At 74.2% G+C, this 40,558-nt stretch carries 38 protein-coding genes, 2 pseudogenes and 1 riboswitch; of the genes and pseudogenes, 11 read left to right on the top strand and 29 right to left on the bottom strand.

Going from position 1 to position 40,558, the window contains the following annotated elements; all coding sequences use genetic code 11:
• From AB0K34_RS30355 to AB0K34_RS30335, 5 genes and pseudogenes are all read left to right on the top strand, one after another.
• Positions 1–212, top strand: a pseudogene (locus tag AB0K34_RS30355) (hypothetical protein); the annotation flags it as partial.
• A gap of 50 nt (positions 213–262) precedes the next feature.
• Complete coding sequence (locus AB0K34_RS30350) at positions 263–1,714, top strand: FdrA family protein (RefSeq protein ID WP_364552352.1); 1,452 nt, start codon at positions 263–265, stop codon at positions 1,712–1,714.
• Positions 1,711–3,117, top strand: coding sequence for a DUF1116 domain-containing protein (locus AB0K34_RS30345; protein WP_138637579.1), 1,407 nt, complete (start codon positions 1,711–1,713; stop codon positions 3,115–3,117). The genes AB0K34_RS30350 and AB0K34_RS30345 overlap by 4 nt, the downstream gene beginning before the upstream one ends.
• A 29-nt stretch (positions 3,118–3,146) precedes the next feature.
• Positions 3,147–4,055 (top strand): aldose 1-epimerase family protein, encoded by a 909-nt coding sequence (locus AB0K34_RS30340; RefSeq protein WP_364552350.1) that lies wholly within the window; start codon positions 3,147–3,149, stop codon positions 4,053–4,055.
• Between the two features lie 65 nt (positions 4,056–4,120).
• Positions 4,121–5,341, top strand: coding sequence for an aldolase (locus AB0K34_RS30335; protein ID WP_364552348.1), 1,221 nt, complete (start codon positions 4,121–4,123; stop codon positions 5,339–5,341).
• On the opposite strand, the gene AB0K34_RS30330 is transcribed toward AB0K34_RS30335, so the two are convergent.
• On the bottom strand, positions 5,338–6,201 hold the full coding sequence (locus tag AB0K34_RS30330) for a nitroreductase/quinone reductase family protein (protein WP_364552346.1): 864 nt from the start codon (positions 6,199–6,201) through the stop codon (positions 5,338–5,340). The genes AB0K34_RS30335 and AB0K34_RS30330 overlap by 4 nt on opposite strands.
• A gap of 76 nt (positions 6,202–6,277) precedes the next feature.
• Between AB0K34_RS30330 and AB0K34_RS30325 the strand changes: the two genes are divergently transcribed.
• On the top strand, positions 6,278–6,748 hold the full coding sequence (locus tag AB0K34_RS30325; protein ID WP_138637575.1) for a MarR family transcriptional regulator: 471 nt from the start codon (positions 6,278–6,280) through the stop codon (positions 6,746–6,748).
• On the opposite strand, the gene AB0K34_RS30320 is transcribed toward AB0K34_RS30325, so the two are convergent.
• From AB0K34_RS30320 to AB0K34_RS30305, 4 genes are read right to left on the bottom strand one after another with little or no spacing between them, the layout of a single operon-like run.
• On the bottom strand, positions 6,726–7,319 hold the full coding sequence (locus AB0K34_RS30320) for a nucleotidyltransferase family protein (protein WP_364552344.1): 594 nt from the start codon (positions 7,317–7,319) through the stop codon (positions 6,726–6,728). The genes AB0K34_RS30325 and AB0K34_RS30320 overlap by 23 nt on opposite strands.
• Before the next feature lie 18 nt (positions 7,320–7,337).
• Positions 7,338–8,462, bottom strand: a complete 1,125-nt coding sequence (locus tag AB0K34_RS30315; RefSeq protein WP_301178015.1) for an XdhC family protein — start codon at positions 8,460–8,462, stop codon at positions 7,338–7,340.
• Complete coding sequence (locus AB0K34_RS30310; protein ID WP_364552342.1) at positions 8,455–9,579, bottom strand: VWA domain-containing protein; 1,125 nt, start codon at positions 9,577–9,579, stop codon at positions 8,455–8,457. Before AB0K34_RS30310 ends, AB0K34_RS30315 begins: the two co-directional genes overlap by 8 nt.
• 3 nt (positions 9,580–9,582) lie before the next feature.
• Positions 9,583–10,467, bottom strand: a complete 885-nt coding sequence (locus AB0K34_RS30305; RefSeq protein WP_205719328.1) for a MoxR family ATPase — start codon at positions 10,465–10,467, stop codon at positions 9,583–9,585.
• Between the two features lie 159 nt (positions 10,468–10,626).
• Between AB0K34_RS30305 and AB0K34_RS30300 the strand changes: the two genes are divergently transcribed.
• The 3 genes from AB0K34_RS30300 to AB0K34_RS30290 are packed head-to-tail and all read left to right on the top strand — an operon-like array spanning position 10,627 to position 13,976.
• Complete coding sequence (locus AB0K34_RS30300; protein ID WP_364552340.1) at positions 10,627–11,889, top strand: sulfite oxidase; 1,263 nt, start codon at positions 10,627–10,629, stop codon at positions 11,887–11,889.
• 51 nt (positions 11,890–11,940) lie between these two features.
• Complete coding sequence (locus AB0K34_RS30295) at positions 11,941–13,341, top strand: selenium-binding protein SBP56-related protein (RefSeq protein WP_138639873.1); 1,401 nt, start codon at positions 11,941–11,943, stop codon at positions 13,339–13,341.
• Entirely contained in the window at positions 13,338–13,976 is a 639-nt protein-coding gene (locus tag AB0K34_RS30290) for a hypothetical protein (protein ID WP_138639872.1), read from the top strand. The genes AB0K34_RS30295 and AB0K34_RS30290 overlap by 4 nt, the downstream gene beginning before the upstream one ends.
• Positions 13,977–14,009: 33 nt before the next feature.
• Here the strand turns inward: AB0K34_RS30290 and AB0K34_RS30285 are convergent, their stop codons facing one another.
• From AB0K34_RS30285 to AB0K34_RS30260, 6 genes are read right to left on the bottom strand one after another with little or no spacing between them, the layout of a single operon-like run.
• Positions 14,010–14,456, bottom strand: a complete 447-nt coding sequence (locus AB0K34_RS30285; RefSeq protein ID WP_240808325.1) for a PH domain-containing protein — start codon at positions 14,454–14,456, stop codon at positions 14,010–14,012.
• Positions 14,449–15,324: an ATP phosphoribosyltransferase gene (gene hisG, locus AB0K34_RS30280; RefSeq protein ID WP_138639870.1), complete on the bottom strand. Its 876-nt coding sequence runs from the start codon at positions 15,322–15,324 to the stop codon at positions 14,449–14,451. The genes AB0K34_RS30285 and hisG overlap by 8 nt, the downstream gene beginning before the upstream one ends.
• Positions 15,325–15,368: 44 nt before the next feature.
• Positions 15,369–15,881 (bottom strand): 6,7-dimethyl-8-ribityllumazine synthase, encoded by a 513-nt coding sequence (ribH, locus tag AB0K34_RS30275; protein WP_138639869.1) that lies wholly within the window; start codon positions 15,879–15,881, stop codon positions 15,369–15,371.
• Positions 15,881–17,116, bottom strand: a complete 1,236-nt coding sequence (locus tag AB0K34_RS30270) for a bifunctional 3,4-dihydroxy-2-butanone-4-phosphate synthase/GTP cyclohydrolase II (RefSeq protein ID WP_364552336.1) — start codon at positions 17,114–17,116, stop codon at positions 15,881–15,883. The genes ribH and AB0K34_RS30270 overlap by 1 nt, the downstream gene beginning before the upstream one ends.
• Positions 17,113–17,754, bottom strand: a complete 642-nt coding sequence (gene pnuC, locus AB0K34_RS30265; protein ID WP_301176935.1) for a nicotinamide riboside transporter PnuC — start codon at positions 17,752–17,754, stop codon at positions 17,113–17,115. The genes AB0K34_RS30270 and pnuC overlap by 4 nt, the downstream gene beginning before the upstream one ends.
• Positions 17,751–18,344: a riboflavin synthase gene (locus AB0K34_RS30260; RefSeq protein WP_301176936.1), complete on the bottom strand. Its 594-nt coding sequence runs from the start codon at positions 18,342–18,344 to the stop codon at positions 17,751–17,753. The genes pnuC and AB0K34_RS30260 overlap by 4 nt, the downstream gene beginning before the upstream one ends.
• 71 nt (positions 18,345–18,415) lie before the next feature.
• Positions 18,416–18,546: riboswitch (FMN riboswitch) on the bottom strand.
• A gap of 156 nt (positions 18,547–18,702) precedes the next feature.
• Between AB0K34_RS30260 and AB0K34_RS30255 the strand changes: the two genes are divergently transcribed.
• The gene (locus AB0K34_RS30255; RefSeq protein WP_364552333.1) at positions 18,703–19,113 is read left to right on the top strand and encodes a DoxX family protein; all 411 of its coding nucleotides are present in this window, start codon (positions 18,703–18,705) and stop codon (positions 19,111–19,113) included.
• 536 nt (positions 19,114–19,649) lie between these two features.
• Here AB0K34_RS30255 and AB0K34_RS30250 read toward each other — a convergent pair.
• The 10 genes and pseudogenes from AB0K34_RS30250 to AB0K34_RS30205 form a co-directional block, all read right to left on the bottom strand.
• Positions 19,650–19,781: pseudogene (locus AB0K34_RS30250) on the bottom strand (HAD-IA family hydrolase); the annotation flags it as partial.
• A 76-nt stretch (positions 19,782–19,857) separates the two neighbouring features.
• Positions 19,858–22,023, bottom strand: coding sequence for a hypothetical protein (locus tag AB0K34_RS30245; RefSeq protein ID WP_364552331.1), 2,166 nt, complete (start codon positions 22,021–22,023; stop codon positions 19,858–19,860).
• A gap of 64 nt (positions 22,024–22,087) precedes the next feature.
• Positions 22,088–22,723: an HAD-IA family hydrolase gene (locus AB0K34_RS30240; RefSeq protein ID WP_364552329.1), complete on the bottom strand. Its 636-nt coding sequence runs from the start codon at positions 22,721–22,723 to the stop codon at positions 22,088–22,090.
• On the bottom strand, positions 22,720–23,397 hold the full coding sequence (rpe, locus tag AB0K34_RS30235) for a ribulose-phosphate 3-epimerase (protein ID WP_364552327.1): 678 nt from the start codon (positions 23,395–23,397) through the stop codon (positions 22,720–22,722). Before rpe ends, AB0K34_RS30240 begins: the two co-directional genes overlap by 4 nt.
• A 12-nt stretch (positions 23,398–23,409) precedes the next feature.
• Positions 23,410–24,360 (bottom strand): phosphatase PAP2 family protein, encoded by a 951-nt coding sequence (locus tag AB0K34_RS30230; RefSeq protein WP_301176943.1) that lies wholly within the window; start codon positions 24,358–24,360, stop codon positions 23,410–23,412.
• Between the two features lie 19 nt (positions 24,361–24,379).
• Positions 24,380–25,786 (bottom strand): transcription antitermination factor NusB, encoded by a 1,407-nt coding sequence (locus AB0K34_RS30225; RefSeq protein WP_301176944.1) that lies wholly within the window; start codon positions 25,784–25,786, stop codon positions 24,380–24,382.
• On the bottom strand, positions 25,786–26,712 hold the full coding sequence (fmt, locus tag AB0K34_RS30220) for a methionyl-tRNA formyltransferase (protein WP_301176945.1): 927 nt from the start codon (positions 26,710–26,712) through the stop codon (positions 25,786–25,788). Before fmt ends, AB0K34_RS30225 begins: the two co-directional genes overlap by 1 nt.
• Positions 26,713–27,258 (bottom strand): peptide deformylase, encoded by a 546-nt coding sequence (gene def / locus AB0K34_RS30215; RefSeq protein WP_138636912.1) that lies wholly within the window; start codon positions 27,256–27,258, stop codon positions 26,713–26,715. It lies immediately after the preceding gene.
• Positions 27,259–27,337: 79 nt separating this feature from the next.
• Positions 27,338–29,146, bottom strand: coding sequence for a hypothetical protein (locus AB0K34_RS30210; protein WP_364552324.1), 1,809 nt, complete (start codon positions 29,144–29,146; stop codon positions 27,338–27,340).
• A gap of 16 nt (positions 29,147–29,162) precedes the next feature.
• Positions 29,163–31,286 (bottom strand): primosomal protein N', encoded by a 2,124-nt coding sequence (locus tag AB0K34_RS30205; RefSeq protein WP_364552323.1) that lies wholly within the window; start codon positions 31,284–31,286, stop codon positions 29,163–29,165.
• 258 nt (positions 31,287–31,544) lie between these two features.
• Between AB0K34_RS30205 and AB0K34_RS30200 the strand changes: the two genes are divergently transcribed.
• The gene (locus AB0K34_RS30200; protein ID WP_364552321.1) at positions 31,545–33,095 is read left to right on the top strand and encodes an MFS transporter; all 1,551 of its coding nucleotides are present in this window, start codon (positions 31,545–31,547) and stop codon (positions 33,093–33,095) included.
• A 55-nt stretch (positions 33,096–33,150) separates the two neighbouring features.
• Here the strand turns inward: AB0K34_RS30200 and metK are convergent, their stop codons facing one another.
• The 8 genes from metK to AB0K34_RS30160 all read right to left on the bottom strand — a co-directional run bounded on the left by metK (position 33,151) and on the right by AB0K34_RS30160 (position 40,497).
• Positions 33,151–34,344 (bottom strand): methionine adenosyltransferase, encoded by a 1,194-nt coding sequence (metK, locus tag AB0K34_RS30195; RefSeq protein WP_138637539.1) that lies wholly within the window; start codon positions 34,342–34,344, stop codon positions 33,151–33,153.
• 179 nt (positions 34,345–34,523) lie between these two features.
• A complete protein-coding gene (gene coaBC, locus AB0K34_RS30190; protein ID WP_301176949.1) occupies positions 34,524–35,744 on the bottom strand; it encodes a bifunctional phosphopantothenoylcysteine decarboxylase/phosphopantothenate--cysteine ligase CoaBC in 1,221 nt (406 codons plus the stop codon).
• Positions 35,745–35,875: 131 nt separating this feature from the next.
• Positions 35,876–36,130: a DNA-directed RNA polymerase subunit omega gene (rpoZ, locus tag AB0K34_RS30185; protein ID WP_021597645.1), complete on the bottom strand. Its 255-nt coding sequence runs from the start codon at positions 36,128–36,130 to the stop codon at positions 35,876–35,878.
• 26 nt (positions 36,131–36,156) lie between these two features.
• Entirely contained in the window at positions 36,157–36,744 is a 588-nt protein-coding gene (gene gmk / locus AB0K34_RS30180; RefSeq protein ID WP_138637552.1) for a guanylate kinase, read from the bottom strand.
• A 94-nt stretch (positions 36,745–36,838) separates the two neighbouring features.
• A complete protein-coding gene (gene mihF / locus AB0K34_RS30175; protein WP_026405770.1) occupies positions 36,839–37,165 on the bottom strand; it encodes an integration host factor, actinobacterial type in 327 nt (108 codons plus the stop codon).
• 769 nt (positions 37,166–37,934) lie between these two features.
• Positions 37,935–38,636, bottom strand: a complete 702-nt coding sequence (gene pyrF, locus AB0K34_RS30170; protein ID WP_301176950.1) for an orotidine-5'-phosphate decarboxylase — start codon at positions 38,634–38,636, stop codon at positions 37,935–37,937.
• On the bottom strand, positions 38,633–39,613 hold the full coding sequence (locus tag AB0K34_RS30165; protein ID WP_138637542.1) for a dihydroorotate dehydrogenase: 981 nt from the start codon (positions 39,611–39,613) through the stop codon (positions 38,633–38,635). Before AB0K34_RS30165 ends, pyrF begins: the two co-directional genes overlap by 4 nt.
• Positions 39,610–40,497 carry a dihydroorotate dehydrogenase electron transfer subunit gene (locus AB0K34_RS30160; RefSeq protein ID WP_138637543.1) on the bottom strand — a complete coding sequence of 296 codons (888 nt, stop codon included), beginning with the start codon at positions 40,495–40,497 and terminating at the stop codon, positions 39,610–39,612. The genes AB0K34_RS30165 and AB0K34_RS30160 overlap by 4 nt, the downstream gene beginning before the upstream one ends.
• Between the last annotated feature and the right edge of the window lie 61 nt (positions 40,498–40,558).

Here is a 40,558-nt window from a genome sequence, read left to right as displayed (position 1 = left end):
CGGGCGGCGCCGGCGCCGAGGTCGCGGCCGTGCTGCGCTTCGTCGCGGGCCACGAACCACCGGGCGGCGCGGGCCAGGGCGCCGTCCGGCGGCTGCTGTCGATCGGGCGCACCTCCGGCACCGACCTCGCGCACGGCGTCCTCGCGGGCTGCCGCGCCGCCCTCGCACTGACCGCGCCCGACGTCGTCGACGTTCCGAGGGTTCCTGCATGAGCGCAGCGAACCGGGGGGTGCGGGGGGTCGAACCTCCGCGGGGGGCGCGCATGAGCGACTGGGTCGAGGTGCGGCGGGGCAGCTACCACGACTCGGTCACGCTCATGCGGGTCAGCCGGCGGCTGGCGGAGCGCCCCGGCGTCGCCGGCGCGATGGTGGCCATGGGCACCGAGCTGAACCGGGAGATGCTCGCGCGGATGGGCTTCGCCGTCCCGGACGGGACGGGCCCCGACGACCTGGTCGTGGCGATCCGGGCGGACGGCGGCGTCCTCGACGAGGCGCGGGAGGCGCTCGACGGGCTGCTGACCGAGGAGTCCCGGCCGCCGGCCGGCGGCGGGCTGCTCGGCACCCCGGAGCCGCCGCGCACGACCCGGTCGGCGGCGGCGGGCGCGGACGCGACCGTCGCGCTGCTGTCGGTGCCGGGCCCGCACGTGTTCCCCGAGGCGATGGACGCGCTCGACGCCGGCCTCAACGTGATGATCTTCAGCGACAACGTGCCGCTCGCCCAGGAGATCGCGCTGAAGGAGGCGGCGGCGCGGCGCGGCCTGATCGTGATGGGCCCCGACTGCGGGACCGCGGTGGTCGGCGGCGCGGGCCTCGGGTTCGCGAACGCGGTCCGGCCGGGGCCGGTGGGCGTCGTCGCGGCGTCCGGGACGGGCGCGCAGCAGCTGATGTGCCTGCTGGACGCGGCGGGCACCGGCGTGAGCCACGTCCTCGGCGTCGGCGGCCGCGACCTGTCGCCCGAGGTGAGCGGCCGGTCGGCGCTGTCGGCGCTCGCCGCGCTGGACGCCGACCCGGGCACCGAGCTGATCGTGCTGGTGTCCAAGCCGCCCGCGCCGCAGGTCCTCGACCTGATCCGGGAGGCGGCGCGGCGGCTGGACACCCCGGTGGTGTTCGCGCTGCCGGTGCCCGGCGAGGACGACCTGACCCGGGCCGCGGAGAAGGTGCTGACCGCCCTCGGCCGCGCCGTCCCGGAGTGGCCGCGCTGGACCGCGGCGCGGCGCCCCGCCGTGCCGCCCGACCGCGCGGGCGGGCGGGCGCTGCGCGGGCTGTTCGCGGGCGGCACCCTGCGGGACGAGGCCGCGATGATCGCCGCGGCGGCGCTCGGCCGCGACCTGGAGGCGCGCGGCCACCGGTTCACCGACTTCGGCGACGACGCCTACACGCGGGGCCGCGCGCACCCCATGATCGACCCGGCGCTGCGGCTGGAGGCGCTGCGGGCCGAGGCCGCCGACCCGGCGTGCGGCGTCCTGCTGCTGGACGTGGTGCTCGGGTACGGCGCCGAGGCCGACCCGGCCGCCGCGCTCGCCCCGGCCGTCGCCGCCGCCGTCCGCGACCGGCCCGACCTCGCGGTCGTGGTGTCGCTGTGCGGGACGCCGGCCGACCCGCAGGGCCGCGACCGGCAGGCCGCGGCGCTGTGCGAGGCGGGCGCGGACGTGTTCGCCTCCAACGCGGCGGCCACCCGGCACGCCCTGCGCACCGTGGAAGGGGTTCCGGCATGACCGAGCAGCGGCTGGGCGGGCTGCTGACCCGCGAGCCGCGCGTCGTCACCGCCGGCGTGCGGGTGCTGGCGGACGCGCTCGCCGAGCAGGCCGTCCCGGTGCGGGCGGTCGACTGGCGGCCGCCGCCCGCCGGGACGGAGGCGGCGCTCGCCGCGGTGCTCGCCGACCCGGGCCACGCCGACGCCAACGCCCGCGCCGTGCGGCGCATGGTGACGGCCCGCCCCCACCTGGTGGACGTGCGCCCGGCGCGGGAGGTCCTCGGCCTGGAGCCGGGCACGTTCCTGCACGCGGGCCCGCCCCTGGAGTGGGAGCGCGCGTCCGGCCCGATGCGGGGCGCGCTCATCGGCGCGATGCTCCTCGAAGGGCTCGCCGAGACGCCGCTCGGCGCGCGGCACGCGCTGGAGCGCGGCGCGGCCGTCCTCGAACCGTGCCACCACCACGCGACCGTCGGTCCGATGGCGGGCGTCGTCAGCCCGTCGATGTGGATGTTCGTGGTGGAGGACGCCGAGCACGGCGGCACCGCCTACTGCTCCCTCAACGAGGGGCTCGGGAAGGTGCTGCGGTACGGCGCGTACGGGCCGGAGGTGATCGAGCGGCTGACGTGGATGGGCGAGGTGCTCGGCCCGGCGCTGCGGGCGGCCGTCCGGCGGCACGGCCCCCTCGACCTGGTGTCGGTCATCGCGCAGGCGCTGCAGATGGGCGACGAGCTGCACAACCGCAACCGCGCGGCGACGTCGCTGCTGCTGCGGGAGCTGGCGCCCGACCTCATCGCCGCCGAGGAGGTGCCCCGCGACCGGGCCGCCGAGGCGCTGCGGTTCGCGGCGGGCAACGACCACTTCTTCCTGAACGCGGGGATGGCGGCGGCGAAGGCGTGCGCGGACGCGGCGCGCGGCGTCCCCGGGTCGAGCCTGGTCACGGCGATGGCCCGCAACGGCACCGACTTCGGCATCCAGGTGTCGGGCACCGGCGACCGCTGGTTCACCGGCCCGGCGGGCGTCCCGGACGGCCTGTACCTCGGCGACTACGGCCCGGACGACGCCAACCCCGACATCGGCGACTCGGCGATCACCGAGACGGCCGGGACGGGCGGGTTCGCGCTGGCCGCCGCGCCCGCGATCGTCCGGTTCGTCGGCGGCGAGGTCCCGGACGCGGTCGCCGCCACCCAGCGGATGTACGAGATCACGGCGGCCGAGCACCCGGCGCTGCAGATCCCGCTGCTGTCGTTCCGCGGCACCCCCGTCGGCATCGACGCCGCGCGCGTCGTCCGCACCGGGATCCTGCCCGTCATCGACACCGGGATCGCGGGCCGGGAGGCCGGCACCGGCCAGGTCGGAGCGGGGCTCGTCGAACCGCCGCCGAACGTGTTCGCGGACGCCCTGCACGCCCTCGCGGAGATCGCGTAGCGGCGGTCCCAGGGGGTAGCGTCCCGGGCATGAGCGAGTCGATCACCGGAGAGCAGTACGCCCTGAGCGCCGGGCCGTACCAGGCCGTCGTCACCGAGTCGGGCGCCAGCCTGCGGGAGCTGACCCACGAGGGGCGCCCGCTGGTGCTGTCGCACGGCGCCGACGAGCCCGCCCCGGCCGCGTTCGGGCACCTGCTGGTCCCGTGGCCGAACCGGATCGACCGCGGCCGCTACACCTACGGCGGCGCCGAGCACCAGTTGGACGTGTCCGAGCCCGAACGCGACTGCGCGATCCACGGCCTGGTCCGGTGGGCGTCCTGGCGGGCCGCCGAGCACGAGCCGCACCGGGTGCGGCTGACCCACCGCCTGCTCGCGACGGGCGGCTACCCGTTCCGCCTCGACCTGGAGGCCGAGTACACCCTGGACGCCGCGACCGGGCTGCACGTGCGGATGTCCGCCCGCAACCCCGGGACGAGGACCGCGCCGTACGGGCACGGCGCGCACCCCTACCTGACGGTCGGCGAGCCGATCGACGCCTGCACCGTCCACCTGCTCGCCGACCGGTACGTGCCGGTGGACGACCGGATGATCCCGTCGGGGCCGTCCGAGGACGTCACCGGCACCCGGTACGACCTGCGGACCGGGCCGCTGCTGAGCGACCGGCGGATCGACAACGCGTTCGCCGACCTGAACCGCGACGGCGACGGCCGCGTCTGGGTGGTGCTGTCGGGCGGCGGCCGGACGGTCCGGCTGTGGGCCGACGAGGCGCACCCGTGGATGGAGATCTACACCGCCGACAACGCGCCGACGCCGCGCGGCGGCCTCGGCGTCGAGCCGATGACGTGCCCGCCGAACGCGTTCGCGTCCGGCGAGGGCCTCGTGCACCTGGAGCCGGGCGCGGAGTTCCACGGCACGTGGGGCATCGTCGCGGGCGACTGATCGCGGCGGGACCGATCCGCCGCGAGCGGTTCCCCGGCGGGCGGCCGTTGGGGGATCATGGCGGGGTGAACCTCAGTGTGTCCTCGTTCGACGACCTGTCCGCGCGCATCGCCGCCGCCCGCGACGCGCACGGCGAGCGCTTCCCCGGCGGCGCGGAGGGCCGGCAGCCGGTGCACACCGTGTACGTGCCGGCCGACCGGTTCTCCCGCTCGACGCCCGCCGACTTCGGCGCGGAGGCGCTGCGGCTGCTGAACACGCACACGCCCGGCGCCGGGTCGTTCGGCGCCGCGTTCGGCCTCGACCCGGAGCTGGCCGGGCCGGTGCGGGAGCGGGTCGCGGCCAAGCTCGCCGCCGAGCCGGTCGAGGACGTCCGGATCGACTTCGAGGACGGCTACGGCGTGCGCCCCGACGCCGAGGAGGACGCGCACGTCGACCAGGTCGTGGAGGCCGTCGCCGCCGCGTACCAGGTGAAGGGCCTCCCCCACTACTGGGGGCTGCGGGTGAAGTCGTTCGCCGACGGCGGCCACGAGCGGGCGATGCGGACGCTGGACGGGTTCCTCACCGCGCTGCGCGACCGGCTCGGCCGGCTGCCCGGCGGGTTCACGATCACGTTCCCGAAGGTGCTGAGCGTGGAGCAGGTCCGGCTGTTCACCGAGTTCCTCGACCGGCTGGAGGGCGCGCTCGGGCTGCCGCAGGGCATCCTGCGGTTCGAGCTCCAGGTCGAGACGCCGCAGTCGCTCATCGACCACGCGGAGGGGCGGGTCGGGCTCGGCGCGCTCGTCGAGGCCGCGCAGGGCCGCGTCACCGCCGCCCACTTCGGCGTGTTCGACTACACCGCCGCGCTGGGGCTGCCGCCGCACGAGCAGCGGCTCGACCATCCGGCCTGCGACTTCGCCCGCCACCTGATGCAGGTGTCGCTCGCCGGCACCGGGGTGCGGCTGTCGGACGGCTCCACCAACGTCGTCCCGCGCAACGACGGGCCGGACGAGGTCAACGCGGCGTGGGCGGCGCACGCGGCGCACGTCAGGCACTCGCTGGCGCACGGCTTCTACCAGGGCTGGGACCTGCACCCCGCGCACCTGCCGAGCCGGTACGCGGCCGTGTACGCGTTCCACCTGACCGGCGCCGACGAGGTCATCGGGCGGGTCCGGGCGTGGCACGAGCAGGCGGCGGCCGGCGCGAGCGGCTTCCTGGACGAGCCCGCCACGATCAAGGCGCTCACGGCCCGGCTGCGCCGCGCGGTCGACTGCGGCGCGCTGGACGAGAGCGTCCTCCCGGCGTCCTAGGGGCGTCTCCAGAGCGGGCCGACGGCGTTCATGAGGGCGCGGAGCTGCTCCTCCTCGTAGGCGAAGTGGGCGTCGAGTTCGGCGGTCATCCGGTCGAGTTCGGCGCGGACGCGGCCGGGGTCGCAGGAGCCGGGGTCGTCCAGCATGGCCTGGAGCCGCAGCCGGTTCGCGGTGACGGCGACGTGCTCGCGGCGCAGCCTGCCGATCACCGGGGCGAGGCCGGGGAACTCGGCCTCCAGGCGGGGGAAGGCGCGTCCCTCCTCGTTGTCGTGGTGCTCGCCGAGGACGCCGCAGACGGAGACGCAGTGCTCGCGGAGCTGCCGCGCGAGGTCGGGGACGTCGCGGGAGCCCGCGTAGAAGGCGTCCACGTCGGCGCGCAGGTCCGCCAGGCGGGCGCGCAGGTCGTCGTGGATCCTGATCAGCTCGTCGCCGATGGCGGCGCCCCGTCCTTCCAGGTGGCCGCGGTGGACGGCGACGACCGGGATGACGCGGCTCGTCTGCCGCTGGTACTCGGCGTAGGCGGGGACGCGCTCCCCCTGCCGCGCGTAGAGCCGGTCGCGTTCCTCGCCCTCGACGGGGAGCGCGACGCCTTCGAAGGTCTCGGTGCCGACCTCGACGGTGACGCGCGGGTCGGCGCGGACGTTGTGGTACCACGCCGGGTCGTGCGGCTGCCCCGCGTTGGAGGCGAACACGAGGAGCCGGTCGCCGTCCGCCATGTAGCCGAGCGGCGTGGTGCGGGGTTCGCCGGTCTTCCTGCCGGTGCTGGTGAGCAGGAGCAGGTCGGCGCCCTCGAAGGGGCCGCCGACCCGCCCGCCGTTGCCCCGGAACTCCTCGATGACCTGCCGGTTCCAGTCGCTCATGGACGCGGCCTCCTATCCTGGACGCGATCAGCGCCTTATTTGCTTTGATAGCAAAGCTATTTTGGAAGCAGAGCCAATGTCAACCGAAGAGAGCGCCGGGCCGGACGTCGACGACGGCATCCGGACGATGCTGCTGCTGATGCCGCGGCTGGTCTCCGCGGCCAAGAAGATCAAGGTGCCGGCCGAGCTGGCCTCCTTCGACCTCGCGCCCCGGCACCTGTCGCTGCTCGCCTACCTGCTGTTCGACGGCCCGCTGACGGTGAACGCCCTCGCCGCGCGGCTGGAGGTGGCGCCCGCGACGGTGAGCCTGATGGTCGGCGACCTCAGCCGGCAGGGCATCCTGCTGCGCCGCGAGGACCCCGCCGACCGGCGCCGCACCATCGTCAGCGTCGCCGACGAGCACCTGCCCGCGATCAACGGGTGGCTCGGCCGGGGCGCCGGCGCCTGGCGCGCCGCCCTGGAGCCGCTCACCCCCGCGCAGCGCCGGCTGTTCATCGACACGCTGCTCGCCTACGAGCGCGCGGTCACCGAGGCTCGCGGCGGTTGAAGGCCGCCAGGTCCTCCGGCGTGTCGATGTCGTCGGGCGCGGCGACGTCGTCGCACGGCACCGGGGTGACCAGCTCCGGGTGGGCGCGCAGGTAGCCGCGCGCGCCCTGGTCGCCGACCGCCGCCTCCGCGACGCCCGCGAAGTGCTCCGCGCTCAGCAGCGCCGGGTTGCGCGGCGCTCCCCCGTAGGTGGCGACCGCGATCCCGGCGCCCGCCTCGTACGCGGCGACGAGCCGCCGGACCGCGGCCGGGGTGACGAGCGGCTGGTCGACGAGCGCGACCACCACCGCCGGGCAGCCGGGCGGCAGCGCGGCCAGGCCGGTGCGCAGCGACGAGCCCATGCCGTCGCGCCAGCCGGGGTTGGGGACCACCACGGCGCCGATCACCTCGATCTGCGCCGCGCCCGCCACCACCAGGACCGGGGTGCAGCCTCCGTCCCGCAGCGTGCGGACGCCGCGGTCGACGAGGCGCTCGCCGTCCAGCTCCAGGGTCGCCTTGGGGCGCCCGAGCCGGCTGCCCTCCCCCGCCGCGAGCAGCAGGCCCGCCGGGGACTCCGCGCGGTGCAACGTCATCCCGCGAGGGTAGTGCCGTCAGGGCGCGTCGGCGTGGATGCGGCCGCTGGTGTCGGTGAGCGGCCGCCCCGAGCCGCCCCAGCGGAGCTGGACCAGCTCCGCCGCGATCGACACCGCCGTCTCCTCCGGCGTCCGCGCGCCGAGGTCGAGGCCGATCGGTGAGCGCAGCCGCCCCAGCTCGGCCTCGGTCAGCCCCGCCTCCCGCAGCCGGGCGAGCCGGTCGTCGTGGGTGCGGCGCGAGCCCATCGCGCCGATGTAGCCGGCGTCCGTGCGCAGCGCCACCTCCAGGAGCGGCACGTCGAACTTGGGGTCGTGGGTCAGCACGCAGATCGCGGTGCGCTCGTCGATGGTGCCGCGCTCCTCCTCCAGGAACTTGTGCGGCCACTTCACCACGACCTCGTCGGCCTCGGGGAACCGCTTCGGCGTCGCGAACACCGGCCGCGCGTCGCAGACCGTCACCCGGTAGCCGAGGAACGCGCCGACCCGCGCGACGGCCGCCGCGAAGTCGATCGCGCCGAACACCAGCAGCCGCGGCGGCGGCGCGAACGAGTGGACGAAGACCGACAGGTCGTCCAGCCGCCGCTCCCCCTCCGGCCCGTAGTGCCGCTGCCCGGTGAGGCCCTGCGCGAGCATCCCGCGCGCGTCGTCGTCCACCGCCGCGTCCAGGCGCGCGGCGTGCGGCTCGCCCGGCGCGAGCGACCCGGAGGCGCGGTCGGCCCACACGACGCGGCGGGCGCCGATCCGGCCGGGCCCGGCGACGACGGTGGCGACCGCGACCGGCTCGTGCCGCTCGATCGCCGCCGCGACCTCGGCGAACTCGGGGAACGTGGCGGGGCCGACCGGCTCCACCAGCACGTCCAGGATGCCGCCGCAGGTCAGCCCGACCGCGAAGGCGTCGTCGTCGCTCACCCCGTACCGCTGCACGACCGGCACGCCCGTCTCCAGCACCGACTGCGCCAGCTCGTAGACGGCGCCCTCCACGCAGCCGCCGGACACGCTGCCCGCCACCTCCCCGCCGGGCGACACCGCCATCGCGGCGCCCGGCGGGCGCGGCGCGCTGCGGAAGGTGTGCACGACGGTCGCGAGACCGAACGTCTCGCCGGACGCGTACCAGCCGGCGATGTCGCCGAGCACGTCACGCATGAGCGCTCCCCTTTCCCGCGGTGCCCGCGACGATGCGGGCCAGTTCCTCCAGCGCCGCCAGGCTGTGCCCGGAGGTGAAGTCGTCGACGTGCGGCAGCGCCGCCGCCATCCCCGCCGTCAGCGGCTCGTACCCGGGCCGCGCCTTGTGCGGGTTCGCCCACACGACGCGGTGCGCGAGCCGGCTCAGCCGCGCCATCTGGTCGCCGAGCAGCGCCGCGTCGCCGCGCTCCCAGCCGTCGGAGGCGATCACCACGACCGCGCCGCGGGCCAGGCCGCGCTGCCCGAACCGGTCGAGGAACTCCTTCAGCTCCTCGCCGAGCCGGGTGCCGCCGCTCCAGTCCGGGATGGCGGCGGACGCCGCCGCCATCGCCGCGTCCGCGTCGCGGTGCCGCAGCTCGCGGGTGAGGCGGGTGAGCCGCGTCCCGGCGCTGAACACCTCCACGCTCCGGCCGCCGGACCGCGCGGCGGCGTGCGCGAACCGCAGCAGCGCGTCCGCGTACGGGCTCATCGACCCGCTGACGTCCACGATCAGCACGACGCGGCGCGGCCGGGTGCGGTGCGTCCGGTGCCGCAGCAGGGACGTCTCGCCGCCGCGCCGCAGCGTCTCGCGGACCGTCCGGGCCGGGTCGAGCCGCCCCGAGGACGCGGGCGTGAACCGGCGCGACCTGCGCCGCTGCCCCCCGGCGTCGAGCAGCGCGATGAGCCGGGCGACCTCGGCGCGCTCGGCGGCGCTCAGCCGCGCCACGTCCCGGTCGCGGAGCACCTCCGCCCCGCTGGCCGTGGCCGTCGTCAGGTCGCCGTCCTCCTCCGCGCCGCCCCGCGCGCCCGCGTCCGGCACCGCCATCCGGCGGACGACCACGGGCGGCGGCGTCCGCCGGCCCGGCCGCGCCGTCGCGCCGGAGAAGTACGCGGCGAAGCACCGGTCGTAGCGGCGGAGGTCGTCGGGGTCGGCGCACAGCGTCAGCCGGCCCGCCCAGTACACGTCGTTCGGGTTCAGGACGTCGAGGTGGTCGAGCGCCGCCAGCATCGCCTGGACGCGCTCGGGGTCGGCGGCGCCGCCCGCCGCGCGCAGCGTCCGGGCGAACCCGACCAGGGTCTCGGTGACGTCCCGCCGCACGGCTCAGCCCCCGTTGAGCAGGGCCTCGAGCCCGCCGCCGAGGAGGCGCTGCTGGTCCTCGCGGTACTTGAGCACGGCGCCGAGCGTGACCGCCGCCGACGCCGGGTCGAGCTCGCGGACGCCGAGCGCCACCAGGGCCTCGGTCCAGTCGAGGGTCTCGGCGACGCCGGGCGGCTTCAGCAGCCCGGCCTCGCGCATCCGCTGCGCGGCGCGGGCGACCTGCCCGGCGAGCCGCTCGGCCGCGTCCGGCAGCCGCCGCCTGATGATCGCGACCTCGCGGTCGAACGACGGGTGCTCCAGCCAGTGGTACAGGCAGCGCCGCTTGAGCGCGTCGTGCACCTCGCGGGTGCGGTTGGAGGTGACCACGACGACCGGCGGGCGCTCGGCGCGGATCGTGCCGAGCTCCGGGACGGTGATCGTGAAGTCGCTGAGGACCTCCAGCAGGAACGCCTCGAACTCGTCGTCGGCGCGGTCGAGCTCGTCCACCAGCAGGACGCTCGGCGCGGTCTCCAGCGCCCGCAGCAGCGGCCTGGCCAGCAGGAACCGCCGGTCGTACAGCTCGCCCTCCAGCCGCGACACGTCGCTCACGCCCGCCGCCTCGGCGGCGCGCAGGTGCAGCAGCTGGCGCGGGAAGTCCCAGTCGTAGAGGGCCTGGGAGGCGTCCAGGCCCTCGTAGCACTGCAGCCGGATCAGCGGCGCGCCGAGGCCCCGCGCGAGCGTCTTGGCCAGCTCGGTCTTGCCGACGCCGGCCTCGCCCTCCAGGAACAGCGGCCGGCCCATCCGCAGCGCGAGGAAGCACGCCGTGGCGAGCCCCTCGTCGCACAGGTAGGCGTGCCGGTCGAGCAGGCCCGCGAGTTCCGCGGGCGATCCGACCCGGTCCATGGTCATCGACGCCGTCTCCCCCACGGCATCGAGGCTACTCGGCGGGAGACGCAAGTCACATGGCCCGCGCTCTTGCGTTTTCGCGGCCGTCTCCGCCGCCGGACAATTCATATGAAATAGGTAGGGAAAGTTGACTTTGCGGGCGCCGCCCGCGAGCATCGGACCATGCGATCCGGTAACCGGAAGGAACCCGACCTCACCGACGAGGGGGCCTACGAGCACGTCCGCGCGCTGTCCCGGCGGGGCATGCTGCGCCTGTCGGCCGGCGCCGGCGCCGCGCTCGCCGTCCCCGCCGCCGTCCCCGCCGCCGTGGCGCCGCCCGCCGCCGCCGACGGCGCTACGGGAATCGTGAAACCGCTGCCCCCTGAGCTGTTCATCCCCCACGGCACCAACGCCGAGATGCGGTGGGACGCCATGCGCGGCCAGGGCCTGCTCACCCCCGCCGACCGGTTCTTCGTCCGCAACCACGTCGCGACGCCGCTCATCGACGCGCGCACCTGGCGGCTCAAGCTCTGGGGAACCGGGCTGCACGGCTCCCCCGCCGAGGACCGCCCCCGCGAGTTCTCCTACGGCGACCTGCTCCGGCTGCCCGCCGAGACCATCACGGCCTTCATCGAATGCACCGGCAACGCGCGCGGGTTCTATGCCTCCCAGCAGGGCCAGCAGGTCTCCGGGACGCCCTGGAAGCTCGGCGCGGTCGGCGTCGCGCGCTGGCGCGGAGTCCGGCTCTCGACCGTGCTGAGGCTCGCAGGTCTTACCCGGGAGGCCGTGGACATCCTGCCGCGCGGGTTGGACGCTGACTATGTGGACAAGGGCGAGAACCTCGGCCGCGTGCGGCGTCCCCTCCCCGTCGCCAAGGCGATGAAGGACGTCCTGCTCGCCTACGAGATGAACGGCGCCCCGCTGCCGCCCGACCACGGGTACCCCGTCCGGCTGGTCGTGCCGTCCTGGACGGGGATCGCGTCCATCAAGTGGCTCGGCGACGTCCAGGTGGCCGCCGAACCGCTGTTCTCCCCGTGGAACACCCGCTTCTACCGGCTCTTCGGGCCCGGCTACCCGGCGGAGGGGTCGCCGCCGCTGACCCGCATGAACGTCAAGTCGGCCTTCGAGCTGCCCTGGGAGGCGCCGCTTCCGTCCGGGCCGCAGGTCCTGCGCGGCCGGTCCTGGTCGGGCACCGGCCGGATCCGGCGCACCGAGGTCAGCGTGGACGGCGGCGCGACCTGGCGCCGCGCCCGCCTCCTCGACCGCCCCGACCCGCGCGGCTGGACGCGCTGGGAGTTCCCCTGGAGGCCGCACGCCTCCGGACGCCACGAACTGCTGGCCCGCGCCACCGACGAGACCGGCACGTCCCAGCCCTTCAACGCCCCCTACAACACCCTCGGCTACCTGTTCGGCGCCGTCGTACGGCATCCGGTCACCGTCTCCTGAACGACCCCCGACCCCTGCAAGCCCCGGCGCAGCCCGCACGAAAGGACGACCATGGCACTGTGGAAGCCGGATCCGACCTTCTACGCCTCCCCCCGCGACGCGGCCTCGGCCCCCGCCGAGAAGCTCGCCTACGTGGTCGCCTTCGACCGTGCCGCCGCGAAGCCCGACGCGGTCGCGGTGCTGGACGTCGACCCCGGCTCCTCGTCCTACGGGTCCGTGGTCGGCTGGACGGAACTGCCCTACCTCGGCGACGAGCTGCACCACTTCGGGTGGAACGCCTGCAGCAGCGCGCTGTGCCCCGGGTCGCCGCACCCGCACGTGGAGCGCCGGTACCTCATCGTGCCGGGCCTGCGGTCGTCGCGGGTGTACGTGATCGACACCAAGGACGACCCCACCGCCCCCAAGATCGTCAAGGTGCTGGAGGCGGACGAGCTGGCCAAGCGCGCCGGCTACTCGCGGCCCCACACCGTCCACTGCGGGCCCGAGGGCCTCTACCTGACGGCGCTCGGCGGCGCCAACGGCGAGGACGGGCCGGGCGGCATCGCGCTGCTCGACCACACCTCGTTCGACGTCCTCGGCCGCTGGGAGGTCGACCGGGGCCCGCAGTACCTCGCCTACGACGCGTGGTGGCACATCGCGCACGACGTCCTCGTCACGTCCGAGTGGGGCACCCCGTCCATGGTGGAGGACGGCGTCGTCGGCGAACTGCTGCTCGGCCGCAAGTACGGGCACGCGCTGAACTTCTTCGACCTGCGCAAGCGCAAGCACGTCCAGACCGTGGACCTCGGCGACGAGCACCAGATGGTCCTGGAGCTGCGCCCCGCGCACGACCCGACCAAGCTGTACGGCTTCGCGGGCGTGGTCGTCAACGTCGAGGACCTGTCGGCGTCCGTCTGGGTCTGGCACCGCGACGGCGACGCCTGGACCGCCACCAAGGTCATCACCATCCCCGCCGAACCCGCAGACCCCGCCGACCTGCCACCGGTCATCCAGCCGTTCGGCGCGGTGCCGCCGCTCGTCACCGACATCGACCTGTCCGTGGACGACCAGTGGCTGTACGTCTCCTGCTGGGGCACCGGCGAGCTGAAGCGCTACAACGTCAGCGACCCGTTCAACCCCGTCGAGGCCGGCTCCGTCCGCATCGGCGGCATCGTCAACCGGACACCGCACCCGTCCGCGCCGGACCGCCCCCTCGCCGGCGGCCCGCAGATGGTCGAGATCAGCCGCGACGGCCGGCGCGTCTACGTCACCAACTCGCTCTACGGCTCGTGGGACGACCAGTTCTACCCCGACGGCGTCGGCGCGTGGATGGCGAAACTCGACTCCACCCCGGACGGCTTCGCCTTCGACGAGCGCTTCTTCCCCAACGGCGACGCCTTCCGCGGCCGCCGCCCCCACCAGACCCGCCTCCAGGGCGGCGACGCCTCCTCAGACTCCTACTGCTACCCGTGAGCGACGGGTCGCTCGCCGCGCTCGTGGTGCTCGGGGCGTTCCACGGGCTCAATCCGGCGATGGGGTGGCTGTTCGCGGTGGCCCGCGGGCTCCAGGAGCGCAGCAGGGCGCTCGTCCTGCAGTCGCTCCCGGCGATCGCCGCGGGGCACGCCGCGTCCGTCGGCGCCGTCGCGGTCCTCATCGCGCTGACCCGGTCGGTCGTCGCGACGCAGGCGGTCGCGATCGGCGGCGGCGCGCTGCTGGTCGGCTTCGGGCTGTGGCGGCTGCTGTCGCGGCGCCACTTCCGCTGGGTCGGGATGCGGATCTCGCTGTGGCAGCTCGCCGGGTGGTCGTTCCTGATGTCGTCGGTGCACGGCGCGGGGCTGATGCTGCTGCCCGTGCTCACCGCGTCCGGGACGGCCCCGGCGGGCCACGACCACGGGCTGGCGTCGTCGTCCGGCAGCGCCCTGTCCACGGGGATCTTCGTGACGGCCGTGCACACGCTGTCGATGTTCGCCGTGGCGGGCGTCATCGCGGTGCTCGTCTACGAGATCGTCGGCCTGGCGGTGCTGCGGCGCGCGTGGTTCAACCTCGACCGCGTCTGGGCCGTCGCCCTCATCGGCGCCGGGACCGTCACCCTCTTCACCGCCCTGTGAGCCGGGGTCGGGCCGTCGGGCGGGATCGGGACGTCAGGCGGGGTCGGGGGCCTCGCCCTTGGCGTGCAGGAGGGTCTGGAGTTCGGCGAGCTGGCGGGCGGCGAGGGCCTTCTCGGCGCCGTTGATGCCCATGGCGCCGATGGAGGTGCCGTCCGCCAGGTCGAGGGTGGGCCACGGGTCGCCGACGTTCATCGTGACGTCGAGGATCTGCGGCCACTCCAGGCGGCGGGTGTTGAACGCGTTGACGACCGTGACGCCGGACTCGTCGGCGGCGACGCGGCAGCGCGCCAGCATGTGCAGGATCCACGCGACGGCCGCGCCGAACGCGACCATCAGAACGCGGTCGAACAGCTTGTACTGCTCCGGCACCACCACGGCGAGCACGATCAGGCCGAGCACGATCACGCCCGCCGTGATGTAGGCGACGATCCGGGTGGTGCGGGGACGCCACACGGTCGGCAGTGCCGGAGTCTCAGTCAACGATCTTCGCGATGGGGATCTCGAGGATGTCGTGCGCGCCCGCCGCCTTCAGCGCCGGGATCAGCGTGTTGACGCCGCGCTTGGCGACCACCGACTCCACGGCGTTCGACTCGCCGCCGGCGAGGGAGGTCACCGTGGGCGACGACATCGCGGGCATGATGTCGAGGACGTTCCGCAGGTCGGCCTGCGCGACGTTCAGCTTCAGCAGCACCTTGCCGCGCGCGCGGATCACGCCCTGCAGCAGGAGGGCGATGTCCTCCATCGCGGCGCGCTTCTCGGCGTCCTCGTAGGCCTCGCGGTTGGCGACCAGCTCGGTGTAGCTCGTCAGCAGCGTGTCGAGGATGCGCAGGCCGTTCTTGCGCAGCGACGAGCCGGTCTCGGTGAGGTCGACGATCGCGTCCACGATGTCGGGCACCTTCGCCTCGGTCGCGCCGTAGGACGGGACGACCGTGGCCTTCACGCCGTGCTCGTCGAGGAACCGCTTGGTCATCGCCGGGAACTCGGTGGAGATCCGGACGCCCTCCGGCAGGTCGGACACCGACTGCCAGGGCGCGCCGTCCGGCACCGCCATGATGACGCGGACCGGGTTGGCGGTCGCCTTGGAGTACTTCAGCTCGCCGAGGCTGACGACGTCGGCGTCGGTCTCGGTGATCCAGTCGCGGCCGGTGATGCCGAGGTCGAACAGCCCCTGCTCCAGGTAGGTCGGGATCTCCTGCGGGCGCAGGACCCGGACCCGGTCGATGCGGGGGTCGTCGATGGAGGCGCGGTAGTCGCGGTCCGACGTGCGCTGGACGGTGAGGTCGGCGGCGTCGAACAGCTGCATGGTCGCCTTCTCCAGCGACCCCTTGGGCAGGACGAGTGACAGCACGGAATTGCCTTTCGGATGAGGATGCGTACGGGATGCCGGGTCGATCAGGAGCCCAGATGCTCCAGGCCGTGCCCGGCGTGACCGTGATGCCGCAGACCTCGCAGGGTCAGTGCCGTGTCGAGTGCGGCCACAGTCGCCTCCCATCCCTTGTCCTCGGAGCTGCCCGGCAGCCCGCTGCGTTCCAGTGCCTGCTCAATGGTGTCACATGTGAGGACCCCGTTGCCCACCGGAGTCGACTCGTCGAGCGCGACGCGGGTCACACCCGCGGTCACCGAGTCGCAGACGTAGTCGAAATGGGCGGTGGCGCCCCGGATGACCGCGCCGAGGCAGACGACGGCGTCGAAGTCGCGGGCCATCTGCTGGGCGACCACGGGCAATTCGAGCGCGCCGGCGACGCGGGCGACGACGGGCTGGTCGATCCCGCACTCCTTGGCCGCCGCGAGCGCGCGCTCCAGCAGCCGGTCGGTGATCTGCCCGTGCCAGCGGGTGCAGACGACGCCGAGCGTGAGCCCGGCGGCGTCGACGGTCCTGTCCTCGGGGCGTCCCGCTCCGCTCATCAGAGTCCCTCGATCTGGTGTCCGAGACGGTCCCGCTTGACCGTCAGGTAACGCCGGTTGTGCTCGGTCACGACGACGGGCATGGCCTCGCGTCCGCGCACGTCCACGCCGAAGCCGTCCAGGCCCTTGAGCTTGTCGGGGTTGTTGGTCAGCACCCGGATGGAGCGTACGCCCAGGTCACGCAGCATATGCGCCGCGTTGGAGTACTCGCGCGCGTCGGCCGGGAGGCCCAGCTCCAGGTTCGCGTCCACGGTGTCGGAGCCGTTGTCCTGCAGCGCGTACGCCTGGAGCTTGGCGAGCAGGCCGATGCCGCGCCCCTCGTGCCCGCGCAGGTAGAGGACGATGCCGCGCCCCTCCTGCGCGATGCGCTCCATGGCGGCGTCCAGCTGGGTTCCGCAGTCGCAGCGCTCGGAGTGCAGGACGTCGCCGGTGAGGCATTCCGAATGGGCCCGGATCAGGACGTCCTCGCCGTCGCCGACCTCGCCGAGCACGAGGGCGATGTGCTCGCCTCCGTCGATGGCGCTGGAGAATCCGACGGCGCGCCACGTCCCGAACCGGTTGGGCAGGCGGGTCTCGACGACGCGGGTGACCATCGCCTCGGTGCGGCGGCGGTATTCGGCGAGTTGTTCGATGGAGACGAGCTTGAGCCCGTGCTCCTTTGCGAAGACCTGGAGTTCGGGAAGGCGCGCCATGGTGCCGTCCTCGTTCACCACTTCGGCGAGGACGCCGGCGGGGGCGAGCCCGGCGAGCCGGGCGAGGTCGACGGCGGCCTCGGTGTGGCCGCGCCGCCGCAGGACGCCGCCCTCCCGGTAGCGCAGCGGGAAGATGTGGCCGGGGCGGACGAGGTCGCCCGGCTCGGACGCCGAGTCGCAGAGGGTGCGGATCGTCTTCGCCCGGTCGGCGGCGGAGATGCCGGTGGTGACGCCGAGGCGCGCGTCCACGCTGACGGTGTAGGCGGTGCGCATCCGCTCGGTGTTCTGCGCCGTCATCAGCGGGATCTGCAGCCGGTCGAGGTCGGCGCCCTCCATCGGGACGCAGATGACGCCGCTGGTGTAGCGGATCGTGAACGTGAGCAGCTCGGGCGTCGCCTTGGCCGCCGCGAAGATGATGTCGCCCTCGTTCTCGCGGTCCTCGTCGTCGACGACCACGACGGGGCGTCCCGCCGCGATGTCGGCGACCGCCGCCTCGATGGAGTCGAAGATGCCGCTGCCGTCGTTGATGTCGTTGCCGCTCATGCGGTCACCGCCTTCTGCCTGGGGGTTTGCGTGCTCCGGGACTCCCGGAGCCAGTTCCTGAACCCGACCATCACCATCACGAAGAAGATCCCGTAGACCGCGCCGGAGACGTACAGCCCGGACTTGAGCGCCAGCGGCACCCCGACCAGGTCGACGAGCACCCACACGATCCAGAAGTCGACCAGCGCGCGGCTCTGCGCGAACGTCGCGACGGCGCTGCCGACGAAGATGTAGGCGTTGGCCCACGGCGACCAGGCGACCTGCAGCCAGTCGAGGTGGACGAACAGCTGGGCGACCACGGCCGTGCCGACGACCAGGACGCCGAGCAGGACGGCGCGCTCCCGCGCGGTCGCCCGCCGGACGACGATGACGTCGGTCTCCCGCCGCCCGCGCGTCCACATGACCCACCCGTAGAGGGCGAGGCCGCAGAACAGCACCTGCTTGAGGGCGTTGCCGGGGACGCTCGCGTGCAGGGACGCGGCGAGCAGCAGCAGCGCGCCGACGAGCTGCACCGGCCACGTCCACAGTGTCTTGCGCATGGCGAGCCAGACGACGGCGAGCGAGAGCACGTTCCCGACTAGGTCGGTCCAGAGGATGTGCTCGCCGAAGACCTCGAAGCCCGCGTCGAGCCAGTTCACGACCGGTCGCCCATCATGCGTTCGACGTACTTGGCGACGACGTCCACCTCAAGGTTCACGGGGTCGCCGGGCTTCTTGTGGCCGAGCGTGGTGAGGGCGAGGGTCGTCGGGATGAGGGCGACGCTGAACCGGTCGGCGCCGGCCTCCACGACGGTGAGGCTGATGCCGTCGACGGTGATCGAGCCCTTGTTCACCAGGTAGCGGCTCAGGTCGGCGGGCAGGGAGACCGTCACGACGTCCCAGCGCTCCCCCGGCTCGCGGGAGATGATCGCGCCGACGCCGTCGACGTGGCCCTGCACGAGGTGGCCGCCGAGCCGGTCGGACAGCCGGACGGGGCGTTCCAGGTTGACCTTGGAGCCCGGTTCCAGCGCGCCGAGGCTGGACTTGTCGAGGGTCTCCTTGATGGCGTCGGCGGTGAAGACCCCGTCCCGGACGTCCACCACGGTGAGACAGACGCCGTTGACGGCGATCGACGCGCCGTGGACGGCGTCCTCGGTGACGAGCGGGCCGCGGATCGCGAGGGTGACCGAGTCCCCCTGGGGGTCGATCGCGACGATCTCGCCGAGCTCCTCGACGATGCCGGTGAACATCTCCCGGGCCTCCTAGTTCAGGGCTCCGGGGACGCTCATACATCGTCGTACGCCCCTGGGACAGGGACGTACCGCGCGCTGCCTCCCATCCGGACTTTCACCGTCGGTCCCGGAATTCCACCGGGTCAACCGGCCGATGGCTTCGGCCGGGTCGCGGACTGTCACCGCCGGTTCGGAATTTCACCGACCCCGGAGCACGCGTTCATGCTTTGCCAACCAGTGTGCCATGCATTCCATTCCGCGTCCCGTGTGACCATCGCCACTGGCCGTCCGGGATTGAACGTTCAACGATCTTGGAGTCGGGGTACACCCTGCGCCACAAGTGACGCATGACGGACTTTTCCCCCAGGAGGCAGTCATGGACGTCGTCGCCCTCATCGCCCGCATCGCCTTCACCGCGATCTTCATCGGCGCCGCGGTCGGCCACTTCACCGCGACCGAGGCCATGGCCGGTTACGCGGCCGCGAAGAAGCTGCCGATGGCCAAGCTCGCCGTGCAGGTCTCCGGCGCCTACATCCTCGTGGCGTCGGTCCTGCTCGTCCTCGGCATCTGGCCGGACCTCGCCGCCATCGCGCTCGTCCCGTTCCTGCTCATCACGGCCTTCGTCTTCCACGACTTCTGGACGCAGGAGTCCCCCGAGGCGCGCCAACTGGAGCAGCAGCAGTTCCTCAAGGATCTCTCCCTGGCCGGCGGCGCCCTCGCCCTGTTCGTCCTCTACGCCTCGGACAACCACCCCGGCCTGAACCTGGTAGGCCCCCTCTTCACCTGACCCCGAGGTGCCGGCAGCCGCGCCGCCGAGCGGCCCCGGCGGCGCGGCTCCGGTACCTCGTCCGCGTCCAGCGCGCGGCCCGGCGATGCCACGGCCTCACGGAATCGGGGAACTGCGGATCGTCCAAGCGCCCCTCTGGAAGAGCCTGGGACGAGGAGGCCGTCCGACGGTCGGCCGCTCGCCAAGGATCATCGGTTCGCCGCGAAGGTAGCGCCGGTATTGGACGATCAAGTCGGCGTCCGGAAGCAGGGGGCACCGACTCATCCGGCCACTCCCCTTATCGAGGACCAGCACAGTCTCCCCGTCTGGCATCGGAACCTGCGGCAGCTCGGACAGCACCGCAGACACGCCCCTGGCGAGGGCCTGCACGCGTAGGCGTTCCGCGTCCCCGGCCGGACGCGCCACCGGAACACGCCCGGCGGCTCGGACCACACCGCCAGGCCCCGCACCGAGACCAACGACCCACGGCCAACTCCAGGCACAGTAGTTCGAGCTCCTCGCGGTCGAACGTGTGGGGCCGGCCGCGGAACACCTCGGGCCAGGACGGTGGCGCCGGCGGCGCGGCCTGCGGCTATGCCGGCCCGGGCGTCCTCGATGACCATGCAGGCGGCGGGGTCCACGCCGAGGCGTGCCGCCGCCTGGAGGTAGCGGGACGGGTCGGGTTTGCCGGTCGGCATGTACTCGATCGAGGGTGCGCCAGAGCTGGTCACACGCTGGCGATGACACGTATCGCGGTGGCCCTGGTTATGACTGGGGCTCTGCTTCCGGACTGGCCTTGGTCGGGTCGTCCTTTGTCTGGGGGTTTTGTTCGTTGGGTTCTTGGGCGGTGCGGGCGCAGGTTAGGGCCAGGAGGGGGAGGACGGTGATGAGGCCGTAGGTGATGAGGCGGATGCCGTAGTCGTTGACCACGGCACCGATCGTGCAGGTGGTCAGGACGGCGGCGAGGGTGGGGCGGAGGGTCGGCCATTGGTGCAGGGCGGCGTCGAGGTAGGCGGGTGAGAACCGGTGCGGCCAGGCGAGTGCCAGCACCAGGAGGATCAGGACAAGGGCCGTGCCCCAGGCCAGTGGGCCGCCTGCCAGGGAGGAGAGTGCGTAGCCCGCCTTGCGGTCGATGAGCTGCCACGCCTCGCCGTCGAGGACGTCCTGCACGAAGCGTCCGGCGTGGGTGCGTGAGGTGGCGGGGCGCAGCCAGTCCAGCAGCGCCACGGCCGCGACCACCGCCACCGAGGCCGAGCCGACGGCGATCAGCCGCGCCGGGGTCAGCCGCACCCCGGCCACGGCGAAGGCCAGCACCGCCGCGCCTGGGATCAGGGCGAGACCGCCGCCCACGTCGGCGCCCCAGGCCGGCCAGGTGTCGACCGCCACTGCGATGGCCCCGATCGCGGTCACGGCGGCCGCGGCCGCCCGGCGGCGCCCGCGGGCGGTCAGTTCGGCGGCGGCGGCCCCTGCGGCCACCAGCGCGGAGACGGCGAAGACGGCGAAGGTGGAGTTGCCGAATCCGTAGTAGCGCCCGCCGTACAGCGCCGAAGGGCCGAACGGGCTGGCGCGGTGCAGGAGCGTGCCGGTCGCCGCGTCCACGACCAGCACGCTGAAGGTGAGCAGCGCCACGGCGAGCGGCACCCGCCATAGCGGACGCGCGGGCAGGAGCCGGGCCGGCACGGCGGCGAGCACGACGGTGACCGCCAGGGCGCCCCACAGGGCCGCGTCCGGGGACGGCGCGTGCCACCAGCGCGTCAGCGACACCAGGTACACCGATACCGGCAGCACCGAGAACGCGAGCATCGCGTGAATGAAGAGGCGCTTCAGCCGTCGGCGGGCACGGCCAGGGGGCGGGCGGCGCCGGACGATCACCGCCGCGGCGTACAGGGCGAGTTGCGTCGCGGCCGCCATGAGCAGCAGCAGGGCCGACCAGCGGCGCAGTGTCCGGTCCGTGGTGGTGACGGCGCCGAGTTCGTGGACGGTCGTCGTCGGGTCGGTGGGACGCGCGCGGCCCAGGGAGATCGGCGCGCCGCTGAACTCCGCGGGCTCGGGGGCGCCGACCGCCGCGAGCAGGGTGCTCGGCACGTCCAGCAGCCGCACGACCCCGCCCCAGCGGGTCGAGGAGACCGTCAGCAGGGCGGGACGGGCGCCCGCCGCCGGGCCGTCGACCATGCTCACCGCGAGGTACGGCGTCCCGCCGGGCGGTTCGGAGACGCCCTGGACGAGCACGGTGGCCCGATCGCCGAGGCGCTCCAGTACGTCGCCCGCGAACGCGTCGATGCGGGCCAGCGAGTTCAGCCGGCCGGAGCCGGACTCCGCGACCTGGCCGCCGTCGATCACCGTGACCGGGCAGCCGAGCGCGGCGTCCGCCACGGTGGCGCTGTAGCGGTCGACGGTCCCGTCCGGCCGTGCCAGCGCGATCGCGGCGCCGGGGCCGAGGGCCGTCGCGCAGCCCTCGTGCTCGGCCAGCGCCATGCCCAGTGCGCCGGGACGGGGTGAGAACTCGGACCGGCGCTGGGCGTCGACGAGCCGGTCCCACCGCTGCACCCGGGCGCCGCCGCCCGTCCCCCGCACCGGCGGGAGCGGCGCGCACTCGCCGCCGTCCGTGCGCGGCCCCACGCTCGCCTGCCCCGCCGACAGCGACAGCCAGCCGTCGGACGCGCAGGCCGGGCCGCCGGTCGTGCGGACCGTCGCGGCCCCGGCGGCGGCGCCCCCGGCGAGCAGGCGCCACAGGTTCGGGGTCTGGTCGGCGCGGATGTCGCCCCAGGCCAGTCCGGCGACGCCGATGACCACGACGGGGGCGCGCACCGGCCGGGCCTCGCCGTCCGAGCGCCCCGCGAGCTGCACCGCCGCCGAGGCGATCACCAGGCACAGGAGCACGGCCGACCAGGCGACCGCGATCCGGACGGAGCCCCGCACCTCGTTGATCACGGCGCCAGACTTCAGGAGTCCCGGCCGCCGCCGCAACCGGAATGCACCGGTTCGGGCGAGCGTGTCACACCGTGAGGCGGACGCCCTCTGGCGTCGCGACCACGGTGGTCAGGTCGGCGACGATGTGGTGGGCCGCGGTGAGGACGGAGCGGTCGTGGCTCGTGGTCACCGCCAGGACGGTGGCGCCGGCGGCGCGGCCCGCGGTTATGCCGGCCGGGGCGTCCTCGATGACCACGCAGGCGGATGGGTCAACGCCCAGGTGCGCGGCTGCCTGGAGGTAGCCGGACGGGTCGGGTTTGCCGTTCGGGACGTCTTCGGCGGTGACGACTACGGGTGGGAGGGGGACGTCTGCCACGGTCGTGCGGAGTTTCAGTTGCGCCCTGTCCATCGAGGTGACGAAGGCGTGGGGCAGGCCGTTCATGGCGGTCAGGAGGTCCACCGCGCCCGGGAGGGCGGTGATGCCGTCGGTGCCGGTTGATTCCAGGGCGTCCAGGCGGGCGGTGGCGTCGGCGACCTGGTCGGGTGGGAGGAAGTCGGCGACGCGGTCGCTCGTGCGGCGGCCGTGGGCGTCGGACAGGAACTCGTCCGGGTCGATGCCGTACTCGGCGGCCCAGGCGCGGGCCGCGCGCTCGACGAGGGGCGTGGAGTCGACCAGGGTGCCGTCCACGTCGAACAGCACGGCCGCGCAGGGGACGATCACCAATCCGCCTTGGCCGTGGCCTCCTCCGCCTGGGCGCGGAGGCCGCGGATCGCCTCGGCCGGGTCGTCGGCGCCGTAGACGGCGCTGCCCGCGACGAAGACGTCCGCGCCGGCCTCGGCGCAGCGCTCGATCGTCTCGGCGCTGACGCCGCCGTCGACCTGGAGCCAGACGGGCAGGTCGCGGCCCTTGATCAGCTCGCGCGCCCGGCGGACCTTGGGCAGGACGACGTCCAGGAACTTCTGGCCGCCGAAGCCCGGCTCGACGGTCATCAGCAGGAGCATGTCGATCTCGCCGAGGAGGTCTTCGAAGCCGTCCACGGGAGTGGCCGGGTTGACGCCGAGGCCCGCGCGCGCGCCGGCGGCGCGGATGGTGCGCAGGGTGCGGATGGGGGCCTTCGCCGCCTCGGCGTGGATGGTGACGCTCTTCGCGCCCGCCTCGGCGTACTCCGGCGCCCACCGGTCGGGGTCCTCGATCATCAGGTGGCAGTCGAGCGGCAGCGGGCTGTGGTCCAGCAGTGCCTGGACGACCGGCAGCCCGAGGGTGAGGTTCGGGACGAAGTGGTTGTCCATGACGTCGACGTGGACCCAGTCGGCCGAACCGGAGATGCGCGCGATCTCCTCGGCCAGGCGGGCGAAGTCGGCGGACAGGATGCTGGGTGAGATCTGTGGAGCCATGATGCCCCGAGTCTATTGGCGCAGCTCGGCCTGATCCTCACCCGCCCGGGTGATGCCGGGGGTGGGGCGGGCGGCCAGCCGCAGCCGGACGAACGCCTCCGGCGCGCCGGCAGTGACCCACAGGGCGAGGAGCGCCTGCACGGCGAACGCCTGGGCGATGTTCGCCGCGTCCGGCAGCACGTCCAGCGCGGCGATGAGGGCGGCGCCGGCGAAGCCGACCGGGAGGCGCGCCAGCCGCTGCCAGGGGTTCCCGCCGGGGTCGAACCAGCCGCGCGCGGCGAGGACGGACAGGCCCGCGATCGCGCCGCCGAGCCCGCCGGACGCCCGCGCCGAGTCGGTCAGGGTGACGGGTTCGGTCCGCCCTCCGGCCGCCCTGATGGCGTCCGCCCAGGCTTGGGGCCAGTGCCAGTTCTCCAGCGGCTGCCACGCGCCCCAGGCCGCGGCCAGCAGCAGCAGGGCTATCGCCAGCGAGAGCGCCAGCTGCACGGCCAAGTGGCGGCTGGTCCACCACGGGACGACGATGGGTTCCAGGGCGAGGAAGGCCACCAGGAGGGTCAGGCCGATGGCCCATCCGGCAAGGACCTGGCTGGTCGAGTGGACGCCCAGGTAGACGCGGGACACCCCGATAAAGGCGATGATGACGGCGGCGCCCACCCACAGGAGCCTGCGACTGCTCTGCGCGGCGAAGAAGCCCCACGCCACGATGCCGTTCTGGGCGTGGCCGGACGGCATCCCGAAGGAGGACAGCGACTGCCTGCCCTTGATGGCCGGGTCCGTCCAGTAGGGGCGTGGCTGGTGGAACACCAGCTTCAGGAGCGTGTTGAGGAGCGCTCCGGACAGCAGCAGGACCGCGGCCCGCGCCGCGAGGCGCGGTGCGACGCACCAGAAGAGCGCCAGCAGCAGCGGGACGTAGAAGGCCGAGCTGCCCAGGTACGACATGAAGAGCATGAAGCTGGTCAGCACGGGTCCCCCCCTCGGTCGCTCAGGTGCGGCGCAGCAGGGCCAGGAACATCGCGTCGGTGCCGTGGCGGTGCGGCCAGAACTGCGCGTAGGGGCCGTCTCCCAGCCCGGAGAGGCCGGAGCTGAGCGACGTCAGCACCGACGGCGCGTCGAGCCGTTCCACGTCGTCGCGCTTGCGCAGGACGTCGTCGACCACGACGCGGGTCTCGGCCAGGTGCGGGGAGCAGGTGACGTAGGCGACCACACCGCCGGGGCGGACGGAGTCCAGTGCCGTGGCGAGGAGGCCGCGCTGCAGGGTGCCGAGTTCGGCGACCGCTTCGGGGCCTCGCCTCCAGCGGGCCTCGGGGCGGCGGCGGAGCGCACCCAGGCCGGTGCAGGGCGCGTCCACCATGACCCGGTCGAAGGCACCGGGACGCCAGGCGGGGGCGGTGCCGTCGGCCGCGACCACGCCCGCGCGCGCGTCGACCGCACGCTGCACCAGCGCCGCGCGGTGCGGCTGGACGTCGGCTGCCAGGAGACGTGCGTCGCGTTGGGTGGCGAGGCCGGAGAGGATCCCCGCCTTGCCTCCGGGGCCGGCGCAGAGGTCGGCCCAGCGGGCGTCACGGCCGTCCAGAGGGGCTTCGGCCAAGGCCAAAGCGACCATCTGGCTCGCCTCGTCCTGGACGGCTGCGCGCCCCTCCCGGACGGCGGCGATCCCCGCGGGGTCGCCTTCGGGCAGCACGGCGGCGTAGGGCGAGTACGGGGCGGGCTCAGCACCGGCCTCGTAAAGCTCCTGCAGTGTGGCCCGGCCTGGGCGGGCGACGAGCGTCACCCTGGGGCGGGCGTTGTCGGCCGCGAGGAGTTCGTCGATCTCACCGGGCCCGACGGCGTCGCGCAGCGCGGACACGATCCACTTGGGGTGGCTGTGCGCGATCGAGAGCCGGGTCGTCGGGTCGGCGTCGGCGGGCGCCACGATCTCCAGCCAGGCGTCCAGGTCGCGGGTCGCGACCTTGCGCAGCACCGCGTTGGCGAACTTCGCCTGGCCGGGGCCCGCCACCGACCGGGCCAGCTCCACGGCCGTCCCCACGGCCGCGTGCGGCGGGATGCGGGTGGCGAGGATCTGGTGCGCGCCGAGGCGCAGGACGTCCAGCAGCGGGGCGTCGACGCGGCGCAGCTCCCGGTCGCTGCACAGCGCGAGGATCGCGTCGTAGGTGCCGCGGCCGCGCAGGGTGCCGTAGGTCAGCTCGGTGGCGAGGGCGGCGTCGCGTCCGGTCAGGGCGCGGTCGTGCAGGCGCTTGGGCAGCAGCAGGTTCGCGTACGCGTCGCGGGTCTCGACCGCGCGGATCACGTCGAACGCCGTGCGGCGGACCAGGTCCTGCGGACGGCCCGTCCTGCGGGGACCGCCGGGCCTGCGGTTCGGAGCGTGGCGGCGGTTGCGGGCGGGTGGCATCAGTGCAGTGCGTCCTTGGCAGAGAGGTTGAGGCCGCGGGCCCAGTCGGCGGCGGCCATGGGGCGCTTGCCCTGCGGCTGGACGTCGCCGAGCGCGACGGGGTGCGTGGCCGTCCCCACCAGCACCTCGTTCTTCCCCGGACGGATCTCGCCGGGCGCGAGCTTGTCGGCGTCCGGTGCGAGGCGGACCGGCCCCAGCTTGAGGCGCGCGTCGCGGAAGCTCGTCCACGCGCCGGGGGCCGGCGTGCAGGCGCGCACGAGGCGGTCGATGTGCAGGGCGGGGCTCCCCCAGTCGACGCGGCCGTCCTCGGGGGTGAGCTTCGCCGCGTGGGACACGCCCTCGGTCGGCTGCGGACGCGGTTCGAGGACGCCGGCCTCGATGCCGTTCATGGTGTCCAGCAGCAGGCTCGCCCCGGCGACGGCGAGCCGCCCCAGGAGCTCGCCGGAGGTGTCGGTCGGCCGGATCGGTTCGGTGAGCACGCCGAAGACGGGGCCGGTGTCGAGGCCCTCCTCGATCTGGAACGTGGCCGCGCCGGTCATGTCGTCGCCGTGCAGGATCGCGCGCTGGACCGGTGCCGCGCCGCGCCAGGCGGGCAGCAGCGAGAAGTGCAGGTTCACCCAGCCGTGCCGCGGGATGCCCAGGGCCTCGCGGGGCAGCAGCGCCCCGTAGGCGACGACCGGGCAGCAGTCGGGCGCGATCTCGCGGAGCCGGTCGAGGAACTCGGGGTCGCGGGCCTTGGCGGGCTTGAGCACCTCCACGCCGGCCTCGGCGGCCAGCTCCGCCACCGGGGAGGCGCTGAGCCGCCGCCCACGGCCCGACGGGCGGTCGGGCCGGGTCACGACCGCGGCCACCTCGTGCGAGGAGCCCAGCAGCGCCGTGAGCGCCGGGAGCGCGGTGTCCGGGGTGCCCGCGAAGACCAGCCGCACCTAGATCGCCTGCCCGAGGGTCCGGTGCGGCGACTCCTTGACGACGGGCACCGGGTCGCCGAACCACTCGGCCTCCCGGATCGCCTTCATCGCCGCCTTGCGCTGCTCGGGGTCCATCCGGTCGATGAAGATGATCCCGTCGAGGTGGTCGGTCTCGTGCTGGACGCAGCGCGCCAGCAGGTGCGTGCCCTCCAGCGTGATGGGCTCGCCGTGCATGTTGAAGCCCTTCGCCACCACCCCGAGCGACCGCGGCGTGGGGAACGCGAGGCCGGGCAGGGACAGGCAGCCCTCGTCGTCGGTCTCCTGCTCGTCGGTCAGGTCGAGCGTGGGGTTGACCAGATGCCCGAGACGGTCGTCGACGTAGTAAGTGAACACGCGCAGACCCACGCCGAGCTGCGGCGCGGCCAGGCCCGCGCCCGGAGCGTCGATCATCGTGTCGGTGAGGTCCTTGACGAGCTGGCGCAGCTCCTTGTCGAAGTCCTTCACCGGCTCCGCGGGCGTGCGCAGCACGGGGTCGCCGAAGAGGCGGATGGGCTTGACGGCCAACGGGGACTCCGTTCCCTGCAAGGTCTTCTGACGTTCTGGCGATGTATCCGTCCAGTCTACGGAGACATCCGACGGTGATTCACACGCCGCGGTGCGCCCCTTGGCGCGCCGAGCGCGCCTTGTAGGCGGCGGTACGCGCGGCCTTGGCGGTCGCCTTGTCGGGGTGGTGCGCGCCCAACGCCTCCAGGACGTCGGCCGCCCCCGGATGCTCGGTGCGCCACAGGTCGTCGACCATGTCCTTCATCTCCGCCTCAGGCGGCGCGTCGATGAGGGCCGCCTCGACCGCCTCCGACGGTTCGGCGGTCTCCAGCATCCCGGCGACGGTGTCGACGAACACCCACAGGTACTCCTCGCGGGCCAGCTCCCGCCCGGCCGGGTCGCCGACGGCGTTCAGCCAGAGCGCGGCGTAGGGCGACACCAGCGGATGCTCCTGCGCGGCGCGGACCACGCCCGCGGCCTCCGGCCCGATCCGGTGCAGGACGGCCGCGGCGAGGTTGCGGGCGCCCGGTCCGCCTGTGCGCATGACGTCCAGCAGGTCGGCGGCGGCGTCCTTCGGGTCGTGGGCGGCCAGCCAGCCGTCGATCTCCTCGTCGGCGGCGTCGGGCCGGTACCAGGTGAGCCCGGCGATCAGCTCGGACGCGCGGGCACCGGCCAGCTCGCCGATGACGGGGGCGGTGAACCCGTCCGCCAGCAGCAGCTCCCGGACGGCCCACACGCCGAGCGGCGTCAGCGCCCGCCCCTCGCCGGACGGCTCGACGATCCCCCAGTCCCGCAGGGTCGCCAGCTCCAGGTGGACCGCGTCCCGGACGAGGGCGCCCATGGCCTCGGCGTCGGAGAGGTCGTACGCCTCCTCGACATGGCCGAGCAGCGCCCCGGCCAGGATCTCCGGCTCCGTCGGCCCCTCCTGCTCGTACAGGTGGATGAGGACGCCGGTCATCTCGTTCTGGACGAGTTCCACCGCGTCCAGGCCGTCCGCGTAGTCGTGGCCGGGCACCACCATCGACTCGAACAGCGGCAGCCAGGCGGCGAGGAACTCCTCGTCGTCCTCGGACCTGAGGCGGGCGAGGGCCGGGCCTGGGGCGGCGCGGCCGTTCTCGGCCGTGATGACGTCGGCCTCGACGGCGGCCCACCACAGGCGCTCCAGCTCGCCCTCGTCCTCCATCTGCCCGTGGCGGCGCGGGACCTCCAGCCCCAAGGCCGCCTCGGCGGCCTCGATGTCCTCGTCGGTGAGCGTGTCGTGCTCGGTGAGGGCGCGCTCGCCCGTCCAGTCGGCCAGGGCCAGGACCGCCCCGGTCAGGCGGGAGGCGCGCGCGGCGGCGGCCACCGCGTCCCGGGGCGCCTGCCGCACCGGCGGGACGACCAGCTCGCCCGCCAGCCGCAGGTACTCCTCGGTGCGGGCGTAGCGCTCGGACTCCGGCAGCTCCTCGAACGCGCGCACCCACGCGTCGACGGCCTCCTGGTCGTCCAGCGAGACCCCGTCGGCCTGCATCAGCCCGCCGATCACCTCGGCGGCGGCCTGCCGCTCCTCGCTGTCGACGGCGGCCACGACCTCGGCGAACTCGGGCCCCGTCCGGTCGATCTCCGCGGCCAGCGCGGCGGCGTCCGGCGCGGCGACCGCGCCGGTGTCGCCCAGATGGCCGACGATCTTGCGGAAGGCGTCCAGGACGGTGGGGACGTCGTCGCTCCCGGCGACCACGTTCTCGGGGAAGACCTCCAGCAGCAGCGCGCGGACCCCCTCCGGGGTCAGCTCGCCGGGCCCCGCGAGGCCCATCTCCTCGCGCGCCAGGCCGAGCAGGATGCGGACCCCCTGCTCGTCTAGCGCCTCGCCGCGTTCGTCCGCCCACCGCCGCAGGTCGCCGGCGGTGCTCTCCACCCAGTTGTCGCCCACCCGAGAACCCTATTGGTCAGATCAGCTCCAGGGGGTCGATCTGCACGCGTACGGTCTCCGTGGCTTTACGTGCACTGCGCACACCCTGGGCTTCCTTCAGCGCGCGCGCCAGGGCGTGTCCTGCGGGACGGGACACGCGTATCAGCGCGCGCTCCTTCTCCTGGACGCCTGTTCCCGCCTGCGCCGCGGGGACGGGCACCGGCACCGGCCCGAGCACCTCCGCCCCCTCCGGCAGCCTGGCATCGCCCAGAAGCTCCCGGATCGCGGCCGGGGAGCCGGTGAGCGACGCCATCCGCGCGGCGGGCGGGAACCCCGCCTCCCTCCGCTCGGCCAGCTCGCGCTCCGCGTACGTCGCCGGATCCCAGCGGACGAGCGCCTGCACGGCCGGCAGCGACCCTTCGGCTGCCACGATGACCGGCCCCTGCGGGCGGACCAGCGACGCCGCGTTCATCCAGCGGCGCAGCGCCTCCTCGCCGGCGCGCAGGTCGGGGCGGCCCAGCAGGACCCAGCCGTCCAGCAGCAGCGCGGCCCGGTAGCCCTCGTCCGCAGGCGGTTCCGCCCCCGGCGTGGACACCACCAGAGCACGCTCTGGGCCGACCCGTTCGAGTATCGCGTCGCGCCCGGACGTGCGTACGGGGACGCCGGGGAACGCCCTGCCGAGTTCCTCCGCCGTGCGTTTCGCGCCCACCACGACGGCCCGCACCTGGAAGAAGCCGCATTCGAGGCAGTGCCAGTCGCCCGCGATGCGCCCGCACCACCGGCAGTAGGGAGCGGCATGGGACGACGCCAGCGCCAGCGGCCCCTGGCACGCCTGGCACCGGGCCGGCTCCCGGCACCGTCCGCACGCGATGCCGGGGACGTAGCCGCGCCTCGGCACCTGCACGAGGACGGGCCCGTCCTCAAGGGCGCTCCGGGCGGCCTCGAACGCGACGTTCGGCAGGCGCGCCGTGCGGGCGGCGGCGTCGCGCGCGAGTTGCGCGTCCTCCCCCACGTAGCGGACGCGGGGCATCGCCGCCCGGACGCCATCACGGCTGGCGGCAAGTGCGTGCGCCCACCCGGTCTCCACCAGCTGGGTGGCGTCGGTGGTCCGGGTGAACCCGCCGATGAGCGCGCCCGCGTTCGCCCTGTGCGCACGCAGCGCGAGGACGTCGCGGGGGTGCGGGTAGGGAGCGTGGGGTTCGGCGTGGACGTCGTCACCGTCGTCCCACAGCACGACGAGGCCGAGGTCGGCGACGGGCGCGAACATGGCCGCGCGAGTGCCGACGACCGCCCGCGCCCTGCCGCGCAGGACGGCGAGCCACCTGCGGTACCGCTCGGCGGGGCCGAGTTCAGCCGTCAGGGCGACGTGCAGGCCCTCCCCCAACTCGGCCTTGAGGGCGGTGTCCACGCGCGCCACGTCGCGCCCATCGGCCACCACGACGATCACACCGCGCCCACTGCTCAATGTGGCCGCGACGGCGCGCGCTATTGCGGCTGCCCAACCGGGCCCTGGCAGGGCGGTCCAGACGGCACGCGGCGCCCTGCCGTCGGCGAGCGCGCCCAAGAACGACGGGCCGGCCGGATAGTCCCCCCACACGCCGGGGTCGTCGGAGCCGGCCTCCACCTCGGAGCTGGCCTCCGCTTCGGAGCCGGCCTCCTCCGGCTCGGGCACGGCCTCGGCCTCCACCCGGGCGTGCCGGGGCGGGACCGCCAGCCGCAGGACGTCCGCGAACGTGCCCGCGTACCGGTCGGCCACCTCACGGGCCAGCGCGGCGATCTCCGGCGTCAGGACGGCCTCGGACGAGGTCACCCGCTCCAGGTACAGCAGCGTGCCGTCGTGGCCGCTCTCGGCGGCGCGCTCCAGCAGGAACCCGTCGACGAGCTGACCGGCGAACCTGACCCGCACCCGGCACCCCGGCACCGCCCGGGCGTCCAGCTCGGCGGGCACGAGGTAGTCGAACGGCCGGTCGAGGTGCGGCAGCGACATGTCGACCGCGATCCGCGCCACGGGCAGCTCGCCGGCCGGGCTCCGCGCCCCCTTCCGCCCGCCTGACCTGCCCGTCTTCTTCGGCTTGCCGGGCTTGTCGGGCTTGCCGGCAGGAGCCCGGGGAAGGTCGTCCAGCCCCGGGATCAGGTCCGTCCCCCCGCCGTCCTTCGTCACGCTCCCCGTCCTACCAGATCGACCCGACAGCCGGACGGGCACGCTAGGGTTGACCCGTTTGAACGGGCGCGCGCCCGCCGGCCCATTGCCCGCCGCCCCCTCCGCGCCCCCGCCGTCCGACGAGCCCGTGCAGGCGAAGTGACCACAGCGCATACTCGAGAGCGGGCGGACGCCCCGGTCCCGCCTGGATCGCCGCGCCGTCCCGCACTTTCCCGGCCCGACTGGAAGAAGTGGAAGAGGCGGGCACGCCACCCGGTGGTGGCGGCCACGGCCGCCGCCGCGGTCCTCCACCTGGTCTGGGCGCTCGCCCTGGCGACCGAGGGGGGCGACCTCGCGGCCCAGGCCGCGTGGACCGACTTCGCCTGGAAGCACCCCGGCGCCGCCTACAGCTTCGCCTGGTACGGCGGGATGCACCCGGTGTCCTACAGCGTCCTGTCGCCGTACCTGATGGCGCTGTTCGGCATCCGCACGGTCGCGGTGGTGACGGGCACGCTGTCGGCGACCCTGACCGCGTATCTGCTCAAGAAGTTCCGCGCCCCGGTGGCACTGCCCGCGTCGCTGTGGGCCGCGTTCGCGCTGTCGTGCAACACCGCCTCTGGGCGCGTCACCTTCAGCCTGGGGCTGCTGTTCGCGCTCATGGCGACGATCGTGGCGTTCACCCCGCGCGGCACGCCCGCCCTGCGCGCCGGCGGCATGGTGGGTCTCGGCGTCCTGGCCTCCCTCGCGAGCCCCGTCGCCGGGCTGTTCCTGCTGGTGCTGGCCGCCGCGCTGTTCCTGACCGGGCGCCGCCGCGCGGGCGTCTGCCTCGCCGTCGGCCTCCCCGTCGTGGTGGGGACGACGAGCCTGCTGTTCCCCTTCAGCGGCGTCCAGCCGATCTCGCTCACCGCCATCGTGCTGCCCGCCATCACCAGCGTCATCGCGATCCTGCTCTGCGCCCCGAAGAGCTGGACGTTCGTGCGCGTCGGCGCCGGCGTCTACCTCGCCGGGATCCTGCTGACCTGGCTGATCCCCTCCCCCGTCGGCAGCAACGTCGAGCGCCTGGCGCTGCTGTTCGGCGGCATGTTCCTGCTGTCGGCGGTGGCGCGCGCGCACGGCCGGGTCCGCATCGCGGTGCTGTCACTGGCGTTCATCGTCACCGCGTCCTGGCAGGTCGTGAAGCCCGTCGACGACCTGATCCACACCGAGCCCGCGGCGGCCGCCGCCGCGCACGCGCGCGGCCTCGTCGCCGAACTCGACGCCCTCGGCGCAGGCAAGGCCCGCATCGAGGTCGTGCCGCTGCGCTCCCACTGGGAGTCGGCCGGCCTCAGCCGCCACTTCGTGCTGGCGCGCGGCTGGAACCGCCAGGTCGACGCCGAGCGCCACAAGCTGTTCTACGAGGACGGCGCGCTGACGGCCGACTCCTACCGAGACTGGCTGCACGAGTGGTCCGTGCAGTACGTAGTCCTGCCCGAGCAGGAGGTCGACTGGTCCGCGCAGGAAGAGGCCGCCCTGGTGGAGAAGGGCCAGCCGTACCTGACGGAGGTCTGGCGGGACGAGCACTGGCGCCTGTTCCGCGTCGCCGCCCCGACACCGCTGGTCGACCGCCCCGCGTCCGTCCACGAACTCACCGCGGGCGAACTCGTCGTCGACATGCCGTCCAAGGGGTCCGTGCTCATGCGGGTCTCCTGGTCGCCCTGGCTGAGCGCCACGGGCGGGGACGCCTGCCTGGCCCGCGAGGGCGACTTCGTGCGGCTGACGGCCCGGGAGCCCGGCCGCTACACCATCGCGGCCCGCTACGGCCTGCACCGCGGCAACCACTGCCCCTCCTGACCGAGCACGCGAAGAGGGCCCCGGGGACGCCCCGGGGCCCTCTTCGCGTGCCGGATCAGAGACCCGCGGCGGAGGCCAGGTCCTTGGCGCGGTCGGTCGACTCCCAGGAGAAGTCGGGCTCCGACCGGCCGAAGTGGCCGTAGGCGGCGGTCTGCGAGTAGATCGGGCGGAGCAGGTCCAGGTCGCGGACGATCGCGGCCGGACGCAGGTCGAACACCTCGTCGACGGCCTTCTCGATCTTCTCGGGGGCGACCTTCTCGGTGCCGAACGTCTCCACGAACACCCCGACCGGGTGCGCCTTGCCGATCGCGTACGCGACCTGCACCTCGGCGCGGTCGGCGAGCTGCGCGGCGACGATGTTCTTGGCGACCCAGCGCATCGCGTACGCGGCGGACCGGTCGACCTTGGACGGGTCCTTGCCGGAGAACGCGCCGCCGCCGTGCCGGGCCATGCCGCCGTAGGTGTCGACGATGATCTTGCGGCCGGTGAGGCCGGCGTCGCCCATCGGGCCGCCGATCTCGAAGCGGCCGGTCGGGTTGACCAGCAGCCGGTACCCGTCGGTGTCGAGGTCGAACTGGGCGAGCACCGGGTCGACCACGTGCTCCTTCACGTCCGGGGCGAGCAGCTCCTTCAGGTCGATGTCGGGAGCGTGCTGGCTGGACACCACGACGGTGTCGAGGCGGACGCCGCGGTCGCCGTCGTACTCGATGGTCACCTGGGTCTTGCCGTCCGGGCGCAGGTAGGGGACGTCGCCGCTCTTGCGGACCGCCGACAGCCGCTGCGCGAGCCGGTGCGCCAGCGTGATCGGCAGCGGCATCAGCTCGGGCGTCTCGCTGGTGGCGTAGCCGAACATCAGGCCCTGGTCGCCGGCGCCCTGCCGGTCCAGGTCGTCGACGCCCTCGCCCTCGCGGGTCTCGTAGGCGTCGTCGACGCCCTGCGCGATGTCGGGCGACTGCGCGCCGATGGACACCGACACGCCGCAGGAGTGCCCGTCGAAGCCCTTCTTGGACGAGTCGTAGCCGATCTCGAGGATCTTCTCCCGGATCACGCCGGGGATGTCCACATAGGTCTCGGTGGTGACCTCACCGGCCACGTGCACCTGGCCGGTCGTGATCAACGTCTCGACGGCGACCCGGCTCTTCGGGTCGTCCTTGAGCATCGAGTCGAGGATCGCGTCGCTGATCTGGTCCGCGATCTTGTCCGGGTGTCCTTCGGTCACTGACTCGGAGGTGAACAGGCGGCGAGACACGTACGTGAACTCCTTGCAGCGGCTGCTGACTGACGTCGCAGGACGGATATGTCATCGAGTTCGGCGGGGACGTCCCCCGCGCGTTGTCCAAGTGGGCGGTGTCCAAGTGGTAGGCCCGCAGTCTAGCCGGATCACCCTCGGGCGCCGGTAGTGACTCGGTCGAGCCGGGCGGCCTCCGATCAATCCGCGGGCAACGGGTCCAGGCGGGCGGCGACGAGGTCCCAGACGACCTCGGCGAGGGCGTCCTTCGCACCGCGCGGCACCTCGGTGTGCGAGCCGTCCGCGCCGAGGATCACCGCCTCGTTGTCGGGGCGCCCGAAGGTCAGGTTCTCGCCGACCTGGTTGACGACGAGCAGGTCGCTGCCCTTGCGGGCGAGCTTGGCGCGGCCGTTGGCGAGGACGTCGTCGGTCTCGGCGGCGAAGCCCACGATCACCTGCCCGGGGCGGCGCTCGCGCCCGAGCTCGGCCAGGATGTCGGGGTTCTTGACGAGCCGGATCGGCTCCGGCTCCGCGCCCTCCGCCTTCTTGATCTTCGAGCCCCGGTAGCCGGCCGGCCGGAAGTCGGCGACGGCGGCGGCCATCACGACCGCGTCCGCGTCGGCGGCGGCCGCGATGACGGCCTTGTGCATCTCCTCCGCCGTTCCGACGGCGACGACCTCGGCGCCCGCGGGGTCGGGCAGGGCGACGTTCGCCGCGACGAGCGTCACGCGGGCGCCGCGCGCCACGGCGGTGCGGGCGAGCGCGTAGCCCTGCAGACCGGAGGAGCGGTTCCCGATGAAGCGGACGGGGTCGATCGGCTCCCGGGTGCCGCCCGCGGAGACCACGATGCGCCGCCCGGCCAGGTCGCGGCCGCCGGCGCCGCGGGCCAGCACGTGCCGCGCGACCTCGAACAGCTCGGCCGGGTCGGGCAGCCGGCCGGGGCCGGTGTCCTTGCCGGTGAGCCGCCCGGACGCGGGCTCCACCACGATCGCGCCCCGGGACCGCAGCGTCGCCACGTTGGCGCGGGTCGCGGGGTGCTCCCACATCTCGGTGTGCATCGCGGGCGCGAACACGACCGGGCAGCGGGCGGTGAGCAGGGTGTTGGTGAGCAGGTCGTCGGCCAGGCCCTGCGCGGCCCGCGCGAGCAGGTCGGCGGTGGCGGGCGCGACGAACACCAGGTCGGCGCCCTGGCCGAGCCGGACGTGCGGCACCTCGGCGACGCCGTCCCAGACCTGCGGGGACACCGGGTTGCCCGACAGGGCGGCCCAGGTGGGCTCGCCGACGAACCGCAGGGCGTCGGCGGTCGGGACCACGGTGACGTCGTGGCCGGACTCGGTGAGCCGCCGCAGCAGCTCGCACACCTTGTACGCGGCGATGCCCGCGCTCACGCCGAGGACGACGCGCGGCTTTCGGGAGGTCATGCAGTCACGATCCCATCGCGCGCCCGGAGCGCCTGCGGCGGGGGTCAGGTGCCCCCCGGCGGGCCCTGCGGGCGGCGGCGGAGGCGGCCGCGCCGCGACGCCGACGGGCGGCATCGGCGGCCACGGGTCCGCTAGCCCTCGATGGGCTCGGCGTTCAGGAGGCCCTCGCGCGTCTCGCGGAGCGCGATCGACAGCGGCTTCTCCTGCACCTGGGTCTCGACGAGCGGGCCGACGTACTCCAGCAGGCCCTCGCCCAGCTGGGCGTAGTAGGCGTTGATCTGCCGGGCGCGCTTGGCCGCGATGCTCACGAGGCCGTACTTGGTGTCGACGACCTCCAGGAGCTCGTCGATCGACGGGTTGGTGATGCCCTCGTTGCTGGCTGCCACTCGGTGGCCTTCCACTGGTAGGTCGCTTACCGAACAGCCATCAAGGTTAGCAGCTCATCGCACACGTCCTGGACGGACGTGTTGACGAGCGTCACATCGAACTCCTTCTCGGCGGCGAGCTCCACGCGGGCCGCGTCGAGGCGGCGCTCGATGACGTCCGGCGGCTCGGTGCCGCGGCCGGTGAGCCGGCGGACCAGCTCCTCCCAGCTCGGCGGCGCGAGGAAGACCAGCCGCGCCTGCGCCATGGACCGGCGGACCTGCCGGGCGCCCTGCAGGTCGATCTCCAGGAGCACCGGTTCGCCGCGTGCGAGGCGCTCCTCGACGGGCCGGCGCGGGGTGCCGTAGCGGTTCCCCGCGAACTCGGCCCATTCGAGGAGCTCCCCCTCGGCGACGAGCCGGTCGAAACCGGCGTCGTCGACGAAGAAGTACTGCACACCATCGGTCTCACCCGGGCGGGGGGCCCGGGTGGTCACCGAGACCGACAGCCACACCTGCGGGTGCGAGCGCCGGATCTCGGCGACGACCGTGCTCTTGCCGACGCCCGACGGCCCGGAGAGGACCGTCAGCCGCCGCGCGAGCGGGCCATGCGTGCTGGAGCCTTCCGGCGCAGGAATGGGTGCGCCGGAGCCGGACGGGATGGAGCCGGCGCCGGGTCGCCCCGGGCCGGCCGCGGCGGCCTGACCGCCGCGCCCGCCCGTGAGTCGCGCGTCAGCGGTTCGCACTTCCGCCGAACTCACGCTCCAGGGAGGCACGCTGGTTGGCGCCGAGGCCCCGCACACGGCGGGACTCGGCGATGCCCAGGCGCTCCATGATCTGCTTCGCACGGACCTTGCCCACACCGGGCAGTGATTCCAGGAGGGCCGACACCTTCATCTTTCCGATGACGTCGTCGGACTGACCCTCTTTGAGAACCTCGGCGAGCGAGGTTCCCCCGTGCTTGAGCCGGTTCTTAACCTCGGCCCGCTCCTTGCGAGCCTTGGCAGCCTTCTCCAGGGCTGCGGCGCGCTGTTCGGGGGTTAGGGGCGGAAGAGCCACGCCGGGTCACCTCAGGTTTCCACTCGACGGAGTCGGACGGGTTGGGAAACTAGCGAGTTCACCGCCCATAAGGCAACGTGAAGTGCCGTTTAGCCCACCACAAATTCACGAAAATCACTCCCCGGAGTGTCCTGAATACAGAGTGTACCCAATCTGGAGGGGTCCGCGGCCCATCCCCGCGCCTTGCTGGGACTTTCGCATGATCGTGAAAATCCCCCCAATCTGACCCCAAATGCGGCACTCGGTACCCTTATGTCGCAGCGGTTCGGGCCCCCTCGGGGCCGTCCCGCCGCGCTCCGCCGGCCCGCCCGGCGGGCGTCCGCGACCGCCCTCCGCCGCCCCCTGTGAGGTCTCCCACAACCGATCCCGACCGAGTGACTCTCGTCACGCCGGGACGTTCCGCACGTCGCGGCGGCACCGTTACTGTCATCCTCGACAACACCCGACCCCGCCAAGATCGTCTCCCGCTCGGAGGGCCGCGCCACCCCACTCAGCTCCCCGCCCGCCGCCAGGGCGCCCACATGGACGCGGAACGACCGGACGACCCGCCGGGGGCTTCCCGCCCGGTGAATCGCCACTCCGCGTGAACGAGTTCCTCGTTCGGCACGTACTCGCAATGCGAACACTCCGTCCCCGCCATTCGCATGCGACTAAAACCACAATGTGCGATCCCACCCGGCTGAGAACGCCTCGAAACTTTCGCGGAATGCAGTTCTGCTCATGCGTCCGCGGTCACCGCAATCGGCGCGGCACGCCGTATCGGCGGACGTCAGCGGACGTCGGCGGAGGTGCGCCGCAGCGCGGCCGCGATGGCCGCCGCGGCGGCACCGGGGTCGGGGGCGCCGGTGATGGGGCGGCCGATGACCAGCAGGTCGGCGCCCGCGGCCAGGGCCTCCTCCGGGGTCGCCACGCGGGCCTGGTCCTGGGTGGCGGCGCCGGCCGGGCGGACACCGGGAGTGATCAGCGTGATGCCGGGGCCGACCTCGGCGCGTACCGCCGCGGCCTCCTGCGGGGAGCAGACCAGGGCCTGCGCGCCCGCCTCGACCGCGAGCGCGGCGAGCCGGCGGACGGCGTCCGGCGCGGGCCCGGACAGGCCCAGCGCGGCGAGGTCGGCGTCGCCCAGCGACGTCAGGACCGTCACCGCGGCGATCGACGTGCTGGGGGCGGCCTCGACCGCCGCGCGGATCATCGCGGGCCCGCCGGCGGCGTGCACGGTCAGGTAGGCCGGCTTGAGCCGCGCCACGGCGCGGGCGGCGCCGCGGACCGTCGCGGGGATGTCGTGGAGCTTGAGGTCGAGGAAGACCTGCACGCGGCTCGCGCCGCGGACGCTGGCGATGACGTCCGGCCCGTACCGCAGGTAGAGCTCCAGGCCCACCTTGACGGTGGAGACGTGCGGCGTGACCAGGGTGGCCCAGCGCGCGGCCGTCTCCAGATCGGGCGCGTCCAGCGCGACGGCGATGGGGGCGGTCACAGTTTCTCCTTCTCGGGCTCTTGCGGGCGCACCTGGGGCGGCACGTACCCGGCGGGCTTGTGCGCGAGCCCGACGGCGTCGGCGAGGCGGCCGATGCGGCGGGCCGCGAGCGCCTCCTCCAGCTCGCGCAGGACGCGGGGGCCGGCCAGGGGGTCGTGGAACACGGCGGTGCCGACGGCCACGGCGGAGGCGCCGGCGAGGATGAACTCCAGGGCGTCCAGGCCGGTGGCGATGCCGCCGACGCCGATGATGGGGGTGCTGGGCAGCGCGGCGTGCACCTGGTAGACGCAGCGGACCGCGATGGGCCGGACCGCGGGCCCGGACAGGCCGCCCGACACGCCGGTGAGGGCGGGCCGGAGCGTCCCGGTGTCGATCGCCATGGCGTCCATGGTGTTGATCAGGGTGAGGCCGTCGGCGCCCGCGTCCGCGCAGGCGAGCGCGATCGTGACGATGTCGGTGACGTCCGGGGCGAGCTTGGCGAAGACCGGGACGCCGGGCCGGGCGTGGTCGCGGACGGCCCGGACGACGGACGCCGCGGCGGCCGGGTGCCAGCCGAACACGCGCCCGCGGTCCTCGGCGTTGCGGCAGGCGACGTTGACCTCGATCGCGGCGACGCCGGGGACGCCCCGCAGGCGGCGGGCCATCTCGCCGTACTCCTCGACGCTGTTGCCCGCCACGGAGACGATCGTGCGGGCGTCCTGCTCGATGAGCCACGGGAGGTCGCGTTCGAGGAACGTCTCCACGCCGGGGCCTGGGAGGCCCATGGCGGTGAGGAGGCCGCTGGGCGTCTCGGTCACGCGCGGCGTGGGACGTCCCGCGCGCGCTTGCGGCATGACGGACGTGGTGACGAACGCGCCAAGGCGGGAGATGTCGAAGAACTGGGCGAGCTCCCGCCCCGTCCCGCCGCACCCGGCGGCCGTCATGACGGGGTTGGGCAGCTCCAGGGGCCCGAGTGCGGTCCTGACCCTGTCGCTCATTGCGAGCCCCCCTCGGTGACGTTCAGGACGCGCGGCGCGCCGAGCGCGTCGAACGGGATGGTGCCGAGGTCGCCCCACCGGACCCGGTCGCCGCGCAGGACGGGCCCGTCGGCGCAGGCGCGGACCATGCGGGTCACGCCGTCGTCGCCGTGGACGGGGAGCATGCACGTCATGCACACGCCGATGCCGCACGCGCCCGTCTGCTGCAGGAACTCCTCGACCGAGACCTGGGAGGGGAGGCCGAAGTCGCCGGCGACCTGGGTGACCGAGCGCAGCAGGCTCGTCGGGCCGCAGCCGTAGACGACGTCCGCGCCGGTCTCCTCGATGACGCGGGGCAGCACGTCGCGGACGGTGCCCTTCTCCCCCATCGAGCCGTCCTCGGTGGCGACGGTGGAGCTGTCGCCGATCCGCTGCGCCATCCGGGAGCCGAACACCTGCCGGGCGGACGGCCCGCCGAGCACGAAGTGCACCTGGCAGCCGCGCCGCAGCAGGGTGTCGGCGAGCGCGAACACGGCCGCGCCGCCCGGCCCGCCGGCGACCAGCAGGCAGGTCACGGGGTCGCGGGGCAGCCGGAACGGGCGGCCGAGCGGGCCGACGAGGTCGATCTGGTCGCGGGAGCGGCGGCCGGCGAGCCAGCCGGTGCCGGGCTCGGTGTCGGCGAACACCAGCTCGACGGTGCCGCCGTAGTCGGACTTGACCTCGTGGACGCCGAAGCAGCGGCGGACCAGGCGGGACGTGTGCTCGCCGCCGACGGCGAGCGCCACGAACTGGCCGGGCCGGAACCGCTCGGCGATGGCCGGGGCCACCAGCGTCATCGCGTGGTAGTCCTGCACCTGGCGGACCGTCAGCACCGTCGCCGACGTCTGCACCGGCGTGTCGGACACCCGTCTCCCTCTTCTCGTCGTGCGCCGGGCGGGCCGGGCGGAGGCTGCCGCCGCCCGGCCC

This window comes from Actinomadura sp. NPDC049382, from assembly GCF_040677125.1.
Lineage (GTDB): Bacteria > Actinomycetota > Actinomycetes > Streptosporangiales > Streptosporangiaceae > Spirillospora > Spirillospora geliboluensis.
This window is presented reverse-complemented; position numbering and strand designations above follow the sequence as displayed.

Excerpts from the sequence above, each read along its gene's own strand:
- AB0K34_RS30350 (WP_364552352.1), top strand. The coding sequence starts at position 263 with ATGAGCGACTGGGTCGAGGTGCGGCGGGGCAGCTACCACGACTCGGTC.
- AB0K34_RS30345 (WP_138637579.1), top strand. The coding sequence starts at position 1,711 with ATGACCGAGCAGCGGCTGGGCGGGCTGCTGACCCGCGAGCCGCGCGTC.
- AB0K34_RS30340 (WP_364552350.1), top strand. The coding sequence starts at position 3,147 with ATGAGCGAGTCGATCACCGGAGAGCAGTACGCCCTGAGCGCCGGGCCG.
- AB0K34_RS30330 (WP_364552346.1), bottom strand. The coding sequence starts at position 6,201 with ATGAGCGACTGGAACCGGCAGGTCATCGAGGAGTTCCGGGGCAACGGC.
- AB0K34_RS30325 (WP_138637575.1), top strand. The coding sequence starts at position 6,278 with ATGTCAACCGAAGAGAGCGCCGGGCCGGACGTCGACGACGGCATCCGG.
- AB0K34_RS30320 (WP_364552344.1), bottom strand. The coding sequence starts at position 7,319 with ATGACGTTGCACCGCGCGGAGTCCCCGGCGGGCCTGCTGCTCGCGGCG.
- AB0K34_RS30315 (WP_301178015.1), bottom strand. The coding sequence starts at position 8,462 with ATGCGTGACGTGCTCGGCGACATCGCCGGCTGGTACGCGTCCGGCGAG.
- AB0K34_RS30305 (WP_205719328.1), bottom strand. The coding sequence starts at position 10,467 with ATGACCATGGACCGGGTCGGATCGCCCGCGGAACTCGCGGGCCTGCTC.
- AB0K34_RS30300 (WP_364552340.1), top strand. The coding sequence starts at position 10,627 with ATGCGATCCGGTAACCGGAAGGAACCCGACCTCACCGACGAGGGGGCC.
- AB0K34_RS30295 (WP_138639873.1), top strand. The coding sequence starts at position 11,941 with ATGGCACTGTGGAAGCCGGATCCGACCTTCTACGCCTCCCCCCGCGAC.
- ribH (WP_138639869.1), bottom strand. The coding sequence starts at position 15,881 with ATGAGCGGAGCGGGACGCCCCGAGGACAGGACCGTCGACGCCGCCGGG.
- AB0K34_RS30270 (WP_364552336.1), bottom strand. The coding sequence starts at position 17,116 with ATGAGCGGCAACGACATCAACGACGGCAGCGGCATCTTCGACTCCATC.
- AB0K34_RS30260 (WP_301176936.1), bottom strand. The coding sequence starts at position 18,344 with ATGTTCACCGGCATCGTCGAGGAGCTCGGCGAGATCGTCGCGATCGAC.
- AB0K34_RS30255 (WP_364552333.1), top strand. The coding sequence starts at position 18,703 with ATGGACGTCGTCGCCCTCATCGCCCGCATCGCCTTCACCGCGATCTTC.
- rpe (WP_364552327.1), bottom strand. The coding sequence starts at position 23,397 with ATGGCTCCACAGATCTCACCCAGCATCCTGTCCGCCGACTTCGCCCGC.
- AB0K34_RS30225 (WP_301176944.1), bottom strand. The coding sequence starts at position 25,786 with ATGCCACCCGCCCGCAACCGCCGCCACGCTCCGAACCGCAGGCCCGGC.
- coaBC (WP_301176949.1), bottom strand. The coding sequence starts at position 35,744 with ATGACCTCCCGAAAGCCGCGCGTCGTCCTCGGCGTGAGCGCGGGCATC.
- AB0K34_RS30165 (WP_138637542.1), bottom strand. The coding sequence starts at position 39,613 with ATGAGCGACAGGGTCAGGACCGCACTCGGGCCCCTGGAGCTGCCCAAC.